This window comes from Bacillus sp. GS3m_15504 (assembly GCF_055825275.1).
This window is the reverse complement of the sequence record NZ_JBVVNL010000001.1, coordinates 2,821,947-2,878,737: the sequence shown is the minus strand read 5'-3', so window position 1 is coordinate 2,878,737 and position 56,791 is coordinate 2,821,947. Positions and strand designations below refer to the sequence as shown.

Here is a 56,791-nt window from a genome sequence, read left to right as displayed (position 1 = left end):
CTAATGAACTAAAACAGTGCTTTTCTCTTTGATTGAACAGTTGCTGCATTTTCATCATGTATGCCTGCATCTTTAATAATTCGTTGTTTAGCTTTATTTAATAGATGGTTTACTGCTTCTCCAAAATAGTTAGCTTCGCTTTTTGTGCGGGCTTCTCGTAAACATTTATAGTTTTCTAGCAGTTCCTCTTTTTCAGTGTCTGTTAAGAAATCTTCTATTTTCTTTTTTGTCATACGAAACACCCTTTCTTCTGACAAACGACGCAATAGAAAATATTTATTGTTTATTATAGCAATAATTTTCAAAAAAAGTATAGACTAACGTCGCAATAATTTGTCAATTTCTTGAATCTTCTCATCAGCTTTCCCGATTTGCGTATTTTTAGCCTGTTCGCCACCAAGAGCTTGATGTAGTAAAAAAGTCTGACCGGAAATAGCAGTCACAATGGATACTTTAATAATTTCTTTTATTAAGGTGACATCAAATAAAACGAGTCCAAGAAGTGCAGCTAGACTACCAGTGAAAATATCAGTCAAAAACCCAAAGTGAAAAAAAGTCTTCAAACGGCGTGGAAGCAATAACTTACCTTGGTTATTGATTAGATGGGAAACGAAACCGGTGATGCCACCAACGAGTATAGCAGTTAGCCATTGATACATTTCCATCGAATCCACTCCTTTTAGTGAATAAGATTCGATTATTTTATATTGATTCCTTTTAATATTTCATAGAAGCATATTGAGAAAGTTTGTTTGGGGGTATTACGGATTCAATTTAATTATAACAGAAAAATCTGATATATATGAGTCTATTATATGAAGCTGTTATTCCTTAATATGAATACAGAAAGGGGTGCGTGATATGAATATAGATTACCGAATAAGAAGTGTGGATGGTTATACAAAACATATAGGGGAATTAGTAAGCATGCTGGAGCATACGAGGGCTGTAACATTACAGGAAATAAACAATCTATCAGTTGAGCAATTAGATTCAATTATGCCAAGTGGAGGGAATTCCATCGGAGCTTTATTAAAGCATATTGCAGCTATTGAAAAAGCACATCAGCTTATTTCATTTGAAGAGCGTGACTTTACAAAGGAAGAATTAGAAATATGGGAAGACGCACTGTATTTAGGGGAATCGGGGAGAACGATTCGCGGACATGAAATACAGTATTATGTACAACTTTTGCAAAAAGTTCGAGAAGAATCCCTGAAGTATTTGAGTAAACAAGATGATGCATGGCTAATGTCAGAAAGAAAGTGGCCTAACGGTGTAGCGCATAACCAGTACTATTTGTGGTTTCACGTGCTAGAAGATGAGATTAGTCACCGTGGGCAAATTAGAATGATGAAAAATAAATTATTTGAAAATTACGTTAAATGAGGTAGCTTTTTAAATAAATATTCCATATAATGAGAGTAATTAAAATGAGAACGGGGTGATGTATTATGGCGAAAATAACTTATATGAATCATAAACCAAATACAAAGGTGGATGGAAAGGGCGATACTATATAAGTGAGCGCACGATCCTTCCGCTTATACACTAGGGAGGATATCAATTTGAATCAAAATATTTTAGAATCGTTCGGCTGGGATTCTTTTTTTGAGGAACAAGCTGTAGAGAACTTTGAAGTAGGGCGTATTTTACTCGAGCATAAGCATATATATCGAATTATTTGTAATGATGGTGAATATATGGCAGAGCTGTCTGGTAAGTTTCGGCATGAAGCAGTAACGAAGGGTGATTATCCAGCGGTTGGTGATTGGGTGTATATAAAGAAAATAGAGAATGAAAAGAAGGCAATTATTCATCGTATTTTTCCTAGAAGAAGCTCTTTTTCTAGGCAAGAGGCTGGTACTCGAACGGAAGAACAAGTAATAGCAGCAAATGTAGATTATCTATTTTTAGTGAATGCACTGAACCATGATTTTAACGTAAGAAGAATAGAACGTTATTTACTATTAGCATATGAAAGTGGTGCAATGCCAGTTATTGTTTTAACAAAGAGTAGCTTATGTGAAGACGTGGAACAGAAAATTGTAGAAACAGAAGCTGTAGCAATTGGTGTTCCGATCTTCGTCGTTGATAGTTTAGAGCATACTGGTATTGAATCGTTGCAACAATTTGTTACTTCAGGAAAAACAATTGCTTTAGTCGGTTCATCCGGGGTTGGAAAATCTACTTTATTAAATGCACTCATTGGAATTGAAGTAGCAAAAACGGGTGATATTCGTGAGGAAGATAGTAAAGGAAGACATACGACAACTCATCGTGAATTGTTCCGATTACCGAGTGGTAGTTTAGTTATTGATACTCCTGGTATGAGGGAGCTACAGCTTTGGGAAGGAAGCGATGCGATTCAAACAACATTTTCTGATATTGAAGAACTAGCAAAAACGTGCCGTTTTAGGGACTGCAAGCATGAAAATGAGCCAGGGTGTGCAGTGCATAAGGCAATTGATAACGGAATTATTACGATAAATCGTTTGCAAAGTTATAAAAAATTACAAAGAGAACTAGCCTATTTTATGAGAAAACAAGATGCTGTTCTTGCAAGAGCAGAGCGTGATAAGTGGAAAAAGATTTCTAAACAGCATAAAAAAATGTGAAAAGTCAAAGGGTGATTCCCTTTGGCTTTTTGTATTTGTAAATTTTATAATAATATTATTCATATATATGGACAAAGAGAAATTAATTGTTTAAACTTTACAAAGTATTCATCATAATAGGTTATGAAAATAATAATTAGGGAATGGGAAATATTTATAGTTCACTAAATTTAACTTTTGAAATTGAAAAGCAGGAGGTTTGTAATGGGTAGACTATTAAATTCGTTTCGTGATATGAAAGTGGCAAAAAAACTACTAATTTCATTTTTCGTCATTTTAATTGCGGCTGTCTCTATTATCGGAGGCATGTCTTATCAAACAGCTAAAAAGAATTTTGAATCACAAATTACGAGTAGTGCTCACGACAATATAAAAATATTAGATAATTTAATTAATCAAATGATTGAGGCAAAATTTAATGATGTAAATAATTTTGCACGGGTGATTCAAGGTAATATGTATCAAGGGGATAATCAAGATGAATTAAGAAAAATGTTATCTCAATATATCAACTTGAATAAAGATGTTGAACAAGTATATGTTGCTGGAAATGATAAAAAATTTGTACAAGAACCAAATATACAAATGGCGGCAGACTATGATCCAACAGAACGTTCTTGGTATAAAGATGCAGTAGCAAAACAAGGTGGTATTGTAATTACTGAGCCGTATAAAGCAAAAGGAAATGGACATATTGTCGTAACGATTGCAAAACAAACAGAAGATAAAAACGGTGTTGTAGCGATAGATTTAAGTTTAGATAACCTATTAAAAACAACAAAGTTAATCAATATTGGTAAAAAAGGATATGCTTTCATTTTAGATGGGAAACAAAAAATAATTGCACATCCTCAAGAGAAGTCAGGAGAAAAAGCAGCTGATTCTTGGGCGAAGAAAATTTATGAAGATAATCATGGTGCTTTTTCATATACGTATGACGGTAGCGAAAAGCAAATGGTATTTGCTACAAATGTAAAAACTGGTTGGAAAATTGGCGGGACGATGTACTCAAATGAAGTAATTGAAGCTGCGCAGCCTGTATTTTATAATATGTTAATTGTTATGTTCATTTCATTAGTTATAGGCGGGGCTCTTATTTATTTCGTGACACTTTCTATTACGAAGCCATTAAAAAGATTAGTTGCCACTTCTAAAGAAATAAGTGAGGGAGATTTAACGCAAACAATTGATATTCATTCTAATGATGAAATTGGTCAACTTGCAAAAGGATTTAATGAGATGACTGATGCGTTGCGAACGTTAATCGGAAGAATCAATACTTCGGCTGGACATGTTGCAGCAGCATCAGAAGAGCTCACGGCAAGTGTAAGACAGGCGAGTGAAGCGACTGAGCAAATTACGATGGCAATGGATGAAATATCGAGCGGGGCAACAACGCAAACGACAAGTGTAGAAAATGGTGCAATGTTATTATTTGATGTAACAGAAGGAATTCAGCATGTAGCAAATAGTTCATCATCGATTAATACGGCTTCTGCTCATACTCGTGAAAAAGCAGAAGATGGTGGAAAACTAGTAGGAAAAACAGTAAACCAAATGCAGTCTATTGCAGAATCTGTTTCACAATCGGATGAAGTTATACAGTTATTAAATAATAAATCAAAGCAAATTGGTGACATACTAGAAGTCATTCAAAATATTGCAGATCAAACAAACCTTCTAGCTTTGAATGCAGCAATTGAAGCTGCAAGAGCAGGAGAGCATGGAAGAGGATTTGCAATTGTTGCAGATGAAGTACGTAAATTGGCTGAGAAGTCTAGCGTGTCTTCTAGTGAAATTAGTAAATTAATATGTGAAATACAAGATGACATGAGTAAGACGGTAAAGTCTATGGGTCATGTAAATGAGGAAGTTCAATCTGGACTTGTTATTGCGAATGAAACGAAGCAAAACTTTACTGAGATTTTACAATCTACAAATGAAATTGCAGATCAAATTAAAACGATGGTTGAAACAGCTAACGGGATGTCAAAAGGTGCAAATGAAGTGTCTATTTCGGTTGGGCAAATTGCAATGACAGCGCAGAATAATGCGACGAGTACTCAAAACGTTGCAGCATCAGCGGAAGAACAATTAGCTTCGATGGAGGAAATTGGTTCTGCAGCTGGTACGCTTTCTCAAATGGCTGAAGAGTTACAAGTATTAATTGAAAGATTTAAAGTTTAATAGAGAACAGACTACTCCAAAATAGCAGTATGCTATTGGAGTAGTCTGTTTTTTTTTTTTTTTTGTAAAATTAAATAGAAATGGACAATACTTTTATGAGGTTTAAATATATATTTTGTATAATATTTGTCGAAAAATAGAGGTATTTGTTAACTTTGTGTATAATTATAATCATATAGAATACAAATAAAAGGAGATTCGTATGGGAGTGTATTGGGGGACAAAAAGACATTCTTGGCTTAGTTATGTCTCATTTTGGTTAAGTATTTCATTTTTTATTGTTTTTCTCATTGAAGTGTTTATTTTTAAAACACTTTCAAATAATTCAGTGCAAATTGTTAAATATTTTTATTTTATATTTGTACCAGTAAACATCTTTCTTAGTTTAAAGTTACTCTTTAAGAAGAATGAAAAGAAAGCATTACCTATTTTTAGTTTTATAGTATCATTATTATTTACAATTCTAATACTAGTATTAGCGTTAGCAGCTACTGGGAAATTCTTTTAAGGAGAGTGATGTAAATCACTCTCCTTTTTTGGTGTGAGCAAATAATGATTGGGAATAGGTTTAAAATTTAAGGGGGATTAAGTAATAAAGTAAGCCACATAATAATGAAGACTGAATAAAGTGTTTTATATACTTATGAAGCAAATGAATACGGTTAGAACGTTGATATATGGTACAATACATATGGATAGTGATAGAGATAAAGAGTATATAAAATACTCATCGTTTTTTAGTAAGAGAGGGGTTATCTTATGCTATACGAGGATTTGATGACATTATTTCAAGCAGCTCCGAAAGAAGAAGGTAAAGGTGGCTGGAAATATATAATCCAGGAACGAAATGATAAATATGAAATTGTTGATGAAATGTTGAAAGATCAAATGAGTGTTGAATTGTATTTTAATGAATATGATGAGGTGAAAATCACTTTATATAAAGAGGGAATACCTATTTCTACTATGCAAAGAATTGCGATTTCAAAAGTTGAATTAGACGAAGAGGAAGAAGGGATTCAATTCGTTTTAGAACGTATGCCTAGTCGGATGATTCGGTTGCAATTAAAGCCGTATTTAGCACTCGAAATGGGGCCGTATTGGGAAGTATGTGCTGATTGTGAATAAATATAAAAGAAGCATCCAATAACATGGATGCTTCTTTTATGTTTTTTGCAGTTGTTTAAAAGCAATAATCGGAAGTAAAATGATGCTCACCCACCCGATTATAGGATATAGAATGTGGAGTAATTCACTGTAGCCAACGTAACTAAAGCAATAGCTTATTAGTAAAATGAAGAAAATAATATTGTTACTTTTCCAACCGGTGATGGATTGCATTTGTTTTGTCATGCCGAACACATTGCCAACTAAAGTTGTGAACACTTCACCGAAAATGATAAGAACAAAGAAAAAGTGAAAAGTTGCATTGAATTTTCTGATGACTTCAGCCATTGGGATATTATATTGATAAAATTGATCGACTGATAAGATAGCTAAATGGCTGCATAATAAAATTAAAGAAAGTCCTGCTCCACCTAAAATACCACCCCATAAAATGGCTTTTCGGTCTTTTACTTCGCTGGCTAACGGGACGAGAACGCTTTGGGCGAGAGAAAGATTTAAGGCGACATATGTAATAGGACTAGTTATCCACTTCATATTCCAACTTTCTGCAGGAATAGTGTTACTAATAGGTGTTGTACCGTGAATAAAAGTTGTAATAGCAAGTCCGATAATAAAAATCATCATAATAGGTACGACAAGTGTATTTACTTCAAAAACACCCTGCAATCCGCGACTACTTATAATGAGACAGGCGATCACTGTAATGAAAATACCGAGTTGTCTTGGTAAATGAAGTTGCTCTTCAAATACCGCCCCAGCTCCTGATAACATAACGCTCGTTACACCGAATAATACGAGTAATAATAGTGTGTTTACCACATTTCCAAATACATCCCCAAATAAATATTTGTTAAATTCCTGCGCTGAAAATGCACCGATTTGTGATGAAAGTAACATCATCTTTGTGCCAAGCCAAATAAAAAAAAATCCACTTACACATATGCCAATTGTTCCATAAAATCCGTTCACTGTAAAAAATTCAACAATTTCTCGTCCAGTAGCAAATCCAGCTCCAACGACTGTTCCAATATAAGTAGCAGCGACTTTCTTTGCTACTTGCCATTGTTGATTGTCCATGTTATCCCTCTTTCTACTACGATGAGCTTGATTTACTATTATGCATATGTAGGAGCTTGGACAATTAGACGTATGAAGTGTTTGAAAACATACATGAATTAATACATATTAGGGAAGTATTAAAGGTGTTAAAACTTTGTTACATATGAGCTAATCGTTCGAAAGGATAGGAAATGTATGGTAATATGTAAATAGGTTATGAAAAGATAATCATTACAAGATGATAAGAGGAGTGGATTGTATGAGTACGAAAACAAATGTTGTTGAAGTATTAAACAAGCAGGTAGCAAACTGGAATGTGTTATATGTGAAACTACATAATTATCACTGGTATGTGACAGGACCACACTTCTTTACATTACATGAGAAATTTGAAGAGTTTTACAATGAAGCTGGAACGTATATTGATGAATTAGCAGAACGTATTTTAGCATTGGAAGGTAAGCCGTTAGCGACGATGAAAGAATATCTTGCAACATCTAGTGTGAATGAAGGAACAAGCAAGGAATCTGCAGAAGAAATGGTGCAAACATTAGTAAATGATTACTCAGCACTTATTCAAGAACTAAAAGAAGGCATGGAAGTTGCTGGTGAAGCTGGAGATGAAACATCAGCGGACATGTTGTTAGCAATTCATACAACATTAGAGCAACACGTATGGATGCTAAGTGCGTTCTTAAAATAAATATAAGAATATAAAGAAAAAAGTCATTGAAAAATTCTTTCAATGACTTTTTTGTGATTTTTCAGTTTTCTTTTATGCTATAATATAGTAAAAAGGAGGCGATGCGATGTTTCGCTTTTTCAAAACTGGAAAAGAAGAGCGTGAAATTACGAAAGATGAATTGGAACAAGCGATGGCTCAGTTTCTAGAAAAGAATGCTAATATCGTTTATACAGTATTAGTAAATGATGATTATACAGTAAATTATGATTTGTTAAAGCCGTATTTACCTGCATTTCCAACAAATATTTTTCTGATTACGAAGGAAACGCTTGAGGTATTTGAACATACAGAAGAAAACTTAAACCTAGTGAAAGAAATTGATATTGTGCAAAAGGCAGTAGACCAATATGTAACAGAAAAAGAAATGTTTCCAATTGTAGAAGGTAGTGAAGATCGCCTCATATGCGGAATGAAACTAGGTCCTTACTTAGATCGTATATTAAAAAGAGATTTATATATTTCGGAAAAACATTATTTAGTTTCAAGTAAACCAGATAGAAAAAAACAAAAGAGTGGGTAGATGTATGGAGAACAACAATAAATATATTGTTGTCTTTTTTTGTTTATAAAAATATTGATTTTTCAGTCTATTCAACTTTATACTAAATTTATTGGGTAAAGAGGAGTAATAATTGAGTATCATTTTAAGAATAAAGTTATTGTTAGCTTGAGTTATATAACGATTACAGAATGGTATAAAGGTTTGAAAAATAAATATTATAAAAGGTTACGGGGGATGGGTGCATGAAAAATAGTATGACTTACATTCAATTATTAAATGAAACGTTACATTGCTATGCAAGTAAAGGAAGTTTGGAAGCGTATACTTATATAATGGAGCATGCTAAAGGTATAGTAGGGAATGAGGCTCAAATATATAATTTTAAATATGCATTAGCGAGTGCAGCAGGACTTGAAGAAGAAGCGTTGCATGTAATGAAGGAAGCTATTATAGAAAAGGGTTTTTGGTATGGATATGAGTATTTAATTTCTGACGACGATTTAAAATTATTACATAAATTTGAAGAGTTTCATAAAATGGTTCAATTATGTAAAGAAAGAGAAGAGTTAGCAAAGAAAACAGAACGAGCAGACGTGAAATATATAGAAGGCAAGAAAAAAGAAAAACTATTTATTGCAATGCACGGTGATCAAGAAAATATAGGAATAATAGAACCGTATTGGAAATCTGTTTTGTCACAAGATTATACGTTAGCTTTACCACAGTCTTCGCAAATTCAGTTTTCAGATGGGTTTGTTTGGGATGATATACATAGAGGGAAGGAAGGATTAAAAGAGCATTACGTTAAGTTTATAGAAAATCATACAGTAGAAAGAGTAATAATTGGTGGTTTTTCTGCTGGTGCAGGAGTAGCTTTATACACGGTTTTACAAAAAGATATAGCTGTGGATGGTTTTATTTTTATGGCACCGTGGCTTCCAGAGATTGAAGAATGGAATGAGTTGCTGGGAGTATTACAGGATAAACATATAAAGGGGTATATAGTCTGCGGTGATCAAGATGAAGATTGTTTCGAATGCACACAGCAATTTGTACAATTATTAAGAGATAAGAATATAGAACATAAGTATAAAGTTATACCTAACTTAAATCATGATTATCCTATTTACTTTGATGAGGTATTGAAAGAAGCTATTGAATATATAGGGAATGAAAACAATAAGTAGTAAGAAAAGGAGATGCATCATATGTGATGTATCTCCTTTTTAAAATTATAAATTAAAAGCATTTGCCAATAAGCGATAAGAATTTAATTTATCTTCAAATCGATGAGTAATTGTGACAATCATAAATTCTTCAGTATTGTACGCTTTGCTTAAGTTTATGATTTTTTCTTTTACAGAAGACGGGTCGCCTACTATCATACGTTGACGATTTTCTTTTATACGGAATAAATCATACGTGCTATATGAATAATTTTGAGCAGTTTCGATAGAAGGAGTACCAGTTGTACGCTTTCCTTGTTCTAGTAATAAGATTGATAAATCTAAACTTGAAGCAATTTTTTCCGCCTCTTCATTTGTTTCTCCGCAAATAACAAAAATAGCGACGATTGATTTTGGTTTATCTCCTAAATAGGAAGGTTGGAATTGTTTTTGATAGGCCTCCATTACCTCGGGTCCACCGTATCCGTTTATGAACTGTGCGAATGCAAAAGAAGCACCTTGCTGTGCAGCGATCTTTGCACTCTCTCCACTAGAGCCAAGCAACCACATGTCGGGAGATGTTGGAATCACAGGAGTAGCTTTTAAATTCGCATAATGATGGTTTTCTGGTACTTGATCATGTAAATACATTGCAACATCTGCAATTTGTTCTGGATATTGATCAAGTGAGACCATTTTTCCTTCTTGAAGTGCGCGAGTTGCAATTGGCATACCGCCAGGTGCTCTGCCGACACCAAGGTCAATACGATTTGGATAAAGCGCTTCTAAAACACGGAAATTCTCAGCAACTTTATACGGGCTATAGTGAGGTAACATAACACCACCCGAACCAACTCTCATACGCTCCGTTTTTGCTGCAATATGAGAAATAAGTATTTCTGGACTTGAACCAGCAAGGCTTACAGAATTGTGATGCTCTGATACCCAAAAGCGTGTATATCCGAGTTTTTCAACTTCTTGCGCAAGCGTAACTGTATGTGAAAAAGCTTGGGTTGCTGTACTACCATCTGAAATAGGGGATTGGTCTAATACACTTAATTTGATCATAGAATATACCTCTCAATCTTAATGTACATCCTATTATATATTTACTTACGAAAAATGCGTAATGAAATGCTCAAAATTAAAAGTGGATAAATTATATATCCACTTTTAATGTGAAAATCCTCGTTCATAATGATTCATTTCGACTACATTTAAAATATATTCGTAGTTATCAATCTCAAGTTTTATTTGTTCACGCTCTTTTTTAGATAGATGCAAACTATTAAGCTTGTTGCATAGCTGTTGTTTCTTTTCTTCTAAATACTTTTTTGTAGCATTGTAGTCGTAAGTTGGTTTCATTTTTAACCACTCCTTATTTGCTGTTGCTATATTATACGAAGCGTGAAGAGCTGTGAGAGCGATCTCTTATGTATTTTTAGTGAATATTCAACTTGCTCTGTTGTTATGTTTATGGAAATTTATGAATAAAATGCACTAAACGACTAATGCCCATTTGATGAAGTAAGGGGTGGAATTGTGCAGAAAGATATAATGTATAACACTGAGATGGATGAAACGTTAAAAATTATAAATAAAGGATTAAAGAAGACGACGAGCCCGAAGCAAATTATTGTAGTAGGGGCTGGCATGGCTGGATTAGTTTCGGCATCTTTATTAAAAGCTGCGGGACATGAAGTGAAGATTTTTGAAGCAAATAACCGGGTAGGTGGCCGCATAGAGACAGTTAGAATGGAAGATACCGGTTTATATTTGGATGTAGGGGCAATGAGAATTCCGTATTCGCATACATTAACGATGGCATATATAAGAAAATTTGGGCTACAGGTGAGCCCTTTTATTAATAGGAATGAGACTGATATCATTTACGTAAATGGCCGGAAAACGACATTAAAACAATATGAAAAAGATCCAAGTATATTAAAGTATCCTGTAGAAATGAATGAAGTGGGGAAAACGTCTGAGGAGCTATTATTGTTAGCGGTACAGCCTATTATAAATTTTATAAAAAAGAACCCAGAGAAAAATTGGGATGTTGTAGTAAAGGATTTTGGGAGATACTCTACAGGACAATTTTTAAAGTATCATCCGTATCAATATAATACATATTTTTCGCCAGTAACGATTGAGATGATCGGTGTTCTATTAGATTTAGAAGGTTTTTTAGAACGTTCATTTGTTGAGACATTACGTTTTTTATATATTATGCAAGAGGAGAGTGGATTTTGTGAAATAGTAGGTGGGAATGATAGATTACCAAAGTCCTTTTTACCACAATTAGAAGAAAATATTATATATAATCAAAAATTAATGAAGCTACATCAACGTGATAACGGTGTGACAGCTTTCTATCGAAACGAAGAAACGTTTGAATATAGTAGTATTACAGGGGACTTAGTTATTGTTACCATTCCGTTTTCGACAATGCGTTTTGTGGAAGTTGAGCCCTTTGATTCTATATCTCATGAAAAGTGGAAAGCAATTCGCGAATTGCATTATATGCCAGCAACAAAAATAGGAATTCAATTTAAAAGTCGATTTTGGGAAGAACAAGGACAATTAGGTGGCAGAATTATAACGGATTTGCCAATTCGTTACGCTTATTATCCAAGCTATGGAATTGGAGAGAAGGGACCGGCTATGATGCTAGGAAGCTATACATGGTCTTATGATGCGTTGTTATGGGATGGATTGTCAAAGGGTGACCGTATTTATTATACATTACAAAACTTAGCAACGATATTAGGTGGTCAAGTATATGATGAATTCTTGTCTGGTATATCAAAAAGCTGGACATTGGATCCATATGCACTTGGAGGGTTTGCGCTATTTCAGGCAGGTCAAGAATCAGAGTTGCAACCAGCGATTGTCAAACCAGAGGGAAGAATATTCTTCGCTGGAGACCATACGACGTTATATCATGGATGGATTCAAGGGGCAATTGAATCTGGGGTTCGTGTAGCGGAAGAGGTGAATGAATAAAATATGTAAATTTCAGAATTATCTTTACTGTATAGTTTGAGATGGATATTATTATATATAAAAGAATTATAGGGAGTGTTTACAGTGAATCCATTATTATTCGATTTTCCTTCTGAATTTTATACCGAAAGGCTATGTATTCGAATGCCGAAACCGGGTGACGGTAAAGTTGTATACGATGCCATACAAGCATCTATGCAAGAATTAAAACCTTGGATGGTTTTTGCACAGAAAGAGCAAACAGAGGAAGAAGTAGAAGTGAGCATTAGAAAATCGCATATTCAATTTTTGCAGCGTGAGGATTTAAGGTTACTAGTTTTTTCGAAAGAAACAGGTGAATTTATTGCATCAGCTGGATTGCATCGTATTAATTGGGATATACCTCAATTTGAAATCGGGTATTGGATTGATTCAAGGTTTAGTGGACAGGGCTATATGGTAGAGGCTGCAAAGGGGATAACGGATTTCGCCTTTTCTGAACTAAAAGCAAACCGCATAGAAATTCGTTGTGATGCTTTAAATAAGAAGAGTAGAGCGATCCCTGAAAAATTGGGCTTCAAATTAGAAGGTACGTTAGAAAGTGCGAGTGTTGCAGTAGATGGAAATGGATTAAGAGATATGTGTGTCTTTGCTATGACGAGAAATACATATGAAAAAGAAGAGCTGTAAAGAAACGGCTCTTCTTTTTGTGTATTATGGTACAGGATGTCCGTTAGAGCTTTCGAAAATTGTAAACCATTGTTGACGGTCTAAGTTAACTTTTGTAGCAAGAGCGGCCGTTTTAACACGATCTAATTTACCAGAGCCAACGATCGGCATCATATTAGCTGGATGTGCAAGTAACCATGCATACATAACAGTATCGATGCTAGTAACACCTAGTTCAGTAGCGACTTTTTGAACGGTTTCACGTACACGTACAGCGCGTTCTGATTGACCAGTAAAGATTTCTCCGCCAGCAAGAGGTGACCAAATCATTGGGTTGATTCGTTTCTCCTGACATAAATCAATTGTTCCTTTTTCAAAATGCTCAAGTTGCAGTGCAGATACTTCAATTTGGTTCGTAATAAGCGGGAAATCTAAGTATGAACTTAACATATTAAATTGAGAAGGTAAGAAGTTAGATACACCGAAATGACGAACTTTTCCTTCTTGCTTTAAGCGTAAAAACGCTTCTGCCACTTCATTTGGATCCATGAAAGGATCAGGACGATGGATAAGTAATACGTCAATATAATCTGTATGTAAATTTTTAAGTGATGCTTCTGCACTTTGAATAATATGTTTTGCACTAGTGTTGTAGTGAGCAACATATCGCTCTGGAAATTTCGGTGATGGGGGAGCGATTCCACATTTTGTGATGATTTGCATGTTTTCACGTAAAGAAGGCTTTAGTTGTAATGCCTCTCCGAACAGTCCTTCACACGTATAACCGCCATAAATATCAGCATGATCAAAAGTAGTAATTCCCATATCCATACAATCTTCAATGAAAGAAAGTAATTCTTGTTTCGTCATATTCCATTCTGCTAAACGCCAAAAACCTTGAATAATACGAGAAAATTCGAGTGTTTCGGCCATTTGAACTCGTTCCATTATAGTACCCCCTTGATGAATGATTATTTTTTTGAAAAGGCTTTCTTACTACATATTATTATATAGTTAGAGGGGCGTACAAACAATAAATATGTTTTGCTACAAAAACGATTATTTCTATATGTTATAATGTAAAAACATATAGCTATAAGGAGATGTACGAAATGATTCCAGTAACAATATTAACTGGTTTTCTTGGATCTGGGAAAACAACATTATTAAATCGTATTTTAACAGAGAATCACGGTCAGAAATTAGCGGTGATCGTAAATGAAATCGGGCAAATTGGTATTGATAATCAGTTGATTATGAATGTTGAAGAAGAAATTATGGAAATGACAAACGGCTGTTTATGCTGTACTGTGCGGGAAGATTTACTCGTTGCGTTAAAACAATTACTGGATGTAAAAGCAGAAGGTAAAATGGACTTTGATGGATTAGTAATTGAAACAACTGGTCTTGCAAATCCAGGTCCTATTATTCAAACATTCTTTTTAGATCCTGTTATTCAATCTGCATACCAAATTAACGGTGTTGTAACAGTAGTAGATAGTTATCATATACATAAACATTTTGAAAAAGGACTAGAAGCAAAAGAACAAATTGCATTTGCTGATGTTGTATTAGTGAATAAGTTAGATTTAATTGAAGAGAGTGAAAAAGAAAATCTCTTACATGAATTGCAAGGAATAAACCCGACTGCAAAGTTAATTCAGTCGACTAACTGTGATGTGGATATTCCATCGTTACTAAAAATTCAAACGTTTAAAACGAAAGATACGTTACAAATTTATCCTCATACAGAGCATAATCATCTAGAAGGTGTAAAATCGTTTGTACTACGCGAAGAGCGTCCGCTAGATTTACAAAAACTGAATGAATGGATGTCAGCTGTCGTTCAAGAACTAGGTGAATATTTATATCGCTACAAAGGAATTTTATCAATTGATGGAGTAGATAAACGCATCGTTTTCCAAGGTGTGCATACACTGTTTGCTGCTTCGTATGATAGAGAGTGGCAAGAGGGCGAAGATCGAGTAAGTGAAGTTGTTTTTATCGGAAAAGATATTAATAAAGAATGGTTCCAAGCACATTTCGAGGAGTGTGTGAAATAAGTCTGCGTTTATTGCAGGCTTATTTTTTGGACTTAACTAAGTGTTTTGTAGAAAAATACTAGATTGCCAAAAACGAAGGACTAAAAAAACCTGTTTTCACAGGCTTGTATGTTCATCTAAAAGTAACTCCATTACAACACCTACAACAGGGCCTTCATCATCAATATCGCCATTTAAACGGAAGCCAAATGACTCATATAATCCCATTGCGGGTTTGTTGTCTGGATGTAAACTTAAATAAATTGTTTTACATTCAAATTTATTTTGTAAGAATTGAATAAGTAAGCGAAGGAAACGTTTTGCGTATCCTTTTCCTTGATATTGTTGGTCAATCATAAAGCGGTCTAACCATACGCTTTTACGTTTTTCCCAATACCATCCATACATTGCATATCCTACAAGTGTTTCTCCATCATATAAACCTACTGACGTTCCGTTTCCCTCATATAATGATTCTGCTAAAGAAAACGCATTGCTTTCAATAAATTGCTGCTGGTCTTTTGCGACGTTTAAAGCAGCTACCGAACGCCAATTTTTTTCTGTTACTTCACAAATGTGAAGAGTCATAATTCCAACTCACCTTCTAAATTAATATAGCTTAAAAGCTAATATGGATAATTTTACTTGTTATTTTGGTCAAGTCAAGCAGAAACACATAAAAAAGAAGAGGTTGCCCAAAAGTAGCTGAATAGCTACTTTTGGGCAACCTCTTTAATATTTATGCTTCATTATACTAATAAGAGCATCTCCATTGGTGAGCTCAATATTTTTATTCACTGCACATTGCGCTCGTTGAAGGGGCACTTGGTTTTGTATTGTCTGCTGTATGTAATATCCTACAGGAGAAATCTTGCCAAGGGGTGTAAAAAAGATGGAGAATGCAAGCTCAATTTTCGTTTACCGACTCTTACTGCATCAGAAGTAGTGGTAGATCAATCTAGATTAGAGAAACTGCAATTTATTCCAGGAAGATATATATGAAGAAAAACGCCACCATACTGCAAGTTCTGTATATTGACGACAAGGTCAAGTGGAAACATTTAAAAGAATATGAGATGGATAAACATGAACATACAGAAGCACATGAACATCAACCATTGTGTGGTGATACTCGCTACGATTAGAAAGCTACAGTTTGCAACAAGAAGACATGTAATTAGTATTCATGATATGGGGAGTATCCGAAATGCAAAACTTATTATGAGAGATTTAAAGTCATATGTGAGCAAAACAATGCCAGGTGGTCCGGTATGCCAATAAGGCTCAGTGTTACCGATTGCCCCTTTAGCACCCGTTGAACCAGTGGGACCTGTACGGAATTGAAAAGGTTGCATAGGTGGAAGTGTCGGTCCGACTGAACCTGGATTTAATGCAGCGGAGGATAAAAACTCGTCCAATAAAATCCACCTCTGAAAAATTCATATTACTAATAGTAAATGCGTGGGTAGAGCCAAATGAAATGGACAAGCGATTGTATATATGAAATTTAATAAAATAGTTATTTAATAAAAAAGCAGTTAGCTTTCGCTAGACTGCTTGCTCCCTAATGTAGTTCTTGTTATGTAATTTAGATGAAGATACTACCTACTAGGATTAAGGCTCCTAGCAAAATTAGAGAATCAACTAAAATCAAGAACTGGTTTTTCTGTGGCTTTTTCAATTCTTTTATTAAGCTGAAAACTGCACTTAATCCGAAACAAATATATAACAAAATCATTATCGTTCCTGACATGATTAACACTCCTAATATATCGATATCTTAATTATATAACGAAAAATATATACATGTAAGTTTTTAATGAAATCCTTATTTAAATAGGGAAATACAGCTGAAATGATAAGTAGATCTACTGAACATTTCAGCTGGTATTCAAAGTTTTAGAAACCAATTTTTTTAAACATCTTAGTATATGTAATTACAAGTGCAGCTTGTACAATTACGAATAGTGAACCCATAAACATTTTGTGGTTATGATCTAATGCACCGAGTATTGCCATAGATATTCCAATTAAGATAAAAAGTACACTTAGGAAAGGCGTAATTTTCATTAACACATTAAGTCTTTTATTCATATACAGACCTCCTGTTCTCAATAGATTTAAGTATTAAACGAACTTATAAATGTATTTTACTATATTTTTGTTTTTGGATATACAGGGACGTATATAAGTACAGGAGAAATTTGAACAAAAACGCTATTTGGGTAGGAAAGGAGAATGAAAATTGGTTACAACTTTAAATGTAACAAGTGTGGCCATAACAATACTGAAGAAGATATTGATTATACGAATATGCTTTGTGGAGAACCTTGTGGTTGTGAGTGCAATGAATATGAATTAATTTGTAGTTCTTGTGGTGATGAAATTTGCAGCGGTAATGGATGGGGAGAATTCGACAGAAAAGAAGCTGCTGAGGATGCTCAAGAAAAACTACTTTATATGAGCAAAAGAGCAGCTAGCAAAAGCTAACTGCTGATCTCCCTCAAGATGTAATTTACTATGTAAATTACATTAACTTATCCGTTAGTAAGTATGTAAATCCTATGAGAATTAACAAATTGAACGAAATCAAAAAAAGAGTTATAGAATTTATAGAAAAACCAAAAAAAGATTTAAATTACTGGCAGAATTGTGCCGGTTGTTTTGAAATCATCGTGATATATTTGTATTGTGAGAAATGGCGGAAAAGAGAAAAAAGCATCTATTCAGTAGGTGCTTTTTCTTTTGCACAAAACAAACGAACACAACGAACGAACACAACGAACGAAAAAAACAAGACGTTATGTTTTTTTAATATGATTCTTTGATTAAAATGAGGTGGTGGTCGTGGCTAGGCAAAGAAGCCTAAATTGTGAATTGAATAATTTGTTACTACATTTGATTTTTTACAAAAAATAACCATTTTCTTCAGATTTCAAGAAGGTTTTACAAAAAAATACATAGAAGTATAAATATATGGTAATGAAATGAGTCGAATTTTCATCATGACTGATATCCATAATATGTTCATTTCAAATAACATGAAATACACATAGAGGAGAGCGATTATGAAAAGAAGAATTGGTACAGCAGTCGTAGGTTTATCTGTTTTAGGATTTGGAATTTTTGGTTTTACTCATGGAAATGGTGGAGGGGTTGTTCAAGCGGCTTCAGAAGGGGATGGAGGAGGAGCGCCTGCATATGCACATGGAAATCATGGGGGAGCACCAACTTATACCCATGGTGAGGGCTGGTCTCCGAGTTATGCACATGGACATACAGGTGGAGCACCATCCTATACTCATGGGCATACAGGAGCACCAGTTTATGGATATGGAGACTATCCAATACCTTCTTTTAATGTAGGAGATACTCCTGCACCGAGGTTAGACGCTGATGGAGATCATGGTGGAGCACCAACTTATACTCATGGACATTTCCCTGCACCGAAGTTAGAATCGGATGGGTATACAGGAGGGGCGCCTTCTTACAATAAGGAAGATACATGGTCTCCGAGTTACGCACATGGAAATACAGGAGCACCATCTAATACTGAGCCTGGTGGGGGGATTTAACTAATACTAAAATGAAAGTTGTAAATTTACATATAAGAAAAAAGGCTTTGTAATTTACAAGGTCTTTTTTCTTTGTAAAAAAGTTATTCAAAGGGGAAAATAAATGAATTTCTTCGTATTTTATTATTAACAAAATACGGATTTTGTATGGAATTTCCTGCAAAGAATTCACCATGAATAAGGTTGTCTCATATCATGTAAATATTGCTTTATTAATATTATAAAATAATGTGAACGTATTGGAAGATGTTTATGGAAAAATTGACAGTTTAAAAGCAGAACAAAAAGAAATTATGTGAGATATTCGTAATTTAGAAACTCGCACAACAATTAATGAGAAAGACATCGCTACAATTAATAAGCAATTAGAAAAGATTAGCATGAATACAACTTGGATTCTACGAATTATTATTAGCGCAATCACTATGTCAGTTTTGGGTTTAATATTAAAAGGGCTGATGTAAAATTTAAAAATAAAAGTACTTATTGAGAGAGGGACAAGTATCTCTCTTTATTTTTATCATTTTAACAAAGAGGGGTCCTTTAGAATATGGAATAGGTAATCTGTACGATTGAATAGGAGACGTTAGTCAGTGGTTATCGATGGTAAAGTAAACGTACATAATTTAAAAGGGAACACATGAAACAATACCAATAATAATTTGTATGTGAACGTAAACAAGACCAAGACCGTCCTGGAGAGGAGGGGGCTTGGTCTTGTTTAGCTAAGATCACAATTTTTTAAGTAATTTTCACATTCTGTTAACCATACTAATATCAAGTTCTTTAATTCAATCGTTTCAATATCGCAAGTGTATTCTTCATCCTCTACATATCGGTGGATAATCTGTATATAATCTTATCTTATGTCTAAATCACAACTGTTACTCAATCACTATCAAGTTAAAGTTTTATAATGCTCCAAAATGAAAAATACGCTATTCTTTTTGTAGAATCATAGGAATGGGTGGCGTATTTTTTATTTTGTTTTGCTAACTTGATTTTGATGTGACGTAACCTTAAGTATTTAAAAAATAAAAAAAGTCCCTCAATAATGTTAAAGGGACCTTGCTCACGCAAATGATCTGTAAATCAATTCATCTTTGATATACAGATCATTTGTATGATAATATTTATAAAGAATTGCTAAATAATGAAATTACATAAAGGCTTTTAGAAGTTCTTGAATTAATGGGATTGCTCCACCAATAAATTTTAAAACTGCCATTGCGATTTCCATATTATTCTCTCCTCTGTTTTTGTATTAAGATGTGTGAATCTTTATAACCTTATTATAGTAAGCGTTTACATTTATAACAATACATTTTCGTATGTAATATTGCATATTTATACGTTTAGACAAAAATTAGGCTCTATTAGTCATTCTTTAATGGTATCATAGCGAGGTGTGAGTCTTTAAGGGTTTTCCCTAATAGGAGGAAATATGGAAAGAGTACAAGTGATTTACAGTAATCTGAAAATTAAAAGTTGGGCTAAACAGGTATTAGCTGTAGGAGGAATAATAGGGTTCTGCTACTTGGTGTTATATGTTTTTAGTTTCTTAGTTGTTATGTAAATATTATATAACTAAACTAGTAGAGTCTTGCCTAGATAGGTAAGACTCTTTTGTTGTATCTGAGATGAATAAACTACATACAAAATCTCTCAAGTTTGTCAGATTACTATGTAGGGTGCCGTATTTCTCTATGTTTTAGAACGGCTCACTCCTATCATTGAAAGTAAATAAACTTCTATTTAAAAGTTTCCATTTATATTGAAAACACAATTGTATTGATAAAAAATGTGTTTTTACTAAATATATCTTAAAAAGACAAGCATAAGTTATATTCCGTTTTGATAAAATCTTTTTATCTTTGAAAAGGATTTAAATCTTACTAATAGGTTTGATCCCTTTTTGTATACCGTAATTTCTATATTACCATATAAATATAATATACTGAAAAGAATTTAAAAGCAAGAATAATAGTATCGGTCCGCCACATGCCCATCAACTTAAGATTTTAAAGTAGCCCCTAAACGAAAAAAATTTTAAAAATTCATTGATAGTAAACAAGAAGGGTTGGCAAATCACTAGCTAAAGAAATTTCTTCTGGTAAGCTAATTAGTAATATATCAAAAAATTCTTTACAAAATTTAGAGCTATATTTCGTAGGTATATGTCCTCCTATTAGTAGATTGGAAATGCTGATTTTGGTGATCATATTCGTGTGGATTTCTTGTGGGATTTGGATAAAAATGAAGTTCTAGTATGGTCTACTACATTATCTGAATTAAAGGTAGCTACGCAAAATGGAAGTATTCCTGACCTTGTAAAGAAAGGTATTGTAGATCGAGAAGGAAATGGACTTGCTCCTGGTGATGATGATACATTTTATGTAATGTTCACATTTGTAGATAGCGGTGAAGACCAAAATGTATTTCAGGGGGATGCATTGAAATTAAATTGGACGTTTAATTCCATACAAACAAGTGGTGAAGAAAAGTAAGTGTAACAGTTTGTATACTATATGTTTAAACGTATAGTGTACAATTAAAAGAACTGTATTAAAATTGAAGAGTTTATCGCGAATGGTAAGGCTCCTCATAAATATATGGGTGAAAAAACTGATGACGATTTTCTTTTTTTAGATTCTATTCCTTAGTTGATAAAAAGGTTAGATTGCACAATTAATTGGGAGATAAGTATAAGTAACTTTGAACAATATTAAGTTCACCATTTTTATGATGCCGCTTTTTCTATAACGATAAGTTCAAATTGTGTTTCTATTAAATAAAAAATACATCCTTATAGGGATGTATTTTTTATTAATGATAATGTTATAAATTATTCTACATGAACCGATATGTTTTTAGATAATACTTGCATTGAGAAAGGAACTCTAGCTTCAAAAGCTATAGTGTTTGTTGAATTTGGTGTGTTTGAGAAGATGTAAGAATCCTTAATACGTAATCTAAATGTTTTTTCAGATCCGAATGGACCAGTATAAGAACTGACTTCGTCTAAAGAACTTCCCGCATATCTAACACCATTAATAGTCAAAGTCTCAGAATATGAATCCGGTGTACCTACTTCACTAACTTTCACATAAAGGTAATCGCCTTTAAGAACAGGAATAGTTAAGTAAGAACTTGCACTATACATTTTGTTATTATCGCCTACAGCACTAATGCTAACACTTCGTAGTGGAGAAGAATCCGCCTTTGAAATAGTTGGTAAAAATGCTAGTGTAAGTGCAAAACACATAGCTAACATGCCTATAAATTTTTTCATATTAACAACCCCTTAGGTATTTATTTAACATCCTGTATTTTACAGGTTAAAAATGTAAATTTCAATATCGTTATATAAAGAATGATTATGTAATTATGCATATTTAATATAAAGTACACCAAAACTCGGATACATAAATCACTTGCTGTTACATTGGGGATACGAAAATAACTAAAAGAAAAAGGCGTCTACAGAAAAAAATTCTATTCTTATATTTGTAGGATAGTTTTAGATACAAAAATAAAGAGATTGGTAATGTATATACATCTTAATGTAAAATATATATTGCATCTATGTGATTAATAATTTAATATACAGAATATAAGATTTAAGGTATGAAGTTATCATTTACTAATGAGACGTATTTAAAGTCTATAAGTAAAGAGAAAATTGCAAGAGTAAAAAAAGTCTAATTCAACTGGAGTTTACCGATATTGTAAACGCTACGCGAAAAACCAGTAGTCATATTGAAAGTAATAAGTTTAACGCTTTTTTAAAACTTTGTATACATATAGCTAAAACATTAGATAAGAGTTTAGATAAATTATTTTAGGAGGAACTCTAAAATGGAAAAACTAAAAAAATGGTTTTCACTCAGTACACACTCAGATGAAAGAATTCAACAAATCGAAATGAAAATTTGGGCTCAATCTGGAATTGTTGTCCTAATTTTAGCTTTTATTGATGTTATTATAAGGGGAGCATATCTACACCGCCCATTCCTAGAATGGATTGCTTCATTAGCCATTATAATTTGTTATATGATTTTCTTCTTTATTAAATCTATTCTAACTGGTGTTTATGAAACAGATATTAATAATAAAGAACAATTAAAAGAAAAATTAAAAGAAAAAATGAGTGATACCTTTATTTTGTGTTTTGTAGCAATAGGTGCTACTACATACAAATATAATTTACCTGAAGATTTCGTTGGATGGATAGCAGTAATAGCAAGATTTATTATACTTTTCGCTTTCCTATTTGGTATACAATATCTTATTACAGTAATAGCATGGAAGAGATCCAATAAAATATAAGGAAACAAAATCTATTAGCGTCTCTGTCAAAAATCAAAAACAGCTAAAAGAAGTACGAGAACGTTTACGTGCAAAAGAAGGTAAAGAATTATATGTAAAACGACAAATAGAGGTAGAACCCGTATTCGGTCATATTAAATAGAATCGCTTCTTCCAACGTTTTTCCTTAAGAGGCCTTTCCAAAAATCGACTGGAATGGGGTTTTATTTGTGTTGCCCATAATTTATGGAAATGGACAACAACAGCTCAATCCAAAGCGAAAAATGCCCGGTTATAGTAGAAAATCTGTTGATTTTCTACTATAACCGGGCGTTTCTCATCCATATTAAAGATAAAATAAAAAACTGTCTCCAAAAGGCCTTGTTTAAAGACCTTTTGAGACAGCCTCTTCTTATCAAAAGTTGATTAGTTAGTAGCTTCTTTCAATGTATTCACGTTTTCTTCCATTAAAGTGAAGTAATCTTTATTATTTTTCGCATCGTCTTCAGAAATAGTGGCTAAGTGATTTAAGCGTAAAACTTTTGTACCCGTTTCTTTTTGAATAACGGATGCTACTTTTGGAGTAGAGAATGTTTCAAATAAAATATATTTTAGATTATGTTCTTTTACTGTTTTTGTAATATCAGCAAGCTGTTTTTGAGAAGGTTCATCAGAAGCTGAAATACCAGCGATAGCAATTTGTTTTAGGCCATAGCGTTGTTCCCAGTATCCATAAGCTGCATGAGAAACTAAAATATCTTTCGTTTTTGCATTCGCAACAACTGCTTTAAATTGATCGTCTAAATCAGTAAATTTTGTTTGAAGTGCTGCAAAGTTTTTTTCGAATTCTTGTTTATGGTCAGGTTGTAATGCTACAAGTGCATTTTTAATTTTTTCTGCCTGTTTCATTGCTAGAGTAGGGTCTAACCAAATGTGTGGATCTTTATCGTGATGATGTTCATCTTCTTTATGGCCGTCTCCGTGATCATGATGCTCTTCTTCAGTAGAAGTACGCAGTTCAATACCTTTTGATGCATTTACAATTTTAACATTTTCTTTTTGTAATGATTTTTCCATTTTTTCAGCAAATGGCTCTAATTCAGCTCCGTTATAAACGAATAAATCGGCTTTTGCAACTTGTACTGTTTGTTTTTGACTTGGTTCAAATGTATGAGAATCTGCACCAGGTGGGTAAATCGCTTCAACCGTTACATAGTCGCCACCAATTTTTTTTGCAAAATCTGCAAGGGGAAAAATAGTTGTATAAACAGTTAGCTTTCCGTCTTTCTTGGCATTACCTTCTTTTGTATTTGAGCAGCCAGTAAAAATTAAAGTGAAAATAAGTAAGAATGAAAATATAGTCAATCTTTTAGGCATGAAGTTCTCCTCTTTTCTTTTTTTACGGATATATTTTCCCCAATTATAGAAGAAACATATCATTTTAATACAAAACGGAATAATTACGTTTTAGTTTGCGAACTTAGTATAATACATCTTTTATAAAGTTGCAATAAATAATAATCATTACGATTTGATTTTGTTATAAAGTTGTCAAATATAGATGTGTTATTTTTGCGGATACATGCATATGTGACAACGCTGTGTTCATATATATGAAAGGAGGGTGTAGAGGGGGATGAGTGCTTGGGTTACTTAATGGAAGCTATTTTGTTGATATTAGCGGTAGTATTACCATTAGCCGTAGTCTTAATTTTTTTAAGCAGATTAATAAGTAATTTAGGAGATGCATCAACAGTCACAAAATTACGAGAGAAAGATGAGAAAAAAGAGTGAGTAAAGCACTATGCGTACGCATAGTGCTTTACTTGTGGTAAAATGAGAGAAGGAAACTCCTAAAAGTTGTATGTTACTGAAGGAGAGAAAAGTAAAATAAGAGGTATATGCATATATGAATAAGCGAACAGCGTTAGTACTTGGTGCAAGTGGTTTAGTTGGACAAGAGATAACGCGTCTATTACTTGAATCAGATTACTACGATTCGGTTACTATTTTTGTAAGAGAACCAATCCAATGGCAACATGAAAAGTTACAGCAAAAACAAGTGGATTATTTGGCATTAGAGGAATATAAAGAGTTCTTTGCTGTAGATGACGTATTTAGTTGTCTAGGAACAACAATCAAAAAAGCAAAAACAAAAGCTAATTTCAAAAAGGTAGATTATGAATATACGTTACGAGCGGCTTGTTTAGCTGAAAAACAAGGGGTGCAAAATTTCCTTGTTGTGTCCTCAATGGGAGCAAATCCTAAATCGTTTTTCTTTTATTCACAAGTGAAAGGAAGAATGGAAGAGGAATTACAAAAGTTAGTAATCGGTGGTATTCACATTTTTAGACCATCTTTATTAGTAGGAAATCGACAAGAATTTCGCTTTGGTGAACGAATGGCGGAAAAATTATCTCGTATTATTCCTTTTATATTTAAAGGAGCATTCAAAAAGTATAAACCAATTTCAGCTAAAGATGTTGCAAAAGGGATGTATATAACTGCATTGCGAGAAGAATCAGGTATCCACATTTATAATTCGAATGAAATTACAACGATAGAATAAATAAAACCGAGAAGAAAAGCTTCTCGGTTTTATTTATTTGTACTAATTTTCCCAGGCGCTCGCTCGTATTGATACGGTTCTTCTAACTCAAAGCCAAGTTCATTGGCGGCTATTCTTGGGAAGTAAGGATTGCGAAGTAACTCACGTCCGATAAAAATTAAATCTGCTTCGTTATTAGTTAAAATTTGCTCTGCTTGTGCCCCGGTCGTAATCAATCCAACGGCACCAGTTGCAATGTTAGCATGTTCTTTAATATGTTTAGCGTATTGTACTTGATACCCAGGATAAACATCGATGCGTGCAGGTACAACAGCCCCAGAGCTACAATCGATTAAATCTACTCCTTGTTCTTTCATCCATTTCGTATATTGAACGTAATCTTGAACCGTTAACCCGTCAGGGTGATAATCATTTGCTGAAATACGAACAAATAACGGTCCGTTCCAAACCTCATTTATCGAGTCAATGATTTCGCGTAAGAAACGATAGCGGTTTTCAGGTGAACCGCCATATTCATCAGTCCGCTTATTGGAAAGCGGAGAAAGAAATTCATTAATGAGATAACCGTGGGCGCCATGTATTTCAATAACGTCAAATCCAGCTTGTTTTGATCGTATTGCAGCCTGCTGAAAAGCTAATACAGTATCTTTAATTTGGTGTTTACTCATTTCTACTGGTGTTTTCATAGTTTCATTAAACGGAACTGCGGATGGAGCGAGAGCATCCGTTTCTAATTCAGCTTTTCTTCCAGCATGAGCGAGTTGAATGGCAGCTTTTGCCCCGTTATCATGTATAAAAGTTGTCGTTTTATGTAAGCCTTCAATTAGACTGTCATCCCAAATGCCTAAGTCTTTATTTGAAATTCGACCTCCAGGTAACACGGCTGTTGCTTCAATCATTACTAAACCAACTTGACCGGCAGCTCTTGTTCCATAATGAACGAGATGGAAATTCGTTACTTGGCCATCCTCGTTTTCTGATGAATACATGCACATAGGTGACATAACAATCCGGTTTTTTAATGTAACGTCTTTAATTGTATAAGGTGAAAAAAGTTTGTAATTCATCCAATAGCCTCCTAGATTGAATTTTCTTACATTGTATCATTCTCGTTTTTGTTTCTCGAATAAAACGCTTATACGAAAAATTTTGTCTATTCGTGTTACAATAATGAATATGAATTGAATTGGAGGATGACATATGTACCAAGCTTATTATGAAAGTGAATTAGGCTTGCTAGAAATTACAGCGAACGATAAAGGAATTACGTCTGTTATATTTGTTGATGAGAGACAAGAAGAACATACAAATGAAATGATAGATCAATGTATAAATGAGCTCGATGAATATTTTAAGGGGAATAGAAAAGAGTTCACAGTCCCGTTGTCTCCTGAGGGAACAGCATTTCAAAAAAATGTATGGGATGCGCTCTATACGATTCCTTATGGCGTAAGTGCTTCATATTTAGATATTGCAGAGAAAGTCGGAAATACGAAAGCTGTACGAGCAATAGGAGGAGCAAATAGTCGCAATCCGATTTCAATAATCGTTCCGTGTCATCGTGTAATAGGAAAGAGCGGGAAACTTGTTGGGTATGCGGGCGGTTTATGGAGGAAAGAGTGGTTATTAAAACACGAAGGTATTTTGAAATGACGTATGGATGAGAAGAGGGATTGTTTTGAAATGTATAAATTGTGGGCAACTTTGCGAGGGAAATCAGTTAAATTGTGAAAGTTGCCAGCGGACTTTGCATACTGAACAGAGTGAAGGAAGTTCGCTAATAGACAAGGAATTAGAAGTATATGTAGGGAGACAATATCCGTATTACAAAAGGAAATGGGAGCTTGAGGAAAAGCGGATTGCTAGGTGGAGCTGGAATGGTTGGGCAGCTATTTTTAATGTAGGTTGGCTCGGATATCGTAAGTATTATTTACCTGCAGCTTTATTTGTAGTGTTATTATTAGCGTGTGATGCGTTTTCTTATTATATGGGCTTCAACGTAGCATTGCCGATCATTAATATGGTGCCTCTTACGTTTCTATTACTCGTTTTTATTTTATTTGGAATGGCGATTTTTGCGAATGGATTATATTATCAATTTGCAGAAAGGCGTATATATCGAATAAAAGCAAGAGAAATTCAAGATGGATCGGTTGAAAAGTACCTCATTCGTGATAGTGGTGGAACGAGTAAAATGGGAGCAACAATCGTTACGATTTTAGCGGTTGCTAGTATTTTTTTCAGCCATTTCTTTTTCCCGACTGATCGAGATATTATTCAAAAAGTTCGTACAAGCTCGCTATATGAATATCCGTTCTTTTCCATTGGTGAATCGTTTGAAAATTATTTTAGAAATCCGGGTTGGGCATATTATCGTGGCACGGAAGGATTAGAATTGGTAGAGTTCCAAGGGGATATTCCGGATATGTCGAAGAAAAAGGTTACGATCCAATTTATTGTTGATTATAAATTGGGTGAGATTGAGCCGTACTCACTTATGATTAATGGAGAATCTAAAAATGAAGAAGAGTTTTTGAAGATATTGGACGAAATATTTAAAGTTCAAAACCCATTTGAGATAGAGGATGGATTACAAGTAAAAGCAATAGAGAAAGAAGTGGATGGAAGAACGATCTATCCACTTCTTTTTTGTGTATACGAAAATAATATTTGAAATAATCTGAATCTTTTGTATAATAATATATATTATACTGGCTTTCATTTATACATATAGATTGGGGGAAGGAAGAATGAAGAGAAAGGTAACAACGATTGCTGCAGTTGCATTATCGACTAGTGTATTAGTTGCAGGTTGCGGAAATGGGGAGAAGGCATCTACAACGAAGAAAGAAGCAGGTAAGGGAGCAGCGGATAAGCAAGTATTAAACTTACTAGAAACAGCAGAAATTCCTTCAATGGATACGTCAAAATCAACAGACTCTGTATCATTCCGTGCCTTTGTAAATGCAATGGAAGGATTATATCGTTTAGATAAGGATAATAAACCAACTCCAGGTATGGCAAAAGATGTGAAAATTAGTGAAGATAAAAAAATATATACATTTGAATTACGAGACGCAAAGTGGTCTAATGGCGATCCAGTTCGAGCGCAAGATTTTGTATATGCATGGCAACGTACATTAGATAAAGCAACGGCAGCTGAGTATGCATTTATTTTATTTGATGTAAAGAATGCACAGAAAGTCAATAAAGGAGAATTACCGTTAGATCAATTAGGGGTGAAAGCGAAGGATGATAAAACATTAGTAGTAGAATTAGAACAACCAGCACCATATTTCCTTGAGCTTACTTCATTCCCAACATTTTTCCCTTTAAATGAAAAATATGTGAAAGAACAAGGGGATAAATATGCATTAGAAGCAGATAAACTATTATACAATGGCCCATTTGTAATGAGTGAATGGAAACATGAACGAAGTTATCAGTTAAAGAAAAATCCTAATTATTGGGATAAAGATACTGTGAAATTAGAAGAAATTAATGTGAATATTGTAAAGGAAACGAGCACGGGAGTAAATTTATATGATAGTGATCAAGCAGACCGAGTTATTTTAAGTTCTGAATTTGTTGATAAATATAAAAAGAATAAACCAGATGAATTTAAAACGAAGTTAGATCCGCGTATGTATTTCTTACGCTTTAACCAGAAGAATGCAACGTTTAAAAACCAAAAAGTTCGTGAAGCGATTGATCTGGCATATGATAAAAAAGGAATTGCAAATGTTATTTTAAATGATGGATCATTGCCAGCATACTTCCTAGTACCTGAAAAATTTACGACAGGACCAGATGGGAAAGATTTCCGTTCTGTAAATAAAAATTTCCGTGACAGTAAAGATAATGCAGCAAAAGCAAAAAAACTATGGGAAGAAGCGAAGAAAGAACTTGGTCAAGATACAATCACAGTAGAATTACTAAATGATGACAACGGTAGTCGGAAAAAAGTAGGAGACTTTATTAAAGAAGAGTTAGAGAAAAACTTACCTGGTATTAAAGTGAATTTAAAACAACAGCCATATAAGCAAAAGTTAGATTTAGAAAAGAAATTTGAATATGAATTCTCTTTATCTGCATGGAGTCCAGATTATCCAGATCCAATGACTTATATTGATATGTTCGTTACGGGAAGCTCATTTAATGAAATGGATTATTCTAATCCGAAGTATGATGAGTTAGTAGCGAAATCAAAAGGAGAGCTATTAAAAGATGATAAAGCACGCTGGAATGCACTAGCAGAAGCTGAAAAAATCTTAATTGGTCAAGATGCTGCCATTTCTCCTACGTACCAACAAAGTACCGCATACTTAGAGAAACCATACGTAAAAGGTATTGCAAATCATACGTTTGGTGGGGACTTCAGTTATAAATGGGCATATATTACAAAAAAATAGTATAATAAAAGATGAGTGAATTTTCGCTCATCTTTTATTTGTATAGGAGGAATTAGAGTTGTTAAAAGGAATCAATCATCTTTGTTTTTCAGTATCTAATTTAGAAGATTCTATTACATTTTACGAAAAAGTATTGGAAGGAGAATTATTAGTTAGAGGAAGAAAACTTGCATATTTTAATATATGTGGAGTATGGATAGCGCTTAATGAAGAAATACATATTCCAAGAAAAGAGATTCATCAATCTTATACACATATTGCGTTTTCTGTTGAACAGAAAGACTTTGAACGTCTACTGCAGCGATTAGAAGAAAACGATGTTCATATTTTACAAGGAAGAGAACGGGATGTAAGGGATTGTGAATCTATATATTTTGTTGATCCAGACGGGCATAAGTTTGAATTTCATTCAGGGACATTGCAAGAAAGGCTTAATTACTATAGGGAAGATAAACCTCATATGACGTTTTACTAAAGGGGAAAGAAGTTGCATGCGCTTGTAATTGGTGGAACAGGAATGCTAAAGAGGGTTTCTATATGGCTTTGTGAGAAAAGGTTTCATGTTTCTATTATTGGAAGAGATGAAGTGAAATTAGAAAATGTTAAACGGGAGAGTACTACACCTGAAAGTATCACATGCCTTCCGTTAGATTATCATAATGATGACGGTGTAAAGTTAGCTATTAAAGATACAATTGAGAGGAATGGCCCAATAACATTGGTTGTCGCATGGATACACGCAAGTGCAAAAGATGCGTTATCACTCATTTGTAGAGAATTAGACTTGTCGTCTGAAACATACGACGTTTTTCATATTTTAGGCAGTAAAGCGTCGAGAATAGCCTCACACAAAATATGGGATAAGCGATGTAGCTATCATAGAATAATTTTAGGTTTTATATTAGAAGATACATACGCAAGATGGCTTACTCATGAAGAAATATCGGATGGGGTAATAAAAGGAATTGAAAGTAAATGTGATGAATGGATTGTAGGAAGAGTAGAGCCGTGGGAATTACGGCCGACATGGTAAGGGGGAATGGAAGTGAAGACAACGGTATATGTAACAAGGCATGGTGAAACGGAATGGAATGTAGCGAAGCGAATGCAAGGGCGGAAGAATTCTACTTTAACTGAAAATGGTATACTGCAGGCTAAGCAATTAGGAGAGCGAATGAAAGATTTATCTATCCATGCGATCTATAGTAGTCCGAGTGAAAGAACCCTTCATACTGCAGAGTTAATAAAGGGCGAACGTGATATACCGATAATCGCGGATGAGCATTTCTATGAAATTAACATGGGTATATGGGAAGGACAGACGATTGATGATATAGAAAGACAATACCCAGACGACATACAGTTATTTTGGAATGAGCCACATCTTTTTCAGTCAACATCAGGAGAAAATTTTGAGGCTGTTCATAAAAGGGTAATTGAGGGGATGCAGCTTCTATTAGAAAAGCATAAAGGAGAAAGTATATTAATTGTCTCCCATGCGGCAGCGGCAAAATTACTTGTAGGACATTTTGCGGGTATTGAAATAGAAAATGTATGGGATGATCCGTTTATGCATAGTGCTAGTCTAAGTATAATAGAATTTGAAGATGGTAAAGGTGAAGTGAAGCAATTTGCAGATATAAGTCACTTTCAATAAACGAAAAAAAGGCCGCAAAACGGCCTTTTTTGTAGGGATAAAAACTAGCAATTACGTTTTTTATACCAGAAGTGATCGAATTTCTTGTTTTTGCAAGATGGGAATTTATGTCCGCCTTTGCAATCATTCCATTTGTGTCCATCATCGTGACAGTCTTTACCATGATCCCATGAATCATCACAAGAGCCACCGTGTCCATTCGGGAAGAATTCGCATTTTTTACAGTAACATCGTTTTGTCCAGTAAAATTTCTTTTCAAAGCGTACACATTTTGTAACGAATGTACAATGCTTTCTGCGAGTGCGTTTTGTAACTAAAACGCATTCTTTTCTACGTGTTACTTTTGTAACGAATGTCCATTTTTGAACGCGAACACGAGTACATTTCGTAACGAATGTCCACTTTTTAACGTGAGTACATTTTGTGACGAACGTACAATGTTTCACGCGAGTACATCTTGTTCTTGGGCATTTACAATCATCGCTACACTCAATTTTTGAAGAACAGTCGTCATCACATTCGAATGTACTTGGATCTTGGTGTAAGAAATCCTCCATCCCAGCACTTTTGATTTCCTCGACAGCTTTTCTAATATCACGTTTCATAGAAATCCTCCTTATCATGTATTTAATTGAAAAGGTATTCTTTTTCCTTAACAGGATATGTATGTAGGTATATTTCTGAACAGGACAAGAGTGTATTTTTATATAAATGGTTGATAGCGGATGTATGGACAAGGCGAAGTGCATACATTGAATGAAGAGAACTGAGAAGGGATGTGAAAATATGCTACCTTCATATGATTTTTTTATTCATCCAATGTACGTAGTGGAATTGAAAAAAGACATTTGGTCAGACAGTCCAGTACCAGCAAAATTAACTTATGGAAAAAAGAAGTATGATATTGATATCGTATATCGGGGTGCTCATATTCGTGAATTTGAGAAAAAGTCTTATCATGTTATGTTTTATAAGCCAAAAAAATTTCAAGGTGCAAAAGAGTTTCATTTAAATTCTGAGTTTATGGATCCGTCTCTCATACGAAATAAATTATCTTTAGATTTTTTTCATGATATTGGTGTACTTTCACCGAAATCACAACATGTATTTATAAAAATTAATGGTCAAATTCAAGGAGTATATTTACAGTTAGAATCAGTTGATGAAAACTTTTTGAAAAATAGAGGATTACCTAGTGGTTCTATTTATTATGCGATAGATGATGATGCGAATTTCTCTTTAATGAGTGAAAGAGATAAAGATGTTAAGACTGAGCTTTTTGCGGGTTATGAATTTAAATATTCGAATGAACATAGTGAAGAACAATTGAGTGAATTTGTATTTCAAGCGAACGCTTTGTCGAGGGAAGCGTATGAAAAAGAAATTGGGAAGTTTCTAAATGTTGATAAGTATTTACGATGGTTAGCTGGCGTTATTTTTACACAAAACTTTGATGGTTTTGTTCATAACTATGCATTATACCATAACGATGAAACAAATTTATTTGAAGTGATACCGTGGGATTATGATGCGACTTGGGGGCGTGATGTACAAGGGAGACCGCTTAATCATGAATATATTCGTATTCAAGGTTATAACACGTTAAGTGCAAGATTGTTAGATATACCTGTATTTAGAAAACAATACCGAAGTATTTTGGAAGAAATATTAGAAGAACAATTTACGGTTTCATTTATGATGCCGAAAGTAGAAAGTTTATGTGAAGCAATACGTCCTTATTTACTACAAGATCCATATATGAAAGAAAAATTAGAAACCTTTGATCAAGAACCTGGTGTGATTGAGGAATATATAAATAAAAGAAGAAAGTATATACAAGATCATTTACATGAATTGGATTAATTTTGAAAGAGATTGGAACATTATCAATCTCTTTTTTTGTATAATAAAGATGTATGAATAAAATTGACGTAATATTTACTTAATAAAGAATAGGGATGTGGAAACATGACAGTAAAATGGATTGATTGGGTAAAGCAAATACAATCTATAGCTCAAGCGGGTTTAACGTATTCTAAGGATGTATATGATATAGAGCGCTTCCAACAATTACGGGATATTTCCATTTCGATGATGTCACATTACACAAAGACAGATTGGGAAGTTGTAGAGAAGTTATTTGCAAGTGAGACAGGCTATCAAACACCTAAAGTCGATATAAGAGCAGTCGTTTTTCAAAATGAAAGGTTATTATTTGTGAAAGAAAAAAGTGATGGGAAATGGGCACTGCCAGGTGGATGGGCTGATATCGGCTATACGCCGACAGAAGTAGCAGCAAAAGAAGTTTTAGAGGAGACAGGGTTTGAAGTAGATGATTTTAAGCTACTCGCTATATTTGATAAAGAAAAACATCAACCATCGCCTTCAGCAACGCATGTATATAAAATTTTTATTGGCTGTAAAATTATTGGTGGTGAAAAGAAAACTAGTATTGAAACAGAAGATGTGGAGTTTTTTGGTGAGAATGAATTGCCTAATTTATCGATTGCTAGAAATACAGAAGAGCAAATTAAAGAAATGTTTGCCTACATGAAAGAACCTCAGAAAGAAACATTAATAGATTAATAATGCGTATGCCGGTGAGATTGTCGGAATGAAGATATTGGCAGAATACAACCTTTATGTAATAATGGGATGGTATGTGAAGAAAAAAGGAGATAGAAAATAAAATGTTAGCAAGCATAATAGATCAGTTATTGCAATTTTTTGCAAGTTTAGGTTACTTTGGAGTAGCGCTAGCTTTAATGATTGAAATTATCCCGAGTGAAATTGTACTTTCGTATGCTGGATTTTTAGTCGCAGATGGTAAAATTAGCTTTGTCGGTGCAGTTATTGCTGGAACAATCGGTGGTACTTTAGCCCAAATCTTTTTATATTGGCTTGGATACTATGGTGGACGTCCAGTTGTAGAGAAATACGGGAAATATTTACTTATTAATAAACACCATTTAGACATAGCAGAAAATTGGTTTAAGCGTTACGGAGCAGGAGTAATCTTTTCGGCGCGTTTTATCCCAGTCGTACGTCATGCAATTTCTATTCCAGCAGGATTAGCTAAAATGCCGTTAAAACTGTTTACACTGTATACAGTAGTTGCGATTATTCCATGGTCAATACTATTTATATATTTAGGTGAAAAGCTTGGTGGAAATTGGCGACATATTAAAGAGTATGCATCGGATTACACACATTACATAATTATAGGAGCGATTCTCTTTGTTGCTCTATACTTCGGTTTAAAATATTTCAAAAAGAAAAAAGCAGCGCGTTAAAGTCAATGATTTTTCATTGGCTTTTTTTATTTGTTTCGGTTCGGTTCTAAAAAAAAAGAGTTGTCCATAATGTATAATAATAAAGCGTAGCGGAGGAATGTGATGAAAGGGTCACCGTTTATACGTGGAACGATATTTTTAACGATGGCAACGATGATATCTAAAATGTTAGGGTTTATATATGTTATACCATTTACAGCTATGGTCGGTACGAGTGGGTATGTTTTATACACGTATGCATATCGTCCATATACAATTATGCTCAGCATTGCGACAATGGGACTACCACTTGCGGTTTCAAAGATGGTATCAAAATATGATCAATTAAATGATTATCATACGGTTAAGAGAGTGTTGAAAAGTGGAATTGTGTTTATGTTTATAATGGGAGTTATTTCGTGTTTTACGTTATATATGTTAGCTCCGCATTTGGCTAAACTTGTAATCGATGGAAATGATCAAACGGGGAATAGTGTAGCGGCGGTCACTACTAATATTCAAATTGTAAGTTTTGCGTTAATACTTGTACCAGTAATGAGTTTATTAAGGGGCTTTTTTCAAGGGTTTCAATCGATGGGCCCTTCTGCTCTAAGTGTAGTTGTAGAGCAATTTTTTCGGGTATTAACCATTTTGATAGGAAGCTTTGTCGTTTTATATATTTTAAAAGCTTCTATCTCACTAGCTGTTGGTATTTCAACGTTTGGTGCCTTTATGGGAGCAATAGGTGGACTAACTGTTTTAAGTGCGTATTACATAAGGAGGAGAAAGCACTTAAAGAAAAAAGAAATGGCGAGTATACCGCAAACAACGAAATCTTTTTTCTCACTATATAAGGAGCTCTTCACATATTCAATACCATTTGTTGTAGTTGGCTTAGCAATTCCGTTGTATCAGACGATTGACACATTTACAATTAATAAATTGCTTATACAAATAGGATATATGCAAGGAGAAGCGGAGAAGATTAATGCAATAATTGGACTTGTTCAGATGGTTGTACTTATCCCAGTTTCCGTTGCGACTGCTTTTAGTATGTCACTTGTACCTGAGATGACAAAAGCCTATATAGCAGGAAATGTGAAGTTACTGTACAAACATTTTACAAGGACAAATCTATTAGTAGTAGGTATTACGGTACCTGCGGCAATTGGAATGATGTTGTTAGCAAAACCAGTATATACTCTTTTATTTGGTGCCGGAAATGATCCGGAGATGGGAAGAGTTATTTTACAGTATTACGCACCTGCTTGTATACTATTTTCGCTTTTTACAGTAACAGCAGCGATGTTACAAGGAATTAATCAACAACAGAAAACAGTGCTAGGATTAGTAATTGGCATTATTGTGAAGATAGTTTTAAATATTGTATTGCTTCCTTATTTCGATTATGTAAGTTTTATTATTTCAACATACGCTGGTTATACGATTTCAGTTGGCTTTAACTTGTGGATGCTTTCTAAATATGTTATAAAGGCAACATAAGCTTTTTAAGGCAGAGAGCACTCTGTCTTTTTCTTTGTTCCTAATATTTTTCTTATAAAAACGTTTTCAAAATAATTTTTCTATTGAAATTTAAACGTATGTTTCATATGCTGAGAATGGTGGTTCAAAAACTGTTCTGTAAGAGAGGTAGATTCCTACATGTAAAAAGAATCGGGGTGATAGTATGTTAAATATTTATTTAACAGACCGAAACGGAAAACTACAAGAGGTTGAGGAAATGCAAAAGGGTTGCTGGATTAATGTACTTCATCCAACGGAAGAAGAAATTCAATATCTAGTACAAACTTTAAATGTAGACTTAGATTTCATTAAAGACCCTTTAGATGATGAAGAACGCTCTCGTATTGAAAAGGAAGACAATAATACTTTAATAATCGTGGATATTCCAACAGTTAGACATGATGAAGAAGGAAATTCGATTTATGACACGATTCCAATAGGTATGATTGTAATGCCAGATTGTTTTGTGACAATTTGTTTAGAGGAAAATCCAATTTTTGAACGTTTTATTAATCAACGTATTAAAGAATTTTATACGTTTAAAAAGACACGCTTTGCACTTCAGCTCTTATATACGATTTCTACTTATTATTTAAGATATTTAAAGCAAATTAACAGAAAAACAATCGATTTAGAGCATCAATTAAATAAGTCGATGAAAAATAAAGAGATTTTCACATTGCTAGGTCTTGAAAAAAGTTTAGTATACTTTACAACATCATTGAAGGCGAATAAAATTGTAATTCAAAAATTAATGCGTAACAGTACATTTTTAAAAATGTATGAAGACGATCAAGATTTATTAGAAGATGTATTAATTGAAAATAAACAGGCTATTGAAATGGCGGAAATATATAGTCACATTTTAAGTGGAATGATGAATACTTTTAGCTCCGTTATATCAAATAATTTAAATAGTGTTATGAAACTGTTAACGTCTATTACAATCATTTTATCGTTGCCAACGATGGTTTCTAGTTTCTTTGGAATGAACGTAAAAGTTCCGTTTGAAGGAGAAGCACATGGTTTTGTAATTGTACTTATCATATGTGTAACACTATCTCTTACATTAGCGTTTGTTTTTTGGAAGAAACGTTACTTTTAACGATAAAAAAGCTGCTCTAGCATAGTTGTATAACTGCGCTAGAGCAGCTTTTTTGCTATGAAATCCAAAGTTTGGAATAGAATATAACTTATAAAATGTCATGTATATGAAAGGTGTGAATTCCGTATAAGTCTTGTCCAATTAATAAAATGGGGTTAAAATTACATATTGTTAATGAAAAGTTGGAGGAAATACATCATGGAATTGTTTCAATTACCGAAAGCATTCCTGCAAATGAATACAATCTTTATCTCCATATTGATCGAAGCACTTCCTTTTGTGCTCATTGGTGTATTTATTTCAGGATTCATTCAAATGTTTGTGACAGAAGATATGGTAGCAAAATGGATGCCGAAAAACCGATTTCTGTCTGTTTTAATGGCTACTTTTTTAGGGATGATGTTTCCAGGTTGTGAATGTGGAATCGTTCCGATTGTTAGGCGATTAATTGGAAAAGGGGTTCCGCCATATGCCGGGATTGCATTTATGTTAACTGGTCCAATTATTAATCCGGTCGTATTATTTGCAACATACGTTGCCTTTGGAAGTAGTATGCACATGGTATGGTATCGTTCTATTGTAGCGATTATCGTAGCAATCATTGTTGGAATTATATTATCATTTATGTTTAAAGAACATCAATTACGAGATGATCACTTCCCAGAAGTGAATCATAAGCGTCCATTACGTAAAAAAATGTGGGATGTATGTACGCATGCTGTTGAGGAATTTTTCTCGATGGGAAAATATTTAGTATTAGGTGCATTAATTGCAGCTGCAGTTCAAACGTTCGTACAAACTTCAACACTTCTTGCTATAGGACAAGGGCCGTTCTCTTCACCAGCTGTTATGATGGGACTTGCATATATATTATCACTTTGTTCAGAAGCAGATGCGTTTATTGCTTCATCATTCCAAAGTACATTTTCAACAGCATCACTTGTTGCGTTCCTTGTATATGGACCGATGGTGGATATTAAAAATATGTTTATGATGCTTGCGACATTTAAAACAAAATTTGTAATTGTCGTTACAGTTACAGTTACACTTGTTGTTTATGCAAGCTCACTACTCATTTATGCGATGGGGTGGTAGGTTATGTTTCGAGCATATATATTATTAGGTTTTACAATTTTAATCGCGCAGCTTCATATTTCAGGTAATATTACGAAGTATATCAATATGAAGTATGCCTATTTATCAACAACAGCAGCTATTATTTTAGGTTTCTTAACGATCGTTCAAATTATTATCGTTTTCCAAAAAGAACATGAGAAAGAACAAGGAAAACAGGATTGTAGTTGTGATCATAGCCATTGCGGGCATGACCATTCAAAAGATGAGAATACATGGTGGAAAAAAGCATTCTCGTACACATTGTTCTGTTTTCCAATTGTTTCGGGATTATTTTTCCCAATTGCAACGTTAGATTCAGATATAGTTAAGGCAAAAGGGTTTCATTTTCCTGTTGCACAAGCAGAAAGTACAGATCCATTTATGAGAAGGCAATTTTTAAGACCTGACACGAGTATATATTACGGAAAAGAAGGATACCGTGGTGTAATGGAGAAAGGGAAGAAAGAGTTTGTAACAAAGGATAGTGTTACTTTAAATGATGAAAACTTCCTAAAAGGAATGGAGACGATTTACAATTACCCTGGTGAGTTTACTGGGAAAAAATTATCATTTAAAGGTTTTGTTTTCAAAGATGATTCTTCTAAAAAAGAACAATACTTCTTATTCCGTTTCGGTATTATACATTGTGTAGCGGATTCTGGTGTATATGGTATGTTAGTGAAAAAGCCAGAAGGTGTAGAATGGAAAAACGATGATTGGATTCAAATAGAGGGAGAAATTTCTACTGAATTTTATCAGCCGTTCCATGCGAATATCCCTGTTTTAGAAGTAACGAAATGGAATAAAGTTGAACAACCAAAAGAACAATATGTATTTAGAGGAGCCGATTGATAACATCGGTTCTTTTTTATGGACTAAATGTTCTGAATGTTGTTAATATTAAATGAGTAGTTGTAATAGGCTCATACTGTTCAAGTGTGAATGGGGAAGGGAACTCTTGCCAAACTTCTTTGCTCTAGCCGAATTTTGTGGTGGGATTCTTATTGTCTACAAATAGCGGGTTAAATAATCAAAGAGGTGATAACAATGACTGAAGTAAAGGGAAAAACAGCAAATGAATCCAGAGTGTTTAAAACGAGCCGAGTATTTCCGACAGATTTAAACGATCACAATACGCTATTTGGTGGAAAGATATTAGCCGAGATGGATATGGTTGCTTCTATTTCAGCGACGAGGCATGCAAGAAAAGAATGCGTCACAGCATCTATGGATTGGGTAGATTTTTTATATCCTGTTCGTTCTACCGATTGTGTGAGTTATGAATCCTTTGTAATTTGGACGGGTAGAACGTCTATGGAAGTATTTGTGAAGGTAGTAGCGGAAGATTTAATTTCAGGTGAGAAGCGCATCGCAGCAACGTCATTTGTTACTTTTGTTGCACTTAGTAAGGAGAACAATCCAGTTCCAGTTCCTCGAGTAATTCCTGAAACAGAAGAAGAGAAAGAATTACATCGCATTGCTGTGTTGCGTGCAGAACAACGTCATATACGTAAGGCGGAGAGTAAGAAAGTAGCCACATTATTAACTTTTTGAGTTGAATATTTAGTCGTTAAAGATATTATAACGGACTGAAATGTTTTTCATATGAAAAGCGGACACCTAAAAATAGGTGTCCGCTTTTATAGTTTTTTCATCCACATATCATATGACGATAACTACTTAGCAGAAGCAAGCAGCACCGACGATGATTAAGAGGATAAATAATACGACTAATAGCGCGAATCCATTACCATGTGCGAAGCCCATTGTTATTTCCTCCTTTTATTTTAAGATACAACATACAATATGCAAATGAGCTATCGTTTGATATGGACATATATCATGCAATGACATATTTTCTTGAATGATATTGTATTAAAAAAGGGAAGATATAGAAATAACAGTAAGTGGAGAAAGGAAAATATCCATGAAACACTTTTTCGTTGTAATCCTTTGTTTAATAGGTGTATTCATTTGGATGAACATCGATGTGGAAATGGGGAAAAAAATGGCTAGTGAATATGAATTAGGACAAGTTCGATTGGGTGAATTTCAACTGTATACGAACGGTGAAGAATTATATACGAAATTATTTGAGGATATACGCAATGCAGAAAAGTACATATATATCCATTTTTATATTGTAGGTAAAGACGAAATAAGCAAAGAGTTTTTGCAGTTGCTCGAGAAAAAGGCATCAGGTGGAGTAGAAGTGAAATTGTCAGTCGATCGAATAGGTGGATATAAGCTGAAGAAAAAGATAATTCGTCAACTAAAAAGCAATGGTGTCCAGTTTACATTTAGTAAAAAACCTAAACTGAAACATATATTCTACTCGTTGCATCAACGGAACCATAGACGCATTGTTACGATAGATGGAAAAGTATCATACGTCGGCGGCTTTAACATTGGAAAGGAATACCTTGGACAAAATCCGAAATTTGGTCCGTGGCGTGATTATCATGTACGAGTCAAGGGGAATGGTGCCACGGATATGGAAAGAAAATTCTCTGCTGACTGGAAAGAAGATACGGGAGAAAAAATGCCTGTACATGAAAGTTTACCTGCAATAGGGAATGTAAAGTATCAATATTTATTTTCAGAAGGAAAAGGTTTATGGGAAAAATATGGAGCGCTTATAAAGCAGGCTAAAACGTCTTTAATTATTGCAACGCCATATTTTGTACCAAGTAAAGAAATGATAAAAGCGTTAAAAGATGCATTAAACCGTGGTGTCAATGTAAAAATTCTCGTACCATTTAAAAGTGATGCAGTATTGTTAAAACAAGCTGCCTATCCGTATTTGAAAGACATGTTACATGCTGGAGCAGAGATTTATCAATATCAGAATGGTTTTTTTCATGGGAAAGTAACAATCATTGATGGGGAAATTGTTGATATTGGTACTGCAAACTTTGATAATAGAAGTTTTTATTTAAATATGGAATCCAATTGTGTTATCTATGATAAGGGAGTAACAGCGGACGTATGGAGTCGATTAAAAGAAGACTTTCATAAATCAAAAAGATTTTCGGAAGAAGATTTTGAGAAAATTAGTAAATGGGATTGGTTTTTAGCAAGAATAGCAAATGTTATAGCATCATATTTATAGCATATAGACAAAAAGAAGGGAGGCACTTTCATGGATTGTATGAAAGAATTAATGAGGTATAGTTATATGCTTATATATAAGGTTGGGGAGTATACAGGAGAGGTAAGAGACGGCGAATTAAAGGAGCTATTACAGCATCATTTACCATATATGTTACAAGCATATAATGAACAAGTGAATTTTCAAGAAGGAGAGAATGTACAGCATATAACTTGTGAACCGATCGCATTTCATTTTCATGAAATGGAGAAGGAAACCGATAGTAAATATACAGGGGATATGTATATTGCAACTTGTTATATTTCGCATTTAAAACGGTTAGCGTTAAAGTTTGCTCAAGTGGCAGTTGAAGTTGCAAATCCAGAATTCCGCTCGTTTTTAGAAAACTGTTTCCTGAAAATGAATCGATATGCCTATAGTGTATGGCAATATGTCGTCAAGAAAGAGTATAAGATTAAACATGTATATGAAAATGAGAAATTTGCATAAGAAACTAAGGCGGAAAGATAGGCGCCTTAGTTTTTTATTTTTCGTGGAGAAAAATGATTAAGTTTATATATTTATTATCAGAAAGTTTACAAAGATTTACTGTTTATTTACTATTTATCAATCTCTACTTTAAAAACAGAGAGTAATATAAGGTTGTACATATTCTATCACAAGGAGGAAACGCAAATGAACAAATGGGTTAAATCATTAACTGCTATGGCACTTGCAAGTTCTTTATTAATGGTAGGTTGTAGTAAAGGTGAGGATAAGAATAAAGAAGAGGATACAACAACACAACAAGAGGACAAAAAGGATAAAGAAACAAGTGGAACTGAGAAGTCTACGGATTCTAAAGAAAAGAAATAATGTAATAATAGAGCTTCCTCTTATATATGAGGAAGCTTTTTTGTTGTAAATTGATTGAGATTATTGAAAAATAGAGAAAGAATGAAAGAGGGGGAAAACAAATGAAAGTATGTATATTGGGAGCAACAGGGAGAGTAGGTTCAAACATAATAAAATTAGCATTAAAGGATTCAGCTGAAGTGACTGCATTAGCGCGTGATTTAAATAGAATAGAAATACATCATGAAAGGTTACGAGTTATAGAAGGGAATGTATTGAACGAAAATGATATAAAGAAAGCCATAGAAGGAAGTGATATAGTAATTAGTGCACTTGGAACGGATCAAAATGGGACGTTAGCGAAGAGTATGCCACAAATTATAAAGAAAATGGAAGAAGAAGGCGTTCATAAAATCATTACAATAGGAACAGCTGGTATTTTACAAGCAAGAACAAATCTAAATTTATATCGTTTCCAATCAACGGAATCAAAAAGGAAGTCAACAACAGCAGCAGAAGATCATTTAGCTGCATATGAGGCACTTAATAATAGTAATCTATGTTGGACCGTCGTTTGTCCGACGCATTTAATTGACGGTGATGTGACAGGTGTATATCGAACTGAAAAAGATGTATTACCAGAAGGAGGAGCAAAAATAACAGTTGGTGATACAGCGCAATTTACATGGAATCTGTGTAGTGAAAACAAATATGAGAATAGTCGAGTAGGTATTTCCTATTAAAAAACCATCCCGCAATTGGGATGGTTAAAAGATGATATAACAAACAAATATGATAATCATAATGATTTGGAGAATGGCTTTTGCTACTGTACTACTTAAAAAACCAACTACAGTAGCAACTCCTACTAGAAAAGCGTCTTTTGGCGCTTTTTTATGCATTAATTCGGTTATAAATACCGCTAAAAACGGTATGATAATAAGTCCGAATGGTGGGAAGAAGAAAGATCCGGCAATGATTGAAATCATTCCGACACGTTCGCCCCATTTAGAACTCCCGTATTTCTTTAAAAAATATCCATTTGCAATAAAATCAGCAACGAAAATGAATAGTGTGAAAATAGCTTGAATAATCCAAAAAGAAATCGTTAGTTCTCCGCCATTTATACCAAAATGGTAAATGAAATATCCAGCCCAGACAGCTAGGATGCCCGGGATAATAGGATAAATAAAAGCTAGAAATGAAATAATGAAACAGGCAATGATACAGATTGTTAAGAAAACAGTCACTTTATAACTCCTTTTGTATATCTAATTTATGTACAGCAATTTTTTTCACTTGATGTCCATCAAGTTCTAATGCCTTAAATTGAAAACCGGCATATTCGATGGAGTAGCCAGCTTCAATATTTACGTCAACTGCTTGCGATAATAGCCAGCCTCCAATTGTATCTAAGTCGCTCTCATCAATATGTAAGCCAAACATATCATTTACTTCAGAAATAAGTACTTTTCCATCTAGGACAGTAAGTTTAGGCGTACGTTTTTCAATCATAGGTGATTCATCTGCATCAAACTCATCTTGAATTTCTCCAATGATTTCTTCAAGAATATCTTCCATAGTTAAAAGTCCAGCAGTACCACCATATTCATCCATAACGATTGCCATCTGAACGCGATTCTTTTGTAGATGTACCAGTGTTTTACGAATTGGAACAGTTTCAAATACAGTTAGTACTGGATGTATGTAAGATTCAAGTGGCTTATGAATGCCTTTCGTTTGATCGTGAAATACTTCTTTCGTATTGATCATACCGATAATATCATCTTTATCTTTTTCGATGATAGGATAGCGTGTATACTTTTCAGTTGCGACGATATCCATATTTTCTTCTAACGTATTTTCAGTAGATAAGCAAATCATTTCTGTACGAGGGACCATAATTTCTTTCGCAACTCGGTCGTCGAATTCAAAAATATTATTTACATATTTATATTCGGTTTGATTGATTTCGCCGCTTTTGAAACTTTCACCTAAAATGAGTCGTAGTTCCTCTTCAGAATGGGCAAGTTCATTTTCTTTCGCAGGTTCTAAACCGAGTAGTTTTGTGAAAAAGATAGCAGTACTATTAAGTAACCAAATGAATGGGTACATAATTTTATCAAATAAAATAAGTGGTCGTGCAAACTTAAGTGTAATCGCTTCTGCTTTTTGAATTGCGAATGACTTTGGAACTAATTCACCTAATACAACATGGAAAAATGTAATCACACTAAAAGCAATAATAAAGGATAAAGTATTTGCCATTGTTCCAGTAATATTAATCTTTTCAAAGAGCGGTCGTAGTAAATGTTCCACAGTCGGTTCACCAAGCCAACCAAGCCCTAAAGAAGTAATTGTAATCCCGAGCTGACAAGCTGATAAATAAACATCTAAATTAGAAATGACACTTCTTGCAGCTAAAGCTTGTTTATTGCCTTCGTTTGCAAGCTGGTCAATTCGACTTTTTCGTACTTTTACAACAGCGAATTCTGATGCAACGAAAAAGCCGGAAATAAGGATAAGAACAAAGATGAGAAAAATATTTAATATGTCCAAGTGTATTCTCTATTCCGTCGTTTGGAATAAAGATGTCACCTCCTGCAATTATGTTATACTTTTATAATAAATCCAAATGAAAAGAATAGTCAAAGAAAAAGGGTAAATATTGGTATGTTTCTGCAATGGTTTTTGAATTTGTTGTTATTTTGTCCGCTATACAAAAGGAATAACCCCCTACTTTCAGATTCTAGAGGGTTATTTCAAATTAAGGTTTTGGGATACTTCTCGTTAAAGCGTATGATTGTTGTTTAAAGTAGTTTGTCGTCCATAGTGTTTGAAGGAATGAGAGTATGCAATACGGGATATATAAAAGCAATAAGCTAATTGTAACAATAATAGGGGCATTTCCGCCGAATTGAACGATAAATTGCAATAGTCCACTTGCGTGAAAAACGCATTCCATAAAAACGAATGAAAGAATGATGGAACCTAAAATAGATTTATGATTCGAAGTAAGCGCTAAAAACAATGTGTCTACAAGGAAAGAAGATTGTTTTATTTCATATTCATTTGTATTACTTAAGAAAGGAAGCCATTTTTTTATTGCTTGCATAACGATAATCATGGAAGTACTACAAACGATAATAAAAGATGAGTAATAAGGAAGCTTCATAAATTTTGTGATGTATAGAAGTAATAATAAGACTGAGCATTGTAATAATACAGTACATAAAGAGTAAGGTATCCATCTTAATAAAGAAGTGAACTTTTTAACCGATTGAGGTGCTTTAAAAAATAAATGGCCGATCCCTAAGCTGATGAAGAATCCGATCGCAAGAGTAAAGGTAAAACGAACAATCGATAAAAAATATATCTCCCATATGTAAGGGAATAACGGTGTTGATTGATTAGCAGTGTGAACCACCTCATTTGCTGAGAATAAGATAGATTCGTGCATCCAATCAATCGTTGGAATTGTCATTGAAGAAAGTTGTGCGAAGTTATGGAAAATGCTTATAAATCCGGTTATGTATGAGTATTTATGTGTAATGAATAAAGCTGGAATAGGACTAATGATAAATATAATGAGAACACCAACGATAAATTTACATATATGTGAGCGCAATAAAGACATGTAACCACCTACTCTTAGAATATTCAGAAAATTCTTATTCTTATTTTAGCTTTTTTCGTTGTAAGTTACAATATATTTTCTTAAAGAAGTTTAGAGAGAATATTTCATATTGCGGGGGATATAAGTGAATGAAACGTGAATAAATTATGACAAGAAAACGAAAAGTTTTCAGAAAAGTAAAATAAATTATTTATTTTTTTCTAAAAATATAATATAGTTATGGCACAGAAAGTATTTTAACATAAGGAGGCTATTTATGAGGATTAAAGGGAATTATGTGCCGAAGAGAGAAGTTTTATTTTGTTCAAGTTCAATTACAATAGCGGAAGCACTGGAGCATTTAAATAAAACTGGCTATCGTTGTGTACCAATTTTAGATGAAAAGAAAGAGAAGTATTTAGGGAATATATATAAAGTAGATATTTTAGAATATAAAGGTTCGTTGGAAGAAAGTGTATTACAATTATTAAACGATAAAGAAGGATATGTCAGAGAAGATTCTTCGTTCTTTAAAGTATTTTTTACAATAAAAAAGTTACCTTATTTATCAGTAGTTGATGAAAAAGGAGCCTTTCTTGGGATTTTAACGCATAAAAAAGTTTTTGAGTTATTAGAAGACGCTTGGGGCGTTCATTCTAGTAAATATTCTGTTATGATTGGGACACAGGATTATAATGGCGCAATTCAAAAATTATCGACAGTATTAAAAAAATATACAGGTATCCAAAGTTTAATGACTTTTGATAATGATGCCTTATTAGTTCGTAGAATTATGTTTACATTAGGAGAAGAGTTTAACGATGGTGAATTAGAGGTGTTATTGAAAGATTTAGAAGATCATGGATTTAGAGTTGTGTATGTGGAAGAGATGAAAAATCCACGTGAAGTCGAAACGATAGAATAACATGCAAAAGCCGTCTAATTTTGAAGTGGACGGCTTTTGTTATGTTACATGTATAAAGTTATTTAAAAATAACGATAGGGTAAGAAGTGAGGCTGAAATAATATTTGTGTAAAAGAATAAAAAATGTAGATAATTTTGATTTTCAAAAAAATCAATTTGAAAATATGTTTTTATTTTTCAACTAAATATGTTACTATATGTGTGATAAAAACAAAGAGGTCTGACAACTATACTCCACGTAATACCACTCTAATGAGTTAAATATTCAAAAAAATCAAAAATTAATAATTAGAGTAAGAATAAGGGGAATGGAGAAATTATGGAGAAAGACACTGCTTTGTAAGGGGCATAATTTATCATCTTGAGCAGAGAGGAGGATGCATAGCATATTGTGAAAATAGAGATAAACAATGAAAAAGTGCTATGCAAATGAAAAGCATGAAGGGACGTTTAAGGCCAGGTGATACGGTAGCAATTGGTTTAATGTTATTTGCACTATTTTTAGGAGCAGGAAATTTAATTTTTCCACCAGTTTTAGGGCAACAAGCTGGAGAGAATGTTTGGGTTGCTACAATTGGCTTCCTTGTAACGGGAGTCGGATTACCCCTATTAGCTGTTACAGCTGTCGCGTTTGTAGAGGGGGACTTGAAAGCGCTATCTTCTAGAGTTCACCCTATATTTGCATTTGTTTTCCCATTAATTAGTTATTTAGCGATTGGACCATTTTTCGCGATTCCGCGTACTGGAGCCGTTTCATTTGAAATGGGTATGAAGCCATTTTTATCAGAGGCATTGGTTTCAGAGTGGTACATGCTATTTCTTTTCACGATAATTTTCTTCGGAATAACGTGGTATTTATCTTTAAATCCATCTAAATTAGTGGATTGGTTCGGGAAATTTCTTACACCAGTATTAGTATTGATTGTTGCTGTTATTGTCGGAAAGGCAATTATTGATCCGATTGGAGAACCAGCTGCGCCGTTAGCGGCATACAAAGAAAATGCTTTCTTTGGTGGGTTTATTCAAGGATATTTAACGATGGATGCAATTAGTGCACTTGTATTTGGAATTGTCGTTGTACAAGTTATCCGCTCTAAAGGAATAAAAGAGAGCAATCAAATTGCAAAAATAACAGTAGTATCAGGTATTATTGCAGTACTTGGTTTAACGTTAATTTATTTATCACTTGCTTATCTTGGTTCAACAAGTACATCACTTGGGATATCAGAGAATGGTGGACTTATTTTAACGAATGTTGTAAATGAGTTATATGGAACAGGTGGTAAAATTTTATTAGGGCTTGTTATTATACTTGCTTGTTTAACAACTTCTGTTGGATTAACATCAGCTTGTGCTGGCTTCTTTACAAACTTATTCCCAAAACTTTCGCATAAAACGATTGTAACAATGGTATGTGTATTTAGTTTAATTGTATCTAACTTAGGTTTAACACAATTAATTGCAGTTACTTTACCAGTGTTAATGATTATTTATCCAGTTGCAATCGTATTAATCGTACTTTCTTACTTCCATAAATGGATTGGGAAGCGTAATACCATTTATATTGGAGCTATTTTAGGTGCATTGTTAATTAGTTTCTTTAACGGTTTAGAAAGTGCGAAGATTAAAATTGACGCGATTTCTAATATATTACAAATATTACCATTATATAACGAAGGAATAGGATGGTTAATCCCATCATGTATTGGCGGGATTCTCGGTTTCTTTTTCTATAAATCAAATGAATCAAGTGAACTACAAAAGAAAGGTGCTTAGGCGCCTTTCTTTTTTTAAAGGGGATTTTTAGGTTTTGTCTAAGTAATAAATGGAAGGAGTGATAAAATGGCTAATTTTGAAGATTTTTTAACTTTGGATGTAAGAATTGGAACTGTAACACACGCAGAGGAATTTAAAGAAGCGAGAGTTCCAGCGATTAAACTAGAAATTGATTTTGGGGAACTTGGGATAAAGCAGTCAAGTGCTCAAATTACGAAGAGATATAACCCAGAAGATTTAATTGGTCAGCAAATCGTTGCTGTTGTAAATTTTCCGCCAAAGCGTGTAGCGGGATTTAAATCAGAAGTACTTGTATTAGGAGGAGTACCTGAAGCAGGTGATGTTGTATTACTGCAGCCTAATATGGAATTACCAAATGGAACAAAAATTAGTTAATGTAAAGGCGGGGGAACATGGATATTGGACGCGAATACGTACAGTGTGCCATTTCGAATTTTGAAGCAACAAAGAAACAAGGGGAACGGGTGCTTTCACAATTATCATATGAACAGATTGAATGGTCTTCTCATGAAGAAGCAAATAGCATAGCAATCATAATTAAGCATCTACACGGTAATATGCGTTCTAGATGGACGGATTTTTTAACATCTGACGGTGAAAAAATAGATCGTAACCGAGATGCTGAATTTGAAGGTGGTTATTCTTCTAAGGAAGAGGTACTCGCAGCATGGAATGAAGGATGGGAGTATGTTTTTAAAACGATGAATGTGCTAACGCCGGAACATTTAATACAGACGGTATATATTCGCGGTGAAGCACATACTGTCATGCAAGCAATTGAAAGACAAATCTCTCATTATGCTTTGCATATTGGACAAATGATTTACATCGGTAAAATGTTAAAAGAAAATGAGTGGGAATGTTTAAGTATTCCTAGAGGAAAGTCTAACTTTCATTTAGAGAAAAAACGTTCAACATAATAATATGAAAGAAACCGATATAAAATGGGAAGTAAGAAAATAAGCCAAATGAAAGATGGCTCTGCAGTCATAAGAATGCTACCAACAATCAGCCCATATATAATAAGAAAGAAATTAATAAGTGTATTAACAGGGATAAATCGTGAGATGAAAACTTGCTGTCGTTTAAAACAATCAATATGAAATACATAAAAGCGGAAGTACCATGTGGTAGTAATAAGATCTTTCTTTCGCGTAATTCTTTCTTTACATGTATGACAGATGAACGGTGGTCGCATTCCATTACGCTCCATTTTTTATATTTTTAATAATGTAAGACAAAAGTAGGTATAAGGTGTATATCCCTATATATGCTCCTGAAATAAGAAAAAAGGGATTTAATAAAATTCCATGAATGCTTGTCATAAAAACTAAATCGTGCATTAAAACATCAAATATATGAATAGAAATAATTGTACCGAGTACATAAAGTGTTAAGTACGCTGAAATATGTAACGCAATCCGAAATGTAGGATACTTAGCAAACCAATAAAAAATAAATGATAGTACAACGGGAAATGCCCCTATCAGTAGCTTCAATTCATTTCACCTCATAAACAATATAGCCGGAATTTAGACGGTCTATTCTCTAGAGCTTGTACATAACTTGAAATAGAGAGGGTGATAGTATGAATCGAGGCTTTTTTTATGTGAAGTTCACGAGTGTTCGTAAGTTAGTATTATTTATTATTGCTACAGTACTAGCGACTTTTTTTCTTATTAGTATGATGGTAACCTCTATGAAAGAGACAAAGTCAACGTATTTATATAATTGGTTAAATGAGTTATCAATGAATGGTTACATGTACGTTCTTGGAAAAGAGAATCATTATTTTACACAGGAATATCGAAATTTAAATCAAGATTTTTCAATATCTTCGTTTCTCTTTTCTATGGCTACGAATATTCGTTTTAACGATGTACGCAGTTTTGTCGGCAAAGAGCTACCGGGTTTCGGTAAGTACGATACAGAAATTGTTATTGCGGGTGAAGGAACAAATTATTCTAACTTGCCTATAGAGTCGAGCGTTCCACTTGAAGAAGTAGTAAAAGAACGGACTGGAGAAGGTGGACAGGCTCCAAAGCCGGATACGAATAAAGAGAAAAAGCAACCAGCTCAAACGACAGGAAAACGACAAGTTGCATTTATTTATCATTCGCATAGTTGGGAATCTTATTTGCCGTTATTGAATTTAACAAATGATCCAAATCCGAATAAAGCAACAAGTTCCGTCACGAATATTTCAATAGTCGGTGACCGATTTCGTGAACAATTAGCAAATGAAGGGATCGGAGCAACTAACGACAAGACTGATGTTGGTCAAAAGTTGATTAGTAAAGGGTTAAATAGTAATAGTTCTTATAAAATGTCACGGGAAATTGTACAAGAAGCAATGACTGGTAATAAGGAATTGCAGTACTTTTTTGACTTACATCGTGATAGTGCTCGGAAAAATGTAACGACAAAATCAATTGGAGATAAATCATATGCAAAGCTTGCTTTCGTAATAGGGAAAGGTAATAAAAATTATGAAAAGAATTTACAATTAGCAACGGCTTTACATGAGACAATTAATAAGAAGTATCCAGGAGTTAGCCGCGGTGTCATTCAAAAAGGGTTCCAAACAGGCAATGGAGTCTATAATCAAGATCTGTCAGGGCAAGCAATATTAATTGAAGTTGGTGGCGTAGATAATACAGAGGAAGAACTAAATCGATCGATTGATGTACTTGCTAAAGCGTTTGGGGAATATTTCTGGCAGGCAGAAAAGGTGAATGGATAAAGTGAAACATAAATTAGTGGGAGTCTGAAAAACGTAAGTGTAATACTTACGTTTTTTCTTTGTAATGATGAGACGTCACAAAATAGACATAATTTTCCGTTGTTATAGTGATATCGAAATTTGTCAAATTATACTGGGAGATTTACAAAGGGATTTTCGAGAAAGTAGAGAAAATCTTTTTACAAGGAAAGCTTTTTATTATGAAACTGGTAGGGTGATTGAAGTGATTAGGGAGATCCAAATAGAAGATGCAGCATCATTTTTGCAATTAAGTAAGCAATTAGATGAAGAAACGAAATTTATGTTATACGAACCAGGAGAAAGAAAATTTACAGCCGAGCAACAAGAACAAATGATTCATCGCTTTATAGAAAATAAATATACAACAATATTCGTAGCAGTTGAAGAAGAGAGAATAGTAGGATTTATTTTAGTGAATGGAAATAATATTCAAAGAAAGCGACATGTAGCAAGTATTGTAATTGGTATTTTGCAAGAGTATAGCGGGCGAGGTATTGGGACTAGATTGTTTAAAGAGGTCGAAAAGTGGGCAAGATTACAAGATGTATGGCGTTTAGAATTAACGGTAATGGCCCACAATACAAGAGCTCAGGCACTATATAAAAAAGCTGGATTTGAGAAAGAAGGTGTCAAAAGAGCTTCTCTTATTATCGATGGAAAGAACATTGATGAGTATGAAATGGCCAAATTATTAAAATAAGAGGTCGTTATATGAAAAAAAGATGGATACTACTTGGTATCGTAGCGATGATACTCATTGTTGGAGTAGCAGGAATCAATTATAAAATGTATAAGGATAAGCAGGCGCGCGAGGTAAATGTAAATAACATATTTCCGAAAGCGAAAGAAACGATTGCGAATATGGATGGGGATATTGCGGTAATTAGTAATCCGAATTCGATGCTTGTGCTTGTGAATAAAAATAGGCGTTTACCAGATGGGTATAAACCGCCAGATTTAGTTATTCCGAAAGTGCGCTACTCAAGTGAAGGTGATCAAGAAAAGAAAAAAATGAGGAAAGAGGCAGCCGGTGCGCTTGAGGAAATGTTTCAGCAAGCGGATAAGGAGCGTATTTTTCTTTTTGCAGTTTCTGGATTTAGATCTTTTGATCGACAAAAAGCGTTAAATACGATGTATAAAAAGCAAGATGGAGAAGCAAAAACAGCGATGTCGAGTGCAGTTCCTGGAACGAGTGAACATCAAACGGGGCTTGCTATGGATATTACATCGCAATCTGCTAAGTTTCAGTTAGAGACAATTTTTGGTGAAACGAAAGAAGGGCAGTGGCTTTCTGAAAATGCCCATAAGTTTGGTTTTGTCATTCGATATACGAAAGAGAAGGAGTCGCTTACTGGTTATCGATATGAACCATGGCATGTGAGGTATGTGGGGAATCCACAAGCTACATATTTATATGAAAATCAACTGACGCTTGAAGAAGTAGCAGAGTAAAAAATTGAGGGGAGAGAAGGGTTATGACGGTGTTATATAATAAAAAAGTACACGCATATGTGACAAGAGAAAAAGAAGGAGTTATGCAACTGCTTGTTTTTAAACATCGTGATATACCTGAAGCTGGTATACAAATACCAGGAGGAACAGTGGAAGAAGGGGAAACATTAGAAGCAGCGATTTTACGTGAAGTACAAGAAGAGACTGGATTACGTCATTTATGCATAGAACGATTCCTAGCTGATTACATCATACATGTGAAAGAAAAAAAGGAATATCAAAAACGCCATTTCTTCCACGTAACATTACTAACAGATGTAAAAGATAGTTGGGAACATATTGTAAGTGCTGGTAAGGAAGATGAAGGGTTGGTATTTTGCTACGACTGGGTTGATAGTGCAAAATGCCCTGAATTAGCCGGGAAACAAGGTGAGTTTTTACATTTGTTAGATGAAGTATATGTAAAGTAAGAAAAGAGTCTGAAGCGGACGTTTATACGTTTCAGACTCTTTTTATTTTTCAGGAAATAAAAGGTTTTTATATTGGTAAGTTGAATTCTTATAGAGGGATTGTAGTTGTATATGTGAGGAGCGGAGAAAATGAAAAAGTAATAGAGACATGCTATCAATAAAGGGTTATAGAAGGAGAATGAAAATGGAGATGCAGTTCAATACACTATTACAAAAAGAATTAACAATTCATGATATACAAACAGCGATGGAAGATGAAAAGTTAACTTCAAAAGAATTAGTTATGTATTATCTTCATAGAATTGCAAAGTATGATCAAGACGGACCGAAAATTAATTCTATTTTAGAAATAAATCCGGACGCTATTTTTATTGCAGAAGCGTTAGATCATGAAAGAAAGATTAAAGGTATAAGAGGTCCATTACATGGTATACCTGTTTTACTTAAAGACAATATTGAAACGAACGACTCTATGCATACAAGTGCAGGTACGATTGCTCTAGAACAACATATAAGTAGTGAAGATGCATTTCTCGTTACGAAGCTGAGAGAAGCAGGGGCAGTAATAATAGGAAAAGCAAATATGACAGAATTAGCAAATGGAATGTCTTTTGACATGTGGGCTGGATATAGTGCAAGAGGTGGGCAAACAATCAATCCTTACGGTACAGGTGAGGATGACATGTTTGTTGGAGGCTCAAGTACAGGGTCTGCCATAGCGGTTGCTGCTAACTTTACAGTAGTATCTGTTGGAACAGAAACAGATGGTTCTATATTGAGTCCAGCTGTTCAAAACTCTGTAGTAGGTATAAAACCGACTGTTGGTTTAATTAGTCGTAGAGGTATTATTCCGTTCACATATTCGCAAGATACAGCCGGTCCATTTGCTAGAACCGTAACAGATGCAGCAATCTTACTAGGGAGTTTAACTGGGGTAGATGAGAAAGATGTAGCTACTCATAAAAGTGAAGGGATAGGAGAACCTGATTATACGAAATACCTTGATGTTAATGGGTTAAATGGAACAAAGATTGGTGTATATAACAACGCACCAAAAGAATATTATGAAACTGGTGAGTATGATGAAAAATTGTTTAAGGAAACGATTGAAGTATTGCATAGTAAGGGTGCGACAGTCGTAGAGGATATTCATATTCCATCTTTTCATAGAGAATGGAGCTGGGGAGTATCGCTCTATGAACTAAAGCATAGTTTAGATAACTATCTTTCGAAATTACCTTCTACTATTCCAGTACATTCTATTTCAGAGTTAATGGAGTTTAATGAAAATATAGCAGAAAGGGCTTTGAAATATGGACAAACTAAGTTAGAAAGAAGAAAAGATTTTCCTAATACGTTAAGGAATCCAGAGTATTTGAATGCAAGATTAGAAGATATATATTTTTCTCAAGAACAAGGCATTGATTTTGCACTGGAAAAATATAATCTTGATGCGATTCTGTTCCCTTCTTATATAGGCTCCACTATATGTGCAAAAGCAGGTTATCCGTCTATAGCAATACCTGCGGGATATATGGAAAGCGGGAGACCTTTTGGAATTACTCTTGCCAGTACTGCGTTTAGTGAGGGGACATTAATTAAACTAGCATACGCTTTTGAACAAGCGACAAACCATAGAAAAATTCCGGGATTGTCATAAATAGAATATACAAAAAAGGACAGGAGTTCCTGTCCTTTTTGCTTTATTGATTACATTGAAATATTTTTTTGATTTGTTTTATGATATTTTAATAGACTAAAAGATAAACAAGCAGAACATAAAATAAGAAAAGCAGAAATGATATAAATTGTACGAACACCAAACATATCAGTAATAATGCCAACACTAAGCATAGAAATACCAGAAGCCGTCGAGAGGAGTGCACCATGAGCTGTATACATTTTGGATAATAGAGTAGGCTCGACACTAGATTGTAACACTGTCGTTTGAGAAATATCTCTAATTTGATAACATGGCCCCATTAGAACACATAGGAATAGCGCAATAAACCCGCTACTTGTCATACCATATAAAAATGTAAGAATACTAAACATAAGAGAGCCTATCGCCATGGAACGAATTAAATTGTTTTGAATGTATGTACTCATTTTCCACGCTAATAGCCCGCCAATTAACGTGCCAACGTAATAACTTGTATTAATATATCCCCACCATTCTTCTCCTTTATGAAGGACGGTTGTTACATAAGCCATGGTAATAGCGCCAATCCATATCGTCCCTGCGAAAGTTTCAATTAAGTCCATACATGTAACGGTGCGGAGAGCAGGATTTTGAAATAAGAGTTTCCAACCCTCCAATAAAGTAGCAGCTTTTGAAGAAGAAGGCTCTATTACTTGCTCATTATGTATGGAACGTAATGAAAAGTGTAGTGCAACACATCCGAAAATCATCAAAATATTATTCATCATGAGTGTAGAAGTAGCACCGATAAGAAGAACAATAACACTTGTAAATGTATAAGCAGCGGCTTGGGCAATTTGTGTGAAAAAGGAAAAAATACTATTTACTTTTACTAAATTTTCTTTTGGTGTAAGGCGCGGTAGAATACCGTATAGTAATGGAGCGCTCCAGCCACTACATAATGAAATGAAAAAAATGAAAATTAATAGTGCTACAATGTTTGTAGAAAGGACCGGGAATAATATCATTAATAAAAATAATAGGGCAGTTTTTGACCATTGTAATGTAAACAGTAATGAATAAGATGAAAAGCGATTCATTATAAGTGGTGCAGATGTATTTGCTATAAGGTTAGTTATGACTTGTAATAATGGAAAAAGAGCAGTTAATGTAGCGGATTTAGTTGTGATATACATATGAGTTGTAATAATCATTATGTATACGATGTCAGCGAGAGTAATGCATATTTTCGATCCTAAATAGTAAGTTAATGAACGTTTATGCAATAAGCACACCACCTTCCTAAAAAAGTAATATTTCAGTAGTTAGAATAATTATAATTTGAAAATTAAATTTTCGAAAGAATTTAATTTTTTGTCACTTTTTGAAAAGGATTTTCATGTATAATGAAGAATATATTAATATAGTATTTTATTAATACTTATTGTAACAGCGAATATGTACAATAGCTTATAGTAAACGCCCACGTATAAGAAAGGGCGGATAAACCATTCTTTTCTTCATATACATATAGAAAACG

Annotated in this window: 64 protein-coding genes and 4 pseudogenes; 47 read left to right on the top strand and 21 right to left on the bottom strand. The window is 33.9% G+C overall.

Annotated features, from left to right (window positions below):
* Positions 1-8: 8 nt before the first annotated feature.
* Entirely contained in the window at positions 9-233 is a 225-nt protein-coding gene (locus tag AC0L0O_RS15205; RefSeq protein ID WP_000162601.1) for a hypothetical protein, read from the bottom strand.
* Positions 234-317: 84 nt separating this feature from the next.
* The gene (locus AC0L0O_RS15200; protein WP_000426313.1) at positions 318-665 is read right to left on the bottom strand and encodes a DUF4257 domain-containing protein; all 348 of its coding nucleotides are present in this window, start codon (positions 663-665) and stop codon (positions 318-320) included.
* 196 nt (positions 666-861) lie between these two features.
* Between AC0L0O_RS15200 and AC0L0O_RS15195 the strand changes: the two genes are divergently transcribed.
* The 5 genes from AC0L0O_RS15195 to AC0L0O_RS15175 all read left to right on the top strand — a co-directional run bounded on the left by AC0L0O_RS15195 (position 862) and on the right by AC0L0O_RS15175 (position 5,933).
* Positions 862-1,389, top strand: coding sequence for a DinB family protein (locus AC0L0O_RS15195; protein ID WP_001018093.1), 528 nt, complete (start codon positions 862-864; stop codon positions 1,387-1,389).
* A 179-nt stretch (positions 1,390-1,568) separates the two neighbouring features.
* Entirely contained in the window at positions 1,569-2,618 is a 1,050-nt protein-coding gene (rsgA, locus tag AC0L0O_RS15190) for a ribosome small subunit-dependent GTPase A (protein ID WP_001073056.1), read from the top strand.
* A 204-nt stretch (positions 2,619-2,822) separates the two neighbouring features.
* The gene (locus tag AC0L0O_RS15185; RefSeq protein WP_000533104.1) at positions 2,823-4,805 is read left to right on the top strand and encodes a HAMP domain-containing methyl-accepting chemotaxis protein; all 1,983 of its coding nucleotides are present in this window, start codon (positions 2,823-2,825) and stop codon (positions 4,803-4,805) included.
* 202 nt (positions 4,806-5,007) lie between these two features.
* Positions 5,008-5,313, top strand: coding sequence for a hypothetical protein (locus AC0L0O_RS15180; protein ID WP_000539564.1), 306 nt, complete (start codon positions 5,008-5,010; stop codon positions 5,311-5,313).
* Positions 5,314-5,564: 251 nt separating this feature from the next.
* Positions 5,565-5,933, top strand: a complete 369-nt coding sequence (locus AC0L0O_RS15175; protein ID WP_000965073.1) for a DUF3979 family protein — start codon at positions 5,565-5,567, stop codon at positions 5,931-5,933.
* Positions 5,934-5,969: 36 nt separating this feature from the next.
* Here AC0L0O_RS15175 and AC0L0O_RS15170 read toward each other — a convergent pair whose 3' ends face one another.
* Positions 5,970-7,010 carry a YkvI family membrane protein gene (locus AC0L0O_RS15170; RefSeq protein ID WP_000370192.1) on the bottom strand — a complete coding sequence of 347 codons (1,041 nt, stop codon included), beginning with the start codon at positions 7,008-7,010 and terminating at the stop codon, positions 5,970-5,972.
* A gap of 241 nt (positions 7,011-7,251) precedes the next feature.
* Between AC0L0O_RS15170 and AC0L0O_RS15165 the strand changes: the two genes are divergently transcribed.
* The 3 genes from AC0L0O_RS15165 (at position 7,252) to AC0L0O_RS15155 (ending at position 9,426) form a co-directional block, all read left to right on the top strand.
* Entirely contained in the window at positions 7,252-7,695 is a 444-nt protein-coding gene (locus AC0L0O_RS15165; RefSeq protein WP_000105198.1) for a Dps family protein, read from the top strand.
* Positions 7,696-7,801: 106 nt separating this feature from the next.
* Positions 7,802-8,257, top strand: coding sequence for a DUF3939 domain-containing protein (locus AC0L0O_RS15160; protein WP_000488190.1), 456 nt, complete (start codon positions 7,802-7,804; stop codon positions 8,255-8,257).
* A gap of 224 nt (positions 8,258-8,481) precedes the next feature.
* Complete coding sequence (locus tag AC0L0O_RS15155) at positions 8,482-9,426, top strand: alpha/beta hydrolase (protein ID WP_473785846.1); 945 nt, start codon at positions 8,482-8,484, stop codon at positions 9,424-9,426.
* A 45-nt stretch (positions 9,427-9,471) separates the two neighbouring features.
* Here AC0L0O_RS15155 and AC0L0O_RS15150 read toward each other — a convergent pair whose 3' ends face one another.
* Both AC0L0O_RS15150 and AC0L0O_RS15145 read right to left on the bottom strand, forming a co-directional pair.
* Entirely contained in the window at positions 9,472-10,473 is a 1,002-nt protein-coding gene (locus AC0L0O_RS15150) for an LLM class flavin-dependent oxidoreductase (RefSeq protein WP_000594069.1), read from the bottom strand.
* Positions 10,474-10,578: 105 nt separating this feature from the next.
* Positions 10,579-10,770 (bottom strand): DUF3896 domain-containing protein, encoded by a 192-nt coding sequence (locus AC0L0O_RS15145; protein ID WP_000805513.1) that lies wholly within the window; start codon positions 10,768-10,770, stop codon positions 10,579-10,581.
* A 177-nt stretch (positions 10,771-10,947) separates the two neighbouring features.
* On the opposite strand from AC0L0O_RS15145, the gene AC0L0O_RS15140 reads away from it, so the two are divergent.
* Together AC0L0O_RS15140 and AC0L0O_RS15135 are read left to right on the top strand one after the other, a co-directional pair.
* On the top strand, positions 10,948-12,411 hold the full coding sequence (locus AC0L0O_RS15140) for a flavin monoamine oxidase family protein (RefSeq protein ID WP_001168141.1): 1,464 nt from the start codon (positions 10,948-10,950) through the stop codon (positions 12,409-12,411).
* A gap of 84 nt (positions 12,412-12,495) precedes the next feature.
* Complete coding sequence (locus AC0L0O_RS15135) at positions 12,496-13,080, top strand: GNAT family N-acetyltransferase (protein WP_001068756.1); 585 nt, start codon at positions 12,496-12,498, stop codon at positions 13,078-13,080.
* A gap of 24 nt (positions 13,081-13,104) precedes the next feature.
* Here the strand turns inward: AC0L0O_RS15135 and AC0L0O_RS15130 are convergent, their stop codons facing one another.
* On the bottom strand, positions 13,105-14,007 hold the full coding sequence (locus tag AC0L0O_RS15130; RefSeq protein ID WP_000442794.1) for an aldo/keto reductase: 903 nt from the start codon (positions 14,005-14,007) through the stop codon (positions 13,105-13,107).
* A 164-nt stretch (positions 14,008-14,171) separates the two neighbouring features.
* Between AC0L0O_RS15130 and AC0L0O_RS15125 the strand changes: the two genes are divergently transcribed.
* Complete coding sequence (locus AC0L0O_RS15125; RefSeq protein WP_255182069.1) at positions 14,172-15,122, top strand: CobW family GTP-binding protein; 951 nt, start codon at positions 14,172-14,174, stop codon at positions 15,120-15,122.
* Positions 15,123-15,218: 96 nt separating this feature from the next.
* Here AC0L0O_RS15125 and AC0L0O_RS15120 read toward each other — a convergent pair whose 3' ends face one another.
* A complete protein-coding gene (locus AC0L0O_RS15120; RefSeq protein WP_000172428.1) occupies positions 15,219-15,689 on the bottom strand; it encodes a GNAT family N-acetyltransferase in 471 nt (156 codons plus the stop codon).
* A gap of 410 nt (positions 15,690-16,099) precedes the next feature.
* On the opposite strand from AC0L0O_RS15120, the gene AC0L0O_RS15115 reads away from it, so the two are divergent.
* Positions 16,100-16,246 (top strand): hypothetical protein, encoded by a 147-nt coding sequence (locus tag AC0L0O_RS15115; protein WP_003169370.1) that lies wholly within the window; start codon positions 16,100-16,102, stop codon positions 16,244-16,246.
* 39 nt (positions 16,247-16,285) lie between these two features.
* Here AC0L0O_RS15115 and AC0L0O_RS15110 read toward each other — a convergent pair whose 3' ends face one another.
* Both AC0L0O_RS15110 and AC0L0O_RS15105 read right to left on the bottom strand, forming a co-directional pair.
* Entirely contained in the window at positions 16,286-16,519 is a 234-nt protein-coding gene (locus tag AC0L0O_RS15110; RefSeq protein ID WP_000343258.1) for an exosporium leader peptide-containing protein, read from the bottom strand.
* Between the two features lie 481 nt (positions 16,520-17,000).
* Entirely contained in the window at positions 17,001-17,195 is a 195-nt protein-coding gene (locus AC0L0O_RS15105; RefSeq protein ID WP_001042535.1) for a hypothetical protein, read from the bottom strand.
* Positions 17,196-17,339: 144 nt separating this feature from the next.
* On the opposite strand from AC0L0O_RS15105, the gene AC0L0O_RS15100 reads away from it, so the two are divergent.
* Both AC0L0O_RS15100 and AC0L0O_RS15095 read left to right on the top strand, forming a co-directional pair.
* On the top strand, positions 17,340-17,591 hold the full coding sequence (locus AC0L0O_RS15100) for a hypothetical protein (protein WP_000690661.1): 252 nt from the start codon (positions 17,340-17,342) through the stop codon (positions 17,589-17,591).
* Positions 17,592-18,169: 578 nt separating this feature from the next.
* On the top strand, positions 18,170-18,676 hold the full coding sequence (locus AC0L0O_RS15095; protein ID WP_000829051.1) for a hypothetical protein: 507 nt from the start codon (positions 18,170-18,172) through the stop codon (positions 18,674-18,676).
* Between the two features lie 1,159 nt (positions 18,677-19,835).
* On the opposite strand, the pseudogene AC0L0O_RS15090 reads toward AC0L0O_RS15095, so the two are convergent.
* Positions 19,836-20,021, bottom strand: a pseudogene (locus tag AC0L0O_RS15090) (hypothetical protein).
* An 853-nt stretch (positions 20,022-20,874) separates the two neighbouring features.
* Here AC0L0O_RS15090 and AC0L0O_RS15085 point away from each other — a divergent pair.
* Positions 20,875-21,183, top strand: a pseudogene (locus tag AC0L0O_RS15085) (TasA family protein); the annotation flags it as partial.
* A gap of 338 nt (positions 21,184-21,521) precedes the next feature.
* Here the strand turns inward: AC0L0O_RS15085 and AC0L0O_RS15080 are convergent.
* Entirely contained in the window at positions 21,522-21,968 is a 447-nt protein-coding gene (locus AC0L0O_RS15080) for a hypothetical protein (protein ID WP_000713436.1), read from the bottom strand.
* A gap of 335 nt (positions 21,969-22,303) precedes the next feature.
* Here AC0L0O_RS15080 and AC0L0O_RS15075 point away from each other — a divergent pair.
* The 3 genes and pseudogenes from AC0L0O_RS15075 to AC0L0O_RS15065 all read left to right on the top strand — a co-directional run.
* Positions 22,304-22,521 (top strand): annotated as a pseudogene (locus AC0L0O_RS15075) (helix-turn-helix transcriptional regulator).
* A gap of 13 nt (positions 22,522-22,534) precedes the next feature.
* On the top strand, positions 22,535-23,005 hold the full coding sequence (locus AC0L0O_RS15070) for a DUF6773 family protein (RefSeq protein ID WP_000413135.1): 471 nt from the start codon (positions 22,535-22,537) through the stop codon (positions 23,003-23,005).
* Positions 22,998-23,282 (top strand): annotated as a pseudogene (locus AC0L0O_RS15065) (transposase); the annotation flags it as partial. The gene AC0L0O_RS15070 and the pseudogene AC0L0O_RS15065, both read left to right, overlap by 8 nt.
* A gap of 128 nt (positions 23,283-23,410) precedes the next feature.
* Here the strand turns inward: AC0L0O_RS15065 and AC0L0O_RS15060 are convergent.
* A complete protein-coding gene (locus AC0L0O_RS15060) occupies positions 23,411-24,361 on the bottom strand; it encodes a metal ABC transporter substrate-binding protein (RefSeq protein ID WP_001126172.1) in 951 nt (316 codons plus the stop codon).
* Between the two features lie 267 nt (positions 24,362-24,628).
* Between AC0L0O_RS15060 and AC0L0O_RS15055 the strand changes: the two genes are divergently transcribed.
* The gene (locus tag AC0L0O_RS15055; protein WP_000540929.1) at positions 24,629-24,778 is read left to right on the top strand and encodes a hypothetical protein; all 150 of its coding nucleotides are present in this window, start codon (positions 24,629-24,631) and stop codon (positions 24,776-24,778) included.
* 115 nt (positions 24,779-24,893) lie between these two features.
* Positions 24,894-25,553, top strand: coding sequence for an oxidoreductase (locus tag AC0L0O_RS15050; protein ID WP_001042743.1), 660 nt, complete (start codon positions 24,894-24,896; stop codon positions 25,551-25,553).
* A gap of 29 nt (positions 25,554-25,582) precedes the next feature.
* Here the strand turns inward: AC0L0O_RS15050 and namA are convergent, their stop codons facing one another.
* Positions 25,583-26,620 (bottom strand): NADPH dehydrogenase NamA, encoded by a 1,038-nt coding sequence (gene namA / locus AC0L0O_RS15045; RefSeq protein ID WP_001107019.1) that lies wholly within the window; start codon positions 26,618-26,620, stop codon positions 25,583-25,585.
* A 133-nt stretch (positions 26,621-26,753) separates the two neighbouring features.
* On the opposite strand from namA, the gene AC0L0O_RS15040 reads away from it, so the two are divergent.
* The 6 genes from AC0L0O_RS15040 to AC0L0O_RS15015 all read left to right on the top strand — a co-directional run bounded on the left by AC0L0O_RS15040 (position 26,754) and on the right by AC0L0O_RS15015 (position 31,622).
* Complete coding sequence (locus AC0L0O_RS15040; RefSeq protein WP_000283894.1) at positions 26,754-27,206, top strand: methylated-DNA--[protein]-cysteine S-methyltransferase; 453 nt, start codon at positions 26,754-26,756, stop codon at positions 27,204-27,206.
* 7 nt (positions 27,207-27,213) lie between these two features.
* Positions 27,214-28,227, top strand: coding sequence for a DUF2628 domain-containing protein (locus tag AC0L0O_RS15035; RefSeq protein ID WP_041185064.1), 1,014 nt, complete (start codon positions 27,214-27,216; stop codon positions 28,225-28,227).
* Between the two features lie 76 nt (positions 28,228-28,303).
* A complete protein-coding gene (locus AC0L0O_RS15030) occupies positions 28,304-29,965 on the top strand; it encodes a peptide ABC transporter substrate-binding protein (RefSeq protein WP_000824542.1) in 1,662 nt (553 codons plus the stop codon).
* A 58-nt stretch (positions 29,966-30,023) separates the two neighbouring features.
* Positions 30,024-30,440 (top strand): FosBx1 family fosfomycin resistance bacillithiol transferase, encoded by a 417-nt coding sequence (fosB, locus tag AC0L0O_RS15025; RefSeq protein ID WP_000911690.1) that lies wholly within the window; start codon positions 30,024-30,026, stop codon positions 30,438-30,440.
* A gap of 12 nt (positions 30,441-30,452) precedes the next feature.
* A complete protein-coding gene (locus AC0L0O_RS15020) occupies positions 30,453-30,998 on the top strand; it encodes a short-chain dehydrogenase (protein ID WP_000543134.1) in 546 nt (181 codons plus the stop codon).
* A gap of 12 nt (positions 30,999-31,010) precedes the next feature.
* Positions 31,011-31,622: a phosphoserine phosphatase 1 gene (locus tag AC0L0O_RS15015; RefSeq protein ID WP_000859194.1), complete on the top strand. Its 612-nt coding sequence runs from the start codon at positions 31,011-31,013 to the stop codon at positions 31,620-31,622.
* Between the two features lie 44 nt (positions 31,623-31,666).
* Here the strand turns inward: AC0L0O_RS15015 and exsB are convergent, their stop codons facing one another.
* Positions 31,667-32,227: an exosporium protein ExsB gene (gene exsB, locus AC0L0O_RS15010; protein ID WP_042511427.1), complete on the bottom strand. Its 561-nt coding sequence runs from the start codon at positions 32,225-32,227 to the stop codon at positions 31,667-31,669.
* 181 nt (positions 32,228-32,408) lie between these two features.
* Here exsB and cotH point away from each other — a divergent pair, with 181 nt between their 5' ends.
* From cotH to AC0L0O_RS14970, 8 genes are all read left to right on the top strand, one after another.
* Positions 32,409-33,485 (top strand): spore coat protein CotH, encoded by a 1,077-nt coding sequence (gene cotH, locus AC0L0O_RS15005; RefSeq protein ID WP_000937990.1) that lies wholly within the window; start codon positions 32,409-32,411, stop codon positions 33,483-33,485.
* 105 nt (positions 33,486-33,590) lie between these two features.
* Positions 33,591-34,208, top strand: coding sequence for an NUDIX hydrolase N-terminal domain-containing protein (locus AC0L0O_RS15000; protein WP_042511426.1), 618 nt, complete (start codon positions 33,591-33,593; stop codon positions 34,206-34,208).
* A 104-nt stretch (positions 34,209-34,312) separates the two neighbouring features.
* The gene (uptA, locus tag AC0L0O_RS14995; protein ID WP_000881206.1) at positions 34,313-34,915 is read left to right on the top strand and encodes an undecaprenyl phosphate transporter UptA; all 603 of its coding nucleotides are present in this window, start codon (positions 34,313-34,315) and stop codon (positions 34,913-34,915) included.
* Between the two features lie 102 nt (positions 34,916-35,017).
* Entirely contained in the window at positions 35,018-36,397 is a 1,380-nt protein-coding gene (locus tag AC0L0O_RS14990) for a putative polysaccharide biosynthesis protein (RefSeq protein WP_000678834.1), read from the top strand.
* A 184-nt stretch (positions 36,398-36,581) separates the two neighbouring features.
* Entirely contained in the window at positions 36,582-37,523 is a 942-nt protein-coding gene (locus AC0L0O_RS14985; protein ID WP_000932393.1) for a magnesium transporter CorA family protein, read from the top strand.
* Between the two features lie 198 nt (positions 37,524-37,721).
* Positions 37,722-38,618, top strand: a complete 897-nt coding sequence (locus AC0L0O_RS14980) for a permease (protein WP_000418724.1) — start codon at positions 37,722-37,724, stop codon at positions 38,616-38,618.
* Positions 38,619-38,621: 3 nt separating this feature from the next.
* Entirely contained in the window at positions 38,622-39,491 is an 870-nt protein-coding gene (locus AC0L0O_RS14975; protein WP_000488047.1) for a TIGR03943 family putative permease subunit, read from the top strand.
* 195 nt (positions 39,492-39,686) lie between these two features.
* Positions 39,687-40,193, top strand: coding sequence for an acyl-CoA thioesterase (locus AC0L0O_RS14970; RefSeq protein WP_000141173.1), 507 nt, complete (start codon positions 39,687-39,689; stop codon positions 40,191-40,193).
* A 126-nt stretch (positions 40,194-40,319) separates the two neighbouring features.
* Here AC0L0O_RS14970 and AC0L0O_RS14965 read toward each other — a convergent pair whose 3' ends face one another.
* Positions 40,320-40,406: a YjcZ family sporulation protein gene (locus AC0L0O_RS14965; RefSeq protein WP_000505094.1), complete on the bottom strand. Its 87-nt coding sequence runs from the start codon at positions 40,404-40,406 to the stop codon at positions 40,320-40,322.
* Between the two features lie 160 nt (positions 40,407-40,566).
* Here AC0L0O_RS14965 and cls point away from each other — a divergent pair, with 160 nt between their 5' ends.
* From cls to AC0L0O_RS14945, 4 genes are all read left to right on the top strand, one after another.
* Positions 40,567-41,751 carry a cardiolipin synthase gene (cls, locus tag AC0L0O_RS14960; protein WP_000680129.1) on the top strand — a complete coding sequence of 395 codons (1,185 nt, stop codon included), beginning with the start codon at positions 40,567-40,569 and terminating at the stop codon, positions 41,749-41,751.
* A 30-nt stretch (positions 41,752-41,781) separates the two neighbouring features.
* The gene (locus AC0L0O_RS14955) at positions 41,782-42,240 is read left to right on the top strand and encodes a spore coat protein (protein WP_000340551.1); all 459 of its coding nucleotides are present in this window, start codon (positions 41,782-41,784) and stop codon (positions 42,238-42,240) included.
* 186 nt (positions 42,241-42,426) lie between these two features.
* The gene (locus tag AC0L0O_RS14950) at positions 42,427-42,606 is read left to right on the top strand and encodes a hypothetical protein (protein WP_001045968.1); all 180 of its coding nucleotides are present in this window, start codon (positions 42,427-42,429) and stop codon (positions 42,604-42,606) included.
* Positions 42,607-42,707: 101 nt separating this feature from the next.
* The gene (locus AC0L0O_RS14945; RefSeq protein WP_000861621.1) at positions 42,708-43,328 is read left to right on the top strand and encodes an NAD(P)-dependent oxidoreductase; all 621 of its coding nucleotides are present in this window, start codon (positions 42,708-42,710) and stop codon (positions 43,326-43,328) included.
* A gap of 24 nt (positions 43,329-43,352) precedes the next feature.
* On the opposite strand, the gene AC0L0O_RS14940 is transcribed toward AC0L0O_RS14945, so the two are convergent.
* From AC0L0O_RS14940 to AC0L0O_RS14930, 3 genes are all read right to left on the bottom strand, one after another.
* Positions 43,353-43,835, bottom strand: coding sequence for a DUF456 domain-containing protein (locus AC0L0O_RS14940; protein ID WP_000215658.1), 483 nt, complete (start codon positions 43,833-43,835; stop codon positions 43,353-43,355).
* A gap of 1 nt (position 43,836) precedes the next feature.
* Entirely contained in the window at positions 43,837-45,144 is a 1,308-nt protein-coding gene (locus AC0L0O_RS14935; protein ID WP_000353728.1) for a hemolysin family protein, read from the bottom strand.
* Positions 45,145-45,352: 208 nt separating this feature from the next.
* A complete protein-coding gene (locus tag AC0L0O_RS14930; protein WP_000055290.1) occupies positions 45,353-46,222 on the bottom strand; it encodes a hypothetical protein in 870 nt (289 codons plus the stop codon).
* 256 nt (positions 46,223-46,478) lie between these two features.
* On the opposite strand from AC0L0O_RS14930, the gene cbpA reads away from it, so the two are divergent.
* From cbpA to AC0L0O_RS14910, 4 genes are all read left to right on the top strand, one after another.
* Complete coding sequence (gene cbpA / locus AC0L0O_RS14925; RefSeq protein WP_428888679.1) at positions 46,479-47,126, top strand: cyclic di-AMP binding protein CbpA; 648 nt, start codon at positions 46,479-46,481, stop codon at positions 47,124-47,126.
* A 438-nt stretch (positions 47,127-47,564) separates the two neighbouring features.
* The gene (gene brnQ4, locus AC0L0O_RS14920) at positions 47,565-48,902 is read left to right on the top strand and encodes a branched-chain amino acid transport system II carrier protein BrnQ4 (RefSeq protein WP_072180683.1); all 1,338 of its coding nucleotides are present in this window, start codon (positions 47,565-47,567) and stop codon (positions 48,900-48,902) included.
* 66 nt (positions 48,903-48,968) lie between these two features.
* Positions 48,969-49,298, top strand: coding sequence for a chaperone CsaA (gene csaA, locus AC0L0O_RS14915; RefSeq protein ID WP_001263037.1), 330 nt, complete (start codon positions 48,969-48,971; stop codon positions 49,296-49,298).
* Between the two features lie 17 nt (positions 49,299-49,315).
* On the top strand, positions 49,316-49,843 hold the full coding sequence (locus tag AC0L0O_RS14910) for a DUF1572 domain-containing protein (RefSeq protein ID WP_000351107.1): 528 nt from the start codon (positions 49,316-49,318) through the stop codon (positions 49,841-49,843).
* Here AC0L0O_RS14910 and AC0L0O_RS14905 read toward each other — a convergent pair.
* Together AC0L0O_RS14905 and AC0L0O_RS14900 are read right to left on the bottom strand one after the other, a co-directional pair.
* On the bottom strand, positions 49,816-50,121 hold the full coding sequence (locus AC0L0O_RS14905) for a hypothetical protein (RefSeq protein ID WP_003160727.1): 306 nt from the start codon (positions 50,119-50,121) through the stop codon (positions 49,816-49,818). The genes AC0L0O_RS14910 and AC0L0O_RS14905 overlap by 28 nt on opposite strands.
* Before the next feature lie 4 nt (positions 50,122-50,125).
* Positions 50,126-50,422 (bottom strand): hypothetical protein, encoded by a 297-nt coding sequence (locus AC0L0O_RS14900; RefSeq protein WP_000770724.1) that lies wholly within the window; start codon positions 50,420-50,422, stop codon positions 50,126-50,128.
* 89 nt (positions 50,423-50,511) lie between these two features.
* On the opposite strand from AC0L0O_RS14900, the gene spoIIP reads away from it, so the two are divergent.
* The 5 genes from spoIIP (at position 50,512) to AC0L0O_RS14875 (ending at position 55,269) form a co-directional block, all read left to right on the top strand.
* The gene (spoIIP, locus tag AC0L0O_RS14895) at positions 50,512-51,666 is read left to right on the top strand and encodes a stage II sporulation protein SpoIIP (RefSeq protein ID WP_001079288.1); all 1,155 of its coding nucleotides are present in this window, start codon (positions 50,512-50,514) and stop codon (positions 51,664-51,666) included.
* A gap of 223 nt (positions 51,667-51,889) precedes the next feature.
* Complete coding sequence (locus AC0L0O_RS14890) at positions 51,890-52,387, top strand: GNAT family N-acetyltransferase (RefSeq protein ID WP_000617599.1); 498 nt, start codon at positions 51,890-51,892, stop codon at positions 52,385-52,387.
* 11 nt (positions 52,388-52,398) lie between these two features.
* Positions 52,399-53,139 (top strand): M15 family metallopeptidase, encoded by a 741-nt coding sequence (locus AC0L0O_RS14885; protein WP_000747661.1) that lies wholly within the window; start codon positions 52,399-52,401, stop codon positions 53,137-53,139.
* 23 nt (positions 53,140-53,162) lie between these two features.
* Positions 53,163-53,609, top strand: a complete 447-nt coding sequence (locus AC0L0O_RS14880; RefSeq protein WP_149282891.1) for an NUDIX hydrolase — start codon at positions 53,163-53,165, stop codon at positions 53,607-53,609.
* A 184-nt stretch (positions 53,610-53,793) separates the two neighbouring features.
* On the top strand, positions 53,794-55,269 hold the full coding sequence (locus AC0L0O_RS14875) for an amidase family protein (RefSeq protein WP_473785845.1): 1,476 nt from the start codon (positions 53,794-53,796) through the stop codon (positions 55,267-55,269).
* 50 nt (positions 55,270-55,319) lie between these two features.
* On the opposite strand, the gene AC0L0O_RS14870 is transcribed toward AC0L0O_RS14875, so the two are convergent.
* On the bottom strand, positions 55,320-56,537 hold the full coding sequence (locus AC0L0O_RS14870) for an MFS transporter (protein WP_042511421.1): 1,218 nt from the start codon (positions 56,535-56,537) through the stop codon (positions 55,320-55,322).
* Positions 56,538-56,791 lie beyond the last annotated feature (254 nt).

Excerpts from the sequence above, each read along its gene's own strand:
- cls (WP_000680129.1), top strand. The coding sequence starts at position 40,567 with ATGAAACACTTTTTCGTTGTAATCCTTTGTTTAATAGGTGTATTCATT.
- AC0L0O_RS14950 (WP_001045968.1), top strand. The coding sequence starts at position 42,427 with ATGAACAAATGGGTTAAATCATTAACTGCTATGGCACTTGCAAGTTCT.
- AC0L0O_RS15175 (WP_000965073.1), top strand. The coding sequence starts at position 5,565 with ATGCTATACGAGGATTTGATGACATTATTTCAAGCAGCTCCGAAAGAA.
- exsB (WP_042511427.1), bottom strand. The coding sequence starts at position 32,227 with ATGAAACGTGATATTAGAAAAGCTGTCGAGGAAATCAAAAGTGCTGGG.
- AC0L0O_RS15185 (WP_000533104.1), top strand. The coding sequence starts at position 2,823 with ATGGGTAGACTATTAAATTCGTTTCGTGATATGAAAGTGGCAAAAAAA.
- AC0L0O_RS15170 (WP_000370192.1), bottom strand. The coding sequence starts at position 7,010 with ATGGACAATCAACAATGGCAAGTAGCAAAGAAAGTCGCTGCTACTTAT.
- AC0L0O_RS14965 (WP_000505094.1), bottom strand. The coding sequence starts at position 40,406 with ATGGGCTTCGCACATGGTAATGGATTCGCGCTATTAGTCGTATTATTT.
- AC0L0O_RS15100 (WP_000690661.1), top strand. The coding sequence starts at position 17,340 with ATGAAAATTGGTTACAACTTTAAATGTAACAAGTGTGGCCATAACAAT.
- AC0L0O_RS15195 (WP_001018093.1), top strand. The coding sequence starts at position 862 with ATGAATATAGATTACCGAATAAGAAGTGTGGATGGTTATACAAAACAT.
- AC0L0O_RS15145 (WP_000805513.1), bottom strand. The coding sequence starts at position 10,770 with ATGAAACCAACTTACGACTACAATGCTACAAAAAAGTATTTAGAAGAA.
- AC0L0O_RS15150 (WP_000594069.1), bottom strand. The coding sequence starts at position 10,473 with ATGATCAAATTAAGTGTATTAGACCAATCCCCTATTTCAGATGGTAGT.
- AC0L0O_RS14955 (WP_000340551.1), top strand. The coding sequence starts at position 41,782 with ATGGATTGTATGAAAGAATTAATGAGGTATAGTTATATGCTTATATAT.
- namA (WP_001107019.1), bottom strand. The coding sequence starts at position 26,620 with ATGAATTACAAACTTTTTTCACCTTATACAATTAAAGACGTTACATTA.
- AC0L0O_RS15105 (WP_001042535.1), bottom strand. The coding sequence starts at position 17,195 with ATGAATAAAAGACTTAATGTGTTAATGAAAATTACGCCTTTCCTAAGT.
- AC0L0O_RS15030 (WP_000824542.1), top strand. The coding sequence starts at position 28,304 with ATGAAGAGAAAGGTAACAACGATTGCTGCAGTTGCATTATCGACTAGT.
- AC0L0O_RS14930 (WP_000055290.1), bottom strand. The coding sequence starts at position 46,222 with ATGTCTTTATTGCGCTCACATATATGTAAATTTATCGTTGGTGTTCTC.
- AC0L0O_RS15205 (WP_000162601.1), bottom strand. The coding sequence starts at position 233 with ATGACAAAAAAGAAAATAGAAGATTTCTTAACAGACACTGAAAAAGAG.
- AC0L0O_RS15125 (WP_255182069.1), top strand. The coding sequence starts at position 14,172 with ATGATTCCAGTAACAATATTAACTGGTTTTCTTGGATCTGGGAAAACA.
- AC0L0O_RS15095 (WP_000829051.1), top strand. The coding sequence starts at position 18,170 with ATGAAAAGAAGAATTGGTACAGCAGTCGTAGGTTTATCTGTTTTAGGA.
- AC0L0O_RS15115 (WP_003169370.1), top strand. The coding sequence starts at position 16,100 with ATGAAGAAAAACGCCACCATACTGCAAGTTCTGTATATTGACGACAAG.
- AC0L0O_RS15130 (WP_000442794.1), bottom strand. The coding sequence starts at position 14,007 with ATGGAACGAGTTCAAATGGCCGAAACACTCGAATTTTCTCGTATTATT.
- AC0L0O_RS14885 (WP_000747661.1), top strand. The coding sequence starts at position 52,399 with ATGAAAAAAAGATGGATACTACTTGGTATCGTAGCGATGATACTCATT.
- AC0L0O_RS14985 (WP_000932393.1), top strand. The coding sequence starts at position 36,582 with ATGTTAAATATTTATTTAACAGACCGAAACGGAAAACTACAAGAGGTT.
- AC0L0O_RS15070 (WP_000413135.1), top strand. The coding sequence starts at position 22,535 with ATGGAAAAACTAAAAAAATGGTTTTCACTCAGTACACACTCAGATGAA.
- AC0L0O_RS14990 (WP_000678834.1), top strand. The coding sequence starts at position 35,018 with ATGAAAGGGTCACCGTTTATACGTGGAACGATATTTTTAACGATGGCA.
- csaA (WP_001263037.1), top strand. The coding sequence starts at position 48,969 with ATGGCTAATTTTGAAGATTTTTTAACTTTGGATGTAAGAATTGGAACT.
- spoIIP (WP_001079288.1), top strand. The coding sequence starts at position 50,512 with ATGAATCGAGGCTTTTTTTATGTGAAGTTCACGAGTGTTCGTAAGTTA.
- AC0L0O_RS15080 (WP_000713436.1), bottom strand. The coding sequence starts at position 21,968 with ATGAAAAAATTTATAGGCATGTTAGCTATGTGTTTTGCACTTACACTA.
- AC0L0O_RS14975 (WP_000488047.1), top strand. The coding sequence starts at position 38,622 with ATGTTTCGAGCATATATATTATTAGGTTTTACAATTTTAATCGCGCAG.
- brnQ4 (WP_072180683.1), top strand. The coding sequence starts at position 47,565 with ATGAAGGGACGTTTAAGGCCAGGTGATACGGTAGCAATTGGTTTAATG.
- AC0L0O_RS14910 (WP_000351107.1), top strand. The coding sequence starts at position 49,316 with ATGGATATTGGACGCGAATACGTACAGTGTGCCATTTCGAATTTTGAA.
- AC0L0O_RS15120 (WP_000172428.1), bottom strand. The coding sequence starts at position 15,689 with ATGACTCTTCACATTTGTGAAGTAACAGAAAAAAATTGGCGTTCGGTA.
- AC0L0O_RS15155 (WP_473785846.1), top strand. The coding sequence starts at position 8,482 with ATGAAAAATAGTATGACTTACATTCAATTATTAAATGAAACGTTACAT.
- AC0L0O_RS14980 (WP_000418724.1), top strand. The coding sequence starts at position 37,722 with ATGGAATTGTTTCAATTACCGAAAGCATTCCTGCAAATGAATACAATC.
- AC0L0O_RS15050 (WP_001042743.1), top strand. The coding sequence starts at position 24,894 with ATGAATAAGCGAACAGCGTTAGTACTTGGTGCAAGTGGTTTAGTTGGA.
- AC0L0O_RS15035 (WP_041185064.1), top strand. The coding sequence starts at position 27,214 with ATGAGAAGAGGGATTGTTTTGAAATGTATAAATTGTGGGCAACTTTGC.
- AC0L0O_RS15165 (WP_000105198.1), top strand. The coding sequence starts at position 7,252 with ATGAGTACGAAAACAAATGTTGTTGAAGTATTAAACAAGCAGGTAGCA.
- AC0L0O_RS15040 (WP_000283894.1), top strand. The coding sequence starts at position 26,754 with ATGTACCAAGCTTATTATGAAAGTGAATTAGGCTTGCTAGAAATTACA.
- AC0L0O_RS15060 (WP_001126172.1), bottom strand. The coding sequence starts at position 24,361 with ATGCCTAAAAGATTGACTATATTTTCATTCTTACTTATTTTCACTTTA.
- cbpA (WP_428888679.1), top strand. The coding sequence starts at position 46,479 with ATGAGGATTAAAGGGAATTATGTGCCGAAGAGAGAAGTTTTATTTTGT.
- AC0L0O_RS15180 (WP_000539564.1), top strand. The coding sequence starts at position 5,008 with ATGGGAGTGTATTGGGGGACAAAAAGACATTCTTGGCTTAGTTATGTC.
- AC0L0O_RS14970 (WP_000141173.1), top strand. The coding sequence starts at position 39,687 with ATGACTGAAGTAAAGGGAAAAACAGCAAATGAATCCAGAGTGTTTAAA.
- uptA (WP_000881206.1), top strand. The coding sequence starts at position 34,313 with ATGTTAGCAAGCATAATAGATCAGTTATTGCAATTTTTTGCAAGTTTA.
- AC0L0O_RS15000 (WP_042511426.1), top strand. The coding sequence starts at position 33,591 with ATGACAGTAAAATGGATTGATTGGGTAAAGCAAATACAATCTATAGCT.
- cotH (WP_000937990.1), top strand. The coding sequence starts at position 32,409 with ATGCTACCTTCATATGATTTTTTTATTCATCCAATGTACGTAGTGGAA.
- AC0L0O_RS15160 (WP_000488190.1), top strand. The coding sequence starts at position 7,802 with ATGTTTCGCTTTTTCAAAACTGGAAAAGAAGAGCGTGAAATTACGAAA.
- AC0L0O_RS15200 (WP_000426313.1), bottom strand. The coding sequence starts at position 665 with ATGGAAATGTATCAATGGCTAACTGCTATACTCGTTGGTGGCATCACC.
- AC0L0O_RS14905 (WP_003160727.1), bottom strand. The coding sequence starts at position 50,121 with ATGCGACCACCGTTCATCTGTCATACATGTAAAGAAAGAATTACGCGA.
- AC0L0O_RS14880 (WP_149282891.1), top strand. The coding sequence starts at position 53,163 with ATGACGGTGTTATATAATAAAAAAGTACACGCATATGTGACAAGAGAA.
- AC0L0O_RS14875 (WP_473785845.1), top strand. The coding sequence starts at position 53,794 with ATGGAGATGCAGTTCAATACACTATTACAAAAAGAATTAACAATTCAT.
- AC0L0O_RS14945 (WP_000861621.1), top strand. The coding sequence starts at position 42,708 with ATGAAAGTATGTATATTGGGAGCAACAGGGAGAGTAGGTTCAAACATA.